This window comes from Ideonella sp. (assembly GCF_036277275.1).
Classification (GTDB): Bacteria; Pseudomonadota; Gammaproteobacteria; order Burkholderiales; family Burkholderiaceae_C; genus Ideonella.
Genome location: NZ_DASUNH010000104.1, coordinates 1 through 56319 on the forward strand (window position 1 = coordinate 1; position 56319 = coordinate 56319).

General features: G+C 66.5%; 50 protein-coding genes (1 of these 50 only partly in view). 29 read left to right on the forward strand and 21 right to left on the reverse strand.

Features of this window, described 5'->3' with window-relative positions:
* The 5 genes from VFY73_RS17325 to VFY73_RS17345 form a co-directional block, all read left to right on the forward strand.
* Positions 1-972 (forward strand): AbfB domain-containing protein (locus VFY73_RS17325; RefSeq protein WP_329721005.1); only part of this gene is annotated, 972 nt, incomplete at its 5' end.
* Positions 973-1094: 122 nt separating this feature from the next.
* On the forward strand, positions 1095-2591 hold the full coding sequence (locus VFY73_RS17330) for a M12 family metallo-peptidase (RefSeq protein ID WP_329721007.1): 1497 nt from the start codon (positions 1095-1097) through the stop codon (positions 2589-2591).
* Between the two features lie 174 nt (positions 2592-2765).
* The gene (locus tag VFY73_RS17335) at positions 2766-3821 is read left to right on the forward strand and encodes a hypothetical protein (RefSeq protein ID WP_329721009.1); all 1056 of its coding nucleotides are present in this window, start codon (positions 2766-2768) and stop codon (positions 3819-3821) included.
* A gap of 567 nt (positions 3822-4388) precedes the next feature.
* Entirely contained in the window at positions 4389-5333 is a 945-nt protein-coding gene (locus VFY73_RS17340; protein WP_329721011.1) for a hypothetical protein, read from the forward strand.
* 427 nt (positions 5334-5760) lie between these two features.
* Positions 5761-7197, forward strand: a complete 1437-nt coding sequence (locus VFY73_RS17345; RefSeq protein WP_329721013.1) for a sialidase family protein — start codon at positions 5761-5763, stop codon at positions 7195-7197.
* A 97-nt stretch (positions 7198-7294) separates the two neighbouring features.
* Here VFY73_RS17345 and VFY73_RS17350 read toward each other — a convergent pair whose 3' ends face one another.
* Together VFY73_RS17350 and VFY73_RS17355 are read right to left on the reverse strand one after the other, a co-directional pair.
* Positions 7295-8263, reverse strand: coding sequence for a ribonuclease Z (locus VFY73_RS17350; RefSeq protein WP_329721015.1), 969 nt, complete (start codon positions 8261-8263; stop codon positions 7295-7297).
* A gap of 141 nt (positions 8264-8404) precedes the next feature.
* Positions 8405-9262 (reverse strand): LysR family transcriptional regulator, encoded by an 858-nt coding sequence (locus VFY73_RS17355; protein ID WP_329721017.1) that lies wholly within the window; start codon positions 9260-9262, stop codon positions 8405-8407.
* Between the two features lie 115 nt (positions 9263-9377).
* Here VFY73_RS17355 and VFY73_RS17360 point away from each other — a divergent pair, with 115 nt between their 5' ends.
* Together VFY73_RS17360 and VFY73_RS17365 are read left to right on the forward strand one after the other, a co-directional pair.
* Entirely contained in the window at positions 9378-10679 is a 1302-nt protein-coding gene (locus VFY73_RS17360) for an aspartate aminotransferase family protein (RefSeq protein ID WP_329721019.1), read from the forward strand.
* A 190-nt stretch (positions 10680-10869) separates the two neighbouring features.
* Positions 10870-11400, forward strand: coding sequence for a hypothetical protein (locus tag VFY73_RS17365; protein WP_329721020.1), 531 nt, complete (start codon positions 10870-10872; stop codon positions 11398-11400).
* Positions 11401-11478: 78 nt separating this feature from the next.
* On the opposite strand, the gene VFY73_RS17370 is transcribed toward VFY73_RS17365, so the two are convergent.
* The 3 genes from VFY73_RS17370 to VFY73_RS17380 all read right to left on the reverse strand — a co-directional run bounded on the left by VFY73_RS17370 (position 11479) and on the right by VFY73_RS17380 (position 13440).
* Positions 11479-11802, reverse strand: a complete 324-nt coding sequence (locus tag VFY73_RS17370) for a hypothetical protein (RefSeq protein ID WP_329721022.1) — start codon at positions 11800-11802, stop codon at positions 11479-11481.
* 38 nt (positions 11803-11840) lie between these two features.
* Positions 11841-12281, reverse strand: a complete 441-nt coding sequence (locus VFY73_RS17375) for a hypothetical protein (protein WP_329721024.1) — start codon at positions 12279-12281, stop codon at positions 11841-11843.
* A gap of 157 nt (positions 12282-12438) precedes the next feature.
* A complete protein-coding gene (locus tag VFY73_RS17380; protein WP_329721026.1) occupies positions 12439-13440 on the reverse strand; it encodes a zinc-dependent alcohol dehydrogenase family protein in 1002 nt (333 codons plus the stop codon).
* Between the two features lie 148 nt (positions 13441-13588).
* Between VFY73_RS17380 and VFY73_RS17385 the strand changes: the two genes are divergently transcribed.
* Together VFY73_RS17385 and VFY73_RS17390 are read left to right on the forward strand one after the other, a co-directional pair.
* Positions 13589-14497 (forward strand): LysR family transcriptional regulator, encoded by a 909-nt coding sequence (locus VFY73_RS17385; protein WP_329721028.1) that lies wholly within the window; start codon positions 13589-13591, stop codon positions 14495-14497.
* A gap of 258 nt (positions 14498-14755) precedes the next feature.
* Positions 14756-15808, forward strand: coding sequence for a hypothetical protein (locus tag VFY73_RS17390; RefSeq protein WP_329721030.1), 1053 nt, complete (start codon positions 14756-14758; stop codon positions 15806-15808).
* Positions 15809-15880: 72 nt separating this feature from the next.
* Here VFY73_RS17390 and VFY73_RS17395 read toward each other — a convergent pair whose 3' ends face one another.
* Positions 15881-16720 carry a PA4780 family RIO1-like protein kinase gene (locus VFY73_RS17395; protein WP_329721032.1) on the reverse strand — a complete coding sequence of 280 codons (840 nt, stop codon included), beginning with the start codon at positions 16718-16720 and terminating at the stop codon, positions 15881-15883.
* Between the two features lie 125 nt (positions 16721-16845).
* Here VFY73_RS17395 and VFY73_RS17400 point away from each other — a divergent pair, with 125 nt between their 5' ends.
* The gene (locus VFY73_RS17400; RefSeq protein ID WP_329721034.1) at positions 16846-17175 is read left to right on the forward strand and encodes a hypothetical protein; all 330 of its coding nucleotides are present in this window, start codon (positions 16846-16848) and stop codon (positions 17173-17175) included.
* Positions 17176-17564: 389 nt separating this feature from the next.
* Positions 17565-17888 carry a hypothetical protein gene (locus VFY73_RS17405; protein WP_329721036.1) on the forward strand — a complete coding sequence of 108 codons (324 nt, stop codon included), beginning with the start codon at positions 17565-17567 and terminating at the stop codon, positions 17886-17888.
* A gap of 88 nt (positions 17889-17976) precedes the next feature.
* Here the strand turns inward: VFY73_RS17405 and cadR are convergent, their stop codons facing one another.
* Positions 17977-18420 (reverse strand): Cd(II)/Pb(II)-responsive transcriptional regulator, encoded by a 444-nt coding sequence (gene cadR, locus VFY73_RS17410; protein ID WP_329721037.1) that lies wholly within the window; start codon positions 18418-18420, stop codon positions 17977-17979.
* A gap of 82 nt (positions 18421-18502) precedes the next feature.
* On the opposite strand from cadR, the gene VFY73_RS17415 reads away from it, so the two are divergent.
* From VFY73_RS17415 to VFY73_RS17435, 5 genes are all read left to right on the forward strand, one after another.
* Positions 18503-20785: a heavy metal translocating P-type ATPase gene (locus VFY73_RS17415; RefSeq protein WP_414654485.1), complete on the forward strand. Its 2283-nt coding sequence runs from the start codon at positions 18503-18505 to the stop codon at positions 20783-20785.
* 16 nt (positions 20786-20801) lie between these two features.
* A complete protein-coding gene (locus tag VFY73_RS17420; RefSeq protein WP_329721041.1) occupies positions 20802-21233 on the forward strand; it encodes a hypothetical protein in 432 nt (143 codons plus the stop codon).
* Positions 21234-21362: 129 nt separating this feature from the next.
* A complete protein-coding gene (locus VFY73_RS17425; RefSeq protein ID WP_329721043.1) occupies positions 21363-22655 on the forward strand; it encodes a TolC family protein in 1293 nt (430 codons plus the stop codon).
* Between the two features lie 8 nt (positions 22656-22663).
* Positions 22664-23962, forward strand: a complete 1299-nt coding sequence (locus VFY73_RS17430; RefSeq protein ID WP_329721045.1) for an efflux RND transporter periplasmic adaptor subunit — start codon at positions 22664-22666, stop codon at positions 23960-23962.
* Positions 23963-23975: 13 nt separating this feature from the next.
* Positions 23976-27152 (forward strand): CusA/CzcA family heavy metal efflux RND transporter, encoded by a 3177-nt coding sequence (locus VFY73_RS17435; protein ID WP_329721047.1) that lies wholly within the window; start codon positions 23976-23978, stop codon positions 27150-27152.
* 30 nt (positions 27153-27182) lie between these two features.
* On the opposite strand, the gene VFY73_RS17440 is transcribed toward VFY73_RS17435, so the two are convergent.
* The gene (locus tag VFY73_RS17440; protein WP_329721049.1) at positions 27183-28082 is read right to left on the reverse strand and encodes a Crp/Fnr family transcriptional regulator; all 900 of its coding nucleotides are present in this window, start codon (positions 28080-28082) and stop codon (positions 27183-27185) included.
* A gap of 191 nt (positions 28083-28273) precedes the next feature.
* Here VFY73_RS17440 and VFY73_RS17445 point away from each other — a divergent pair, with 191 nt between their 5' ends.
* The gene (locus tag VFY73_RS17445; protein ID WP_329721051.1) at positions 28274-28735 is read left to right on the forward strand and encodes a DUF302 domain-containing protein; all 462 of its coding nucleotides are present in this window, start codon (positions 28274-28276) and stop codon (positions 28733-28735) included.
* A 122-nt stretch (positions 28736-28857) separates the two neighbouring features.
* On the opposite strand, the gene VFY73_RS17450 is transcribed toward VFY73_RS17445, so the two are convergent.
* The 4 genes from VFY73_RS17450 to VFY73_RS17465 all read right to left on the reverse strand — a co-directional run bounded on the left by VFY73_RS17450 (position 28858) and on the right by VFY73_RS17465 (position 31910).
* On the reverse strand, positions 28858-29016 hold the full coding sequence (locus tag VFY73_RS17450; protein ID WP_329721053.1) for a DUF3309 family protein: 159 nt from the start codon (positions 29014-29016) through the stop codon (positions 28858-28860).
* 91 nt (positions 29017-29107) lie between these two features.
* The gene (locus VFY73_RS17455; RefSeq protein WP_329721055.1) at positions 29108-29329 is read right to left on the reverse strand and encodes a CsbD family protein; all 222 of its coding nucleotides are present in this window, start codon (positions 29327-29329) and stop codon (positions 29108-29110) included.
* A gap of 13 nt (positions 29330-29342) precedes the next feature.
* Positions 29343-29657, reverse strand: a complete 315-nt coding sequence (locus tag VFY73_RS17460; protein ID WP_329721057.1) for a BON domain-containing protein — start codon at positions 29655-29657, stop codon at positions 29343-29345.
* 153 nt (positions 29658-29810) lie between these two features.
* The gene (locus VFY73_RS17465; RefSeq protein ID WP_329721059.1) at positions 29811-31910 is read right to left on the reverse strand and encodes a PAS domain-containing hybrid sensor histidine kinase/response regulator; all 2100 of its coding nucleotides are present in this window, start codon (positions 31908-31910) and stop codon (positions 29811-29813) included.
* Between the two features lie 201 nt (positions 31911-32111).
* Between VFY73_RS17465 and VFY73_RS17470 the strand changes: the two genes are divergently transcribed.
* The 4 genes from VFY73_RS17470 (at position 32112) to VFY73_RS17485 (ending at position 37389) form a co-directional block, all read left to right on the forward strand.
* Complete coding sequence (locus tag VFY73_RS17470) at positions 32112-34673, forward strand: chemotaxis protein CheB (RefSeq protein ID WP_329721061.1); 2562 nt, start codon at positions 32112-32114, stop codon at positions 34671-34673.
* 232 nt (positions 34674-34905) lie between these two features.
* Entirely contained in the window at positions 34906-35355 is a 450-nt protein-coding gene (locus VFY73_RS17475) for a PAS domain-containing protein (RefSeq protein WP_329721063.1), read from the forward strand.
* Positions 35356-35796: 441 nt separating this feature from the next.
* Positions 35797-36909: an acyltransferase gene (locus VFY73_RS17480; RefSeq protein ID WP_329721065.1), complete on the forward strand. Its 1113-nt coding sequence runs from the start codon at positions 35797-35799 to the stop codon at positions 36907-36909.
* Between the two features lie 99 nt (positions 36910-37008).
* A complete protein-coding gene (locus VFY73_RS17485) occupies positions 37009-37389 on the forward strand; it encodes a phosphopantetheine adenylyltransferase (RefSeq protein WP_329721067.1) in 381 nt (126 codons plus the stop codon).
* 82 nt (positions 37390-37471) lie between these two features.
* On the opposite strand, the gene VFY73_RS17490 is transcribed toward VFY73_RS17485, so the two are convergent.
* Together VFY73_RS17490 and VFY73_RS17495 are read right to left on the reverse strand one after the other, a co-directional pair.
* Positions 37472-38437 (reverse strand): glycosyl hydrolase, encoded by a 966-nt coding sequence (locus tag VFY73_RS17490; RefSeq protein WP_329721069.1) that lies wholly within the window; start codon positions 38435-38437, stop codon positions 37472-37474.
* A gap of 258 nt (positions 38438-38695) precedes the next feature.
* Positions 38696-39400 (reverse strand): sulfotransferase family 2 domain-containing protein, encoded by a 705-nt coding sequence (locus VFY73_RS17495; RefSeq protein ID WP_329721071.1) that lies wholly within the window; start codon positions 39398-39400, stop codon positions 38696-38698.
* A 467-nt stretch (positions 39401-39867) separates the two neighbouring features.
* Between VFY73_RS17495 and VFY73_RS17500 the strand changes: the two genes are divergently transcribed.
* Complete coding sequence (locus VFY73_RS17500; protein ID WP_329721073.1) at positions 39868-40815, forward strand: endo alpha-1,4 polygalactosaminidase; 948 nt, start codon at positions 39868-39870, stop codon at positions 40813-40815.
* A gap of 133 nt (positions 40816-40948) precedes the next feature.
* Here the strand turns inward: VFY73_RS17500 and VFY73_RS17505 are convergent, their stop codons facing one another.
* A complete protein-coding gene (locus VFY73_RS17505) occupies positions 40949-42349 on the reverse strand; it encodes an RICIN domain-containing protein (RefSeq protein ID WP_329721075.1) in 1401 nt (466 codons plus the stop codon).
* A gap of 17 nt (positions 42350-42366) precedes the next feature.
* Complete coding sequence (locus tag VFY73_RS17510; RefSeq protein ID WP_329721077.1) at positions 42367-45102, reverse strand: RICIN domain-containing protein; 2736 nt, start codon at positions 45100-45102, stop codon at positions 42367-42369.
* Positions 45103-45414: 312 nt separating this feature from the next.
* On the opposite strand from VFY73_RS17510, the gene VFY73_RS17515 reads away from it, so the two are divergent.
* The 4 genes from VFY73_RS17515 to VFY73_RS17530 all read left to right on the forward strand — a co-directional run bounded on the left by VFY73_RS17515 (position 45415) and on the right by VFY73_RS17530 (position 49727).
* Entirely contained in the window at positions 45415-45954 is a 540-nt protein-coding gene (locus tag VFY73_RS17515) for a GNAT family N-acetyltransferase (RefSeq protein WP_329721079.1), read from the forward strand.
* 441 nt (positions 45955-46395) lie between these two features.
* Positions 46396-47565 carry a rhodanese-like domain-containing protein gene (locus VFY73_RS17520; RefSeq protein WP_329721081.1) on the forward strand — a complete coding sequence of 390 codons (1170 nt, stop codon included), beginning with the start codon at positions 46396-46398 and terminating at the stop codon, positions 47563-47565.
* 201 nt (positions 47566-47766) lie between these two features.
* A complete protein-coding gene (locus VFY73_RS17525; RefSeq protein WP_329721083.1) occupies positions 47767-49011 on the forward strand; it encodes a GSCFA domain-containing protein in 1245 nt (414 codons plus the stop codon).
* Complete coding sequence (locus VFY73_RS17530; RefSeq protein ID WP_329721085.1) at positions 49008-49727, forward strand: hypothetical protein; 720 nt, start codon at positions 49008-49010, stop codon at positions 49725-49727. The genes VFY73_RS17525 and VFY73_RS17530 overlap by 4 nt, the downstream gene beginning before the upstream one ends.
* Before the next feature lie 66 nt (positions 49728-49793).
* Here VFY73_RS17530 and VFY73_RS17535 read toward each other — a convergent pair whose 3' ends face one another.
* The gene (locus tag VFY73_RS17535; RefSeq protein ID WP_329721087.1) at positions 49794-50687 is read right to left on the reverse strand and encodes a LysR family transcriptional regulator; all 894 of its coding nucleotides are present in this window, start codon (positions 50685-50687) and stop codon (positions 49794-49796) included.
* A gap of 122 nt (positions 50688-50809) precedes the next feature.
* On the opposite strand from VFY73_RS17535, the gene VFY73_RS17540 reads away from it, so the two are divergent.
* From VFY73_RS17540 to VFY73_RS17550, 3 genes are all read left to right on the forward strand, one after another.
* Positions 50810-51763, forward strand: a complete 954-nt coding sequence (locus VFY73_RS17540; RefSeq protein ID WP_329721089.1) for a Bug family tripartite tricarboxylate transporter substrate binding protein — start codon at positions 50810-50812, stop codon at positions 51761-51763.
* Between the two features lie 33 nt (positions 51764-51796).
* Positions 51797-52666 carry an N-formylglutamate amidohydrolase gene (locus tag VFY73_RS17545; RefSeq protein WP_329721091.1) on the forward strand — a complete coding sequence of 290 codons (870 nt, stop codon included), beginning with the start codon at positions 51797-51799 and terminating at the stop codon, positions 52664-52666.
* 117 nt (positions 52667-52783) lie between these two features.
* Positions 52784-53800, forward strand: coding sequence for a porin (locus VFY73_RS17550; protein WP_329721093.1), 1017 nt, complete (start codon positions 52784-52786; stop codon positions 53798-53800).
* Positions 53801-53805: 5 nt separating this feature from the next.
* On the opposite strand, the gene VFY73_RS17555 is transcribed toward VFY73_RS17550, so the two are convergent.
* The 4 genes in view from VFY73_RS17555 to VFY73_RS17570 are tightly spaced (at most 38 nt apart) and all read right to left on the reverse strand, a layout consistent with a single transcriptional unit that may run on beyond the window.
* The gene (locus VFY73_RS17555) at positions 53806-54150 is read right to left on the reverse strand and encodes a non-heme iron oxygenase ferredoxin subunit (protein WP_329721095.1); all 345 of its coding nucleotides are present in this window, start codon (positions 54148-54150) and stop codon (positions 53806-53808) included.
* A gap of 9 nt (positions 54151-54159) precedes the next feature.
* Positions 54160-54639, reverse strand: a complete 480-nt coding sequence (locus VFY73_RS17560; protein WP_329721097.1) for an aromatic-ring-hydroxylating dioxygenase subunit beta — start codon at positions 54637-54639, stop codon at positions 54160-54162.
* Positions 54640-54677: 38 nt separating this feature from the next.
* Positions 54678-55997: an aromatic ring-hydroxylating dioxygenase subunit alpha gene (locus VFY73_RS17565; RefSeq protein ID WP_329721099.1), complete on the reverse strand. Its 1320-nt coding sequence runs from the start codon at positions 55995-55997 to the stop codon at positions 54678-54680.
* Positions 55998-56030: 33 nt separating this feature from the next.
* Positions 56031-56319, reverse strand: partial view of a fumarylacetoacetate hydrolase family protein gene (locus VFY73_RS17570; RefSeq protein WP_329721101.1) — the 3' portion only. Its footprint extends 407 nt past the window's final position; 289 of the gene's 696 nt are visible here — the last part of the coding sequence; its start codon lies beyond the right edge, outside the window — the gene reads right to left on this strand; its stop codon occupies positions 56031-56033.

Genomic DNA, 56319 nt, shown 5'->3' on the forward strand with positions numbered 1-56319 from the left:
CGTGCCACCAACCAGGCGCTGGTCGAAGGCGTGCCGTACTTCAGGCTCGGCACCTCGTACTCGCTGCGCACGGTCACGCCGGGCGTCACCGACCGCTACATCCGCCACTTCGACAACCTGGGCTACACGGCGGTCGTCGACGATGCCAGCGGCGCGCTTCTGAAGCAGGACGCGTCGTGGAAGCCGGTGGCCGGCCTGTCGAATGGCGCGTGCCTTTCTTTCGAATCGGTCAACGTTGCCGGCAAGTTCCTGCGCCATCTCGATGGCCGCATGCGCATCGACGCGAGCGACAACAGCGACGCCTTCAGGCAATCGGCCACCTTCTGCCCGCGCAAGGCGCTGGATGGCGGCGGCGGTGTGTCTTTCGAATCGGCCAACAAGCCGGGCTTCTACATCCGCCATCAGGCCGAGGCGGTGTGGCTGCACCAGTCGGACAACAGCGAGCTGTTCAAGGCCGATGCCTCCTGGTCGCCCCAAGTGGGCTGGTGGCGCAGCGCGGTGATCCTGCCGACCGGCAACTTCCAGTCGCTGCGCGTGCTGACGCCGGGCTTCGACAACCGCTATCTGCGCCACATCGATGGCGTAGCCAACACCGAGGTCGTGACCAGCGGCAGCGACGCGGTGCTGAAGGCCGACGCCACTTGGCGCCTCGTGCCGGGCCTGGCCAATACGAGCTGCTACTCGTTCGAGTCACGCAACTTCCCCGGCGAATACCTGCGCCACCAGGCCTCGCGCGTGAAGCGCACGCCGCTGGAGAACTCCGACCTCTATCACCAGGACGCGACCTTCTGCACCGCAGGCGGGCAGGGCGGCGGGGTGCGCTTTGCGGCCATCAACTACCCGAACCGCTACCTGCGCCACTACGCGGCACAGGTGTGGATCGCCGACGGCTACGGCGGCAGCGACTGGAACACCTCGGGCAGCTTCGAGAACGACTCGCGTTGGGCGGTCGAGGCGGCCTGGGCACCGTGATGAGCCAAGGGCGGTCGTGACCATCGGCCGCCCTTTTCGATTTCATCAAGACGAGAAGCGGGCCGCGAGCCCGACCGATCGGCAGGGACCACCATCCATCTGAAACTGATAGGAGACTGAGCATGTTGAAAAGCCTGAAATGGGGCGCCGTCGCCGCTGCCGCTGTCATTGCAAGCTCGAGCGCGTTCGCGGCCGATGTGAAGATCTTCGGTACGCACGCCAAAGGCACCGCATTGGCCAAGCTCGAATCGGTACGGCCTGCCGATCTGCCAGCCAAGGGCACGTCCCCGGTCAACGTGAACATGCGCCAGCTGCGCAAGTTGCCCATCGGCGCCGAGGTGGAACTGAACCTGCCGGACGGCCGCAGCGTGGTCGTCGTGCACGACGAGACGCACCGTGCCGAATCAGGCAACCACACCTTCGTCGGTCACGTGCGCGATCTGGGCAAAGACTTTCGGGTGATCCTGACCGAAGCGCCGGATGGCCTGGCCAACGGCATCGTCACCTTGCGTGACGGCGGGCTGCGCCTCGAAGGCCGCACCGGCCAGACCTGGCTGATCGACCCGCAGCGCGCCGGCATCGGCTATGCGCCGCTGGCCGAGCCGCGTCTGCCCGAGACCTTGAGCGCCGCGGTCGACAAGAAGCTCAGTGAAGCCCACGCACATGAAGAAGGCATCCAGCCTCAAGCGCAGACGACGGTCGACATGATGGTCGTCTACACGCCCAACATGGTCAGCCGGTACGGTGGCGACGCCGGCGCCCGCGCGCGCATCGACAGCCAGATGGCGATCTTCAACCAGATCCTGCGCGACAGCGCCGTCGAGGTGACCGCGCGGCTCGTCCGGGCGATGTACGTGAACCAGGACGACAACGTCAACCAAGGCACCTTGCTGACGATGATCACCAACGGCCAGGGCGCGTTCTCGGGTGTCCACCCGGCGCGCGACGCCTCGAAGGCCGACGTGGTGCACCTGCTGCACAAGCCGACGGTGGGTGTGGGCTCTTGCGGCATCGCCTACTTGAGCGTCACCAAGGGCCCGACCGGCCATGCCGACTGGGCCTATGGCGTGACCGACGACAACTGCCCGACGATGGTGATGGCCCACGAGGTGGGCCACAACTTCGGCATGAACCACGACCACGCGCAAGGCGGCGGCGAGCCGGTGTTCCCGTATGCTTGGGGCTACATCGTGCCGGGCACGAACTACGGCGACGTGATGTCGTACGCCGGGACGCATTACTACAAGTATTCGAACCCGCGCATCGGCGGCTGCTCGGGCCAACCTTGCGGCCAGGAGAACTGGGCCGACGCGGCGCGCGCGATCAACGGCACCAAAGGCATCGTCGGCAACTACCGCATCGGGGCGGCGCCCCAGGCCTGCTTCTACGAGCACATCAACTACACCGGCAGGGCCCTGTGTTCCTCGACGGACAACTCGTGGGTGGGCGCTTCGTGGAACGACCTGTTTTCGTCAGTCCGCGTTCCCGCGGGCACCCGCGTGACGCTGTACGAGCACGCGAACTACGGCGGTCGGGCGCTGGTGTTGACGGGCGACACGTCGTCGCTGGTGCCCGCGAACTTCAACGACATGACATCGTCGTTCAGGATCGCGCGTTGAACGCGTGAGGTAGATGGGTGCGCAAGCGGACTCAGGCCGCTTGCGCACATGGCAGGTCAACGTTGCCGAGCTGGCGCTCTTGCCGGGCGTAGACGTCGCTCGGCGATGGCCTGCCACATCGCCGATCTTCCATTACGATCGGCGGCTGGTTCACTACCATAATCCGTCACTTCCATGTCTACCCCCACCGACCGCCGCGCCTTCCTGACCCAAGCCGGGGGCGCCGCGCTGGCGATGACCGGGCTGCCAGTTGCCGCCCGCAGCTTCACGAGCAGCGAGCCCCCGCGCCTGCGCATCACCGACCTCGGTGACCTGGGGGGCTCCACCATCAGGGTGACCGCTCTGAACGACCGCGGGGTTGCGACTGGCATGGCCACGCGGCATGACGGAGAAGGGCGAGGCGTCACTTTCAAGGCCCGGGATGGGCAGATGGTGGGCATGCCGTGGGAGGGGACCGCCTCCTGGGGGAGCGGCATCAACAACCATGGCGTCATCGCCGGCCAGGATTTGGACCGGTGGCCGTGGGTACCGGGAAAGGGCTGGGTGTGGTCCCACAATCAGCTGCGCTACCTGCGTAACGATCAGGTGACTGCTGTCTCGTCGAGAGCCATCAACGACGCTGGCATGGTCGTGGGCCAGACGGCCAACTACGAAGCATTCATCGCCGCCGATGGCGAGTTCGTGCTGATCGACAAGGCGCCCGGGTACGTCGCTGCCACAGGCAGCTGCATCAACAGCGTCGGTGACATGGCCGGCTACCACCGCGGGGAAACGCCCGACATCGGCGACAAGGCCTTCGTTCGCTTCGGTGGCCAGGTCGAGGTGCTCGAGATCCCTGGCGCCTACAGCCACAATGCCTTGAGCTTGAACGACGGCCGCCAGGTGTGCGGGTGGCTGCGCAAGACCCCCTCGAGCCCGTTGATCGCGTTCGTCTGGCAGGACGGGCAGGTGACACTGATTCCACCGCTGGTCCTCGGCGAGCGGGCCAGCTCGCAGGCGAAGGCGATCAACCGGGCCGGCGTGGTGGTCGGGGAGTGTGAGCGGGCCGAGCGAGGCACCTATGCCTTCATGTGGCAAGACGGCGTCATGTATGAGCTGAACAAGCTGATCGACGAAGCCTCGGCGGGCTGGCGGCTCTTGAGCGCCGCCGCGATCAACAACCACGGCCAGATCGTGGGGCAGGGCGCGTTCAACGGCGTGAGACGCGCCTACCTGGCCACGCCGGCCTAGGCGCTGCTTGGGATCGCGCGGGCTCGGCGCTGGAGGGAGAGGGGTGTGAACGCCGGGTGTACTCCAGCGCATCGGCGACTGCTCGAGCCAGGCTTGCGGCCAGGCAGGCTGCGCTGACCCGGCGCGGGCGATAGGCAGAACGAAGGCATCGCAGCGCCTCGGGCGCGCGTTGGTGCTGATCGGAGGGCTACCCCGGCGCAGAACGGGCGGCTTGGGACCACGAGCCTGTCATTGCTGCGTCGTTACAGAAGCGCACAGTGGCGTTGGAATGTTGCGCGCTCCAACCGCGGGAGCGTTGATTGCCCACCGCTACGATGGCCCTTCATTGGCGCTCGCTACCGGCCTGCAGGCAGATCAGAACCCAAGATCTGTTTTCGCGGCCCGGGTGAGCGCTGTCTCTGCACAGCTGATACCTCATCAGCATTGCAGAGAAGTGGAAGTGCCTCGTCGCGTTCATGACCCAAAGCCACGTTGGCGCCCAACACTTCCATCATGCCTGTGCTGACCTGTTTCACCCGATGCAACATATCGATCTTCCGAGGGCTGGGACGGCGTGCTGGGTGGATCGTGGCTGTGTGGCCGTTGGTGCTGACAGGCTGCGCCAGCCAGCGCGCGATCCAGCACCATGAGGCCGCGGTGCCCGGCCGTTCGCCAGGCGTGGTTGCCTCCAGCCCCTTGCCGATGCTCAGGGCGGCGGGTGCAGCGGCACCGACGGACGGTGCATGCCGCGCACACGAGCCGACCCCGCGAGAGCTTGGCAAGCAGCGCCGTGCGATCGATCCGCTGAGGGTGCCGGCGTTGTACAGCGAGCTGTTCTACGGCCAGCGCGGCGATTCACTGGCGGCCATCAATGTGGACGGCGTGGATTTCCGCCGGTACAAGCAATTCGATGATCCCGACAGCGGCCTGTCCGGCTTCGTGCTGCTGGACGATGCGAGCGGCCATGCGCTGGTCCTTCTCAAAGGCATGGACCGGCCGTTTGCCGAGCGAGACGGCTGGGGTGGTGTGATGACCGATCTGGGCGGCGTGCTCGCGGCCAAGTTCGGCACCGGCAACGACCAGCTTCGCCGCGCCGACGATGCCTACACAGAGGTGCTGTGTGACGAGGTCATCAACTCGGTCGAACTGGTGGGCTACTCGATGGGCTCACAGATCGCCAACTACCTCGCCGTGAAATACGGCGCATTCGCCGTGGTGTTCGGTGACATGGGGCTGGACTCGACGCTGCTCAAGCGCCATGCCCGTGGCGATCTGCAGGCAGCGCGCACGCGGGCACGTGAGCGCATCGTCTCGCTGTCCTTGAGTGGCGATTTGGTGGTCAAGGTGTTCGGCGTGGGCGAGGTGGTGGGCACCGTGGTGAAGCTGCCCGGCGTTCTGGTCGGTGTGTTGCACCAGCCGGAGATCTATGCCAAGGCGGCGAATGCGGCGATTCGCGATCGCGACGCTGATCGCGATGCGGCGGCCGGTGCAGCGAAGCGCGCCGATGCGGGCGCGGCGCGGCGCCGTCGATGACGGAAGTGGCCTGCTGTCGGAAGTAGCGGCAGTCGTCCTCGAGCTGGATCGAAAACCACCCGTGATCGAACTGCAGCGGGTGTCGCCGGGGCCGGCGCGGGTCGTCCTGCCGCTGCAGCAACTTCGACTCGAAAACCGATCAACGATGATCACGCTTCGGCCGCGGCCTGCGCGAGCCCCGCGGTACCGGGCTTCTCATCGGATCAGGGCAGGTCTACGCTTTGCGGCTCTTCGGGAGCGAGCTCATTGAGGTTCCGTGCCCTGATCCCCCAGGCGGTCTTCACCGCCGTCTTTGCCGCAGCGCTCGTGCATCGAGCGGCCGGCGGCTCGCTTGTGCTCCTGAAGTAGTTCGTTGTACCGCGCCACGCTGACGGATGGCCGGACGCCGCTGTGAGCGTTTCTGTTGTGGACCTTTCAGGAGACATCCATGCATGGATTGCCGCGTTTTTTGATCTGCGCTTCGGCGCTGGGCTTGCTGACCGCCGACCCTGCTTCAGCCGCCAAACGGATCAGCACCGATCCGTACACGAACCCCGACAGCCAACACGCCACTCAGGTGGAGCCGGATACTTTTGCCTTTGGTGCGACGGTGGTCTCGGCCTTCCAGACCGGCCGCTTTTTCGATGGCGGTGCGTCGAATGTCGGCTGGGCGACGTCGCAGGACCGCGGGAAGACCTGGGTCAAGGGCTTCCTGCCTTCGACGACGGTGAACAGCACGCCGCCTGGGCCGTACGACCGCCTTTCCGACCCGACGGTGGCGTATGACGCAAAGCACCAGGTCTGGCTGATCTCCACCCTGGGCATCGACAACGGCTCGGGAAAGGCCGTGCTCGTCAGCCGCTCCACCGATGGCGGCCTCACCTGGGGGGCGCCGGTGGCTGTCTCCACCACCACCGGCTTCTACGACAAGAACTGGATCGCCTGCGACAACACCCAGACGAGCCCGCACTATGGCAACTGCTACACCACCTGGGACGATGTCAACCTCGGCGATCGGCTGTTGAACAGCACCTCGTCGGATGGCGGGTTGACCTGGGGCGCCAAGAAGACCACCGCGAACAGCGGAACCGGTCTCGGCGGCCAGCCGCTGGCGCAGCCTGGCGGCAAAGTCATCGTCCCGGCGCTGAGCGCTTTCGCCGACCGGATCATCGCCTACAACTCGACCGATGGCGGCAACAGTTGGAGCTCGACGATCACCGTGGCCACCATCAGCGAGCATGGCGTGGCGGGTGACCTGCGGACCCTGCCGCTTCCTTCTGCCGAGGTCGATGGCGCGGGCAAGGTCTATGCGGTGTGGCAGGACTGCCGCTTTCGCTCGGGCTGCTCCTCCAACGACATCGTGATGAGCACGTCAACGAATGGAACGACGTGGACATCCCCGGTGCGCATTCCGATCGATTCAACCTCGAGCGGCGTCGATCACTTCATTCCCGGTCTGGCGGTGGACAAGAAGAGCTCGGGCAGCACGGCCCGTCTGGCGCTGACCTACTACTTCTATCCCAATGCCAGCTGCACCCAGAGCACCTGCCAGCTCTCGGTGGGCTTTGTCTCCTCGATCGACGGCGGGGCGAGCTGGAGCGTGCCGCTGACGCTGGCCGGGCCGATGAAGCTGACCGACCTCGCCGACACGAGTCAGGGCGTCATGGTGGGGGACTACATCTCCACCTCGTTCGCCGGCGCCAAGGCCGTGCCCGTCTTCGCCGTGGCCAAGCCCAAGAGCGGCGGCGTCTTCGACGAAGCGATGTACGCCAGCAAGCTGAGGGTGACCACGCAGCAGCTGTATCCGCTGCGGGTCGCGCATGACCCGGTGCTCTCGCCGCAAGGCGACAAGGTCGAGCGCACGCGTCACATCGTCACCCGCTAACCTGATCTTGCGCTGCTCGAGGCAAGCGCCTGACGCGCCGGACCGGGTTCGGTCTGCGCGCGAGCGAGCCTGACTGACGGCCTTGCTTCGGGGGTCGTCAGTCGGCAATCGCAATCGAGCTCAGTTCTCCCGCGCGGTTGAGCCTGTACCGCGCAAAGTCCTCGGCCAAGGCCAGCTTGCCGTGGTAGACGCTTGCCGCCTCCAAGCGTATGTCCTCCATCGACGGGCCTTGCTCCACGTTCGACTGGTACCGCGCGCTGAAGTGGGTCAGCACAAGGTGCGGCAGACCGACCGATTGCGCGAATGCCGCCACCAGCTCGGCATAGCTGTGGCCCACGCCCGGGCCTACCTTGGCGGCCACGTCGGCGGTGTAGGTGGCCTCGTGCACCAGCACCTGGCAGCCCTTGCTCGCCTCGGTCAGCAGGGCGGGGCGGTCGTTGTCGCCGCCGACGATGATCTTGCGCGGGGCGTAGGGGTGGGTCAGGTAGTCGGCATGACGCAGCAGCCGGCCCTGGTGCTCCACATCCTGGCCCTTCTTCAGGCGGCCCCACAGCGGCCCTTGGGGCACGCCGTCGCGCAGAAGCTTCTCGGTGTCGAGCGCCGGCTCGACATGCGCTTCGGTGAAGCTGTAGGCGAACGAAGGCACGCGGTGCGACAGCTCGATCGCATCGACAAACCACTGTCCGACCTGCAGCCCACGCAGCGGCTCGGCCCGGACGAACTCGATCTCGAACGGCAGATGCAGCTGCGTGTGCACCTGGGTCGATCGAAACCATTCCTCGATGCCTTCAGGCGCGACGATCTTCAGCGACGCATTTCGCCCGCCCATGCCGGCGCTGGCCAGCAGCCCAGGCAGGCCGTAGCAATGGTCGCCGTGCACGTGCGTGATGAAGATCGCCTGCAGGTCGCGGACCGACAACGATGTTTGCAGCAGCTGGTGCTGCGTGCCCTCACCACAATCGATCAGGCACCAGCCGCTTCCTTGGTCTTCGATCAACGCCAGCGCGGTGACGTTGCGCGTCTTGGTGGGCGTGCCGGACGACGTGCCCAGGAATAGCAGTTCCATGATTCCTTGTTCTCCCTCTCTCTGTGCCGATTTAAGAGCTTCGCGGGGTGTCTCGCCCCTGGGCGTTGCGACGGTGGTTCCGCGTGGCGGGCAACCCGGTGGCGCAAGACTGAGTGGCCGCCGAGACGGGGCCGCCGCGCGCTACAACGCCGGCACGATCCTCCGCAGTTGCTCTGCAAACTCCACCACCAACGCCGGTGGCCGGGCAAGATCGAATTTCACCGTCAGGCCGACCGTAGGCAAACGCGGCAGCCGATCGCTTGTCGGCAGGACTTGCAGATCATCTGGCACCGCGGCTTGCGTCAACACCGCAATCGCCTGACCTGATCGCACCACCGCCAGCAGGCCCGACATGGCGCCGCTCGCATAGGCGACGCGGTATGGCCGGCCCACCGCGTCGAGCCGTTCGCACGCGGCCAGGTGGTCGAACGTGTCGGGGTCTGACAGCGCGAGTTGCAGCGGTTCGCGTGCCACCGCATCGTCATGCCGATTGCCGACCCACACCAGTGGCTCGCGGCGGATGATCGGCGTGGTGCTGTCGACGTCGGTGGTCGAGATCAGCGCCAGATCAAGCGCGTGCTTTGCCAGTTGCTCCAGCAGCCGTGGCGTCGGCGCGCAGTACACCTCGACGAACACCTGCGGGTGCAGGCCGGCGAAGCTGCGCAGGATGTGCGGCAGGAAGGCGGCGGCGTAGTCGTCCGGGCAGCCGAAGCGCAGCGTGCCGGTGAGGCCCGCGCCGGAGACATCGGCCACCGCGGCATCGTGGTGGCGCAGGATGGTGCGCGCATGGCCGAGCAGCCGCTCGCCGTGCAGGGTGAGTGCCACGCCGCGGCCGGTGCGGTTCAGCAGCGGCTGGTTCAGCATCTCTTCGAGCTTCTTGACCTGCATGCTCACGGCCGCCTGCGTTCGGCCGACCTTGCTGGCCGCGCGGCCGAGGGTGCGCGTCTCGGCGATCGCGACGAAGGTGCGCAGCAGGTCGATGTCGAGGTGGCGCGTCATGGCGTGATCGTGCCAGGCCCAAGCCAGGCTGATAGCTGGGTTCAGAAATATTGGCTTTCGTTGGGTGCGGTGGATCCGTACGCTCCGGCCGACGATCAACGGATTGGAGCGCCCGATGTCCCGCAATGCCGACCCCGCCTTCTGGAACAACGCCCGCCGGCACCTGATCCGCTACGGCAGCACGTTCGAGCCGATGATCATCGAACGGGCGCAGGGCAGCTTCGTGTACGACGCGGACGGCCGCGCGATCCTCGATTTCACGTCGGGGCAGATGAGTTCGCTGCTGGGGCACGGGCACCCGGAGGTGGCGGCCGTGGTGGCAGAGCACGCTCGAAACCTGGATCACTTGTTCAGTGGCATGCTGAGCCGGCCGGTGGTCGACCTCGCCACTCGGCTCGCCGAGCTCACGCCACCTGGGCTGGACCGGGCCATGCTGCTGAGCACCGGCGCAGAGTCCAACGAGGCGGCCATCAAGATGGCCAAACTGGTCACGGGCAAATTCGAGGTCGTGAGCTTTGCACAGTCGTGGCACGGCATGACGGGCGGCGCGGCCTCGGCCACCTACAGCGCGGGCCGCAAGGGTTACGGTCCGGCGGCGGTGGGCTCGTTCGCCATCCCTGCGCCATATCCATACCGGCCGCGCTTCGAGCGCAACGGCCAGTTCGATTGGCAGGCTGAGCTCGACTACGCCTTCGACCTGATCGACCGGCAATCCAGCGGCAACCTCGCCGCCTTCATCGCCGAGCCGATCCTCAGTTCAGGCGGCCTGATCGACCTGCCGCTGGGTTACCTGGCTGCGTTGAAGGCCAAGTGCAGCGAGCGCGGCATGCTGCTGATCCTGGACGAAGCGCAGACCGGCGTCGGCCGCACCGGCACGATGCTCGCCTGCGAGCGCGACGGCGTGGTGCCCGACATCCTCACACTCTCGAAGACGCTCGGTGCTGGCCTGCCGCTGGCGGCGGTGCTGACCTCCGAGGGGATCGAAGAAGCGTGCCACGCGCGCGGCTTCCTGTTCTACACGACGCACGTGTCCGATCCGCTGCCGGCTGCGGTCGGCCTGAAGGTGTTGGAGGTGGTGCAACGTGACCGCTTGGTCGAACGTGCCCGCGTCGCCGGCCAGCGGTTGGAGCGTGGCTTGCGCGCGCTGCAGGAGACGGTCGATTGCATCGGCGACGTGCGCGGCCGCGGGCTGCTGCTGGGCATCGAGATCGTCAAGAGCAAGGCCGGCAAGCAGGCCGCGCCAGAGCTGGGCACCGCCATTACCCGCGAGTGCATGAAGCTCGGGCTGAGCATGAACATCGTGCAGCTGCCCGGCATGGGCGGCGTCTTCCGCATTGCACCGCCGCTGACGGTGAGTGACGAAGAGATCGACCTGGGGCTGGACTTGCTCAAGCAGGCGATCGAGAAGGTCGTGTGAGCGTCAGGCGCCGGTCTACGCCCGCCGGAGGCGTGTGGTGCGACAGGAGCAGACTGGAACGCGGCTTGCTCGGTGTGCGAAAACTGCAAGGTCATCGTCTGTTGGCCAGGCGACAACGTCCGGCATCTGCTTTGCCCCTCACCGGTGCGCAGCGAGCTGGTTCAGCTCGCGTACAACTTCAGGAGCCGCCATGGGAACCATCACGAAACAGGCCTCGGACAATCGCGACGGATCAACCACGGAGCAGGCTGCGCAATCGGCAGGCACCGCCGGTTTGGCGCCCACGCTGGGGGGCGCACTGGGCGGGGCGGCGGCCGGCGCCGCCGCCGGTACGGTGGCAGGCCCGGCGGGGGCGCTGGTGGGCGCGGCCACCGGCGCCATGCTCGGCGGCTGGGTGGGCAAGAGCGCGGCTGCGTCTGTCGATCCCACCGCAGAAGACACCTATTGGCAGCAGAACTTCCACTCACGCCCTTATGCGGAGGGCGCCAGGTACGAAGACTTCGGACCGGCCTACCGCTACGGGGTCAATGCGTTCCAGAGCTTCCCTGATCGTTCGTTCGACGACATGGAGCCCGAGCTGTCGCGCCACTGGCCCCATTCGAGCGAAGGCTCGACGCTGGACTGGGAGCGCGCCAAGCACGCCACCCGGGACGCGTGGACCCGGCTGCGCGATGCAGTCGAACGGGCCGTGCCGGGCGACTCGGACAACGACGGGCTGTAGCGTTGACGTGTCGGCCGGGGCAGCTCGTGGCCTCTTGACGGATCAACCCGAATTGGCCGTCCGGGCTCGGTGGCCGCGCTACAGCGGCGGCAGCCGAAACGCGCGAAGCTGGCCGTCCAGCATGCCGTTGACGACGATCACGCCATGCCGGTTGATGGCGTAGCCGGACTGCAGGCGCACGCGGTCCTTCAGCGGATCGTTGGGGTCGATCAGGTTTTTCATGAGGTGCACGGCGGCCGATGGTTCCCAGAGGACGCTCTCGGAGCCTTTCCACACGACGCCGTGGCTGCGGTAGTTGTGCGCGTCGTCATGGTGCAGGTCATTGCCCACGGTGTCCCCTTGGTCATTGACACCATAGGCAAACGCCTGGGAGTCCTTGGTCAGTGCGCGAAGCTTCTGCATCCCCTGCGCGGCCGTCCACGAAAAGCGCGGAGCGTTCCCTAGTTCGTCATGCTGACACCGACGACGCGACCCGCATCGTCGAGGGCGTAGGCGCCGGATCGAAAGCGATTGGGCCTGTCGGACAGGGCGCCCAGATCCGTGATGGCACCGGCTTGATCCCACAGGACAGCGTGTGTAAGGCTTGGCCGGTGGGTGCTGCTGGACCCGGCCACCTGACCCGAAGCATTGATGGCGGTGCCATGGCTCCTCGGGGCGGCGTCTGCCAGGAACCCAGGGCCGCGCATGCCTTCTGCCTCGGACCAGATGAACGCCTCGGCATGTTCCTCATCGGGCCCACTTGCGCCGACGACCTGACCCTTCGCGTTGATTCCGCTGGCGCTTGACAGCTTGTGATCGGTAGCAAGCAGGCCGATGACATGGGCGCTGGCGCCGGGCTTCCACATCGTCGCGACCCACGTCTGGGCGCCGTCGCGCGTCAAGTAGGCGTGCCCGACAACGACGCCCTCGTCATTGATCGACGCACCGTAGGATGCACCTGCCCCGCAGGGAAGTCCTTCCGCAGTGGGCTGCGCCGTAATAGGCTGTCATGGGGCGGGCCGGCGACCCGCCCCTAGCGCCAGCGCTTCACGGCATGACTCAGCCGTGTGACGGCGTGATCAGGATCTTGCCTTGACGCTCGCCCGCGGCGGCTGCGGCAACCGCTTCCTTGATCTGCGCGACATCGTAGGTCGCCTGGATCGGCGTGCTGAGTCTGCCGGTGGCGATCATGCCGGCCAGCTCGGTCAGCAGGCCCAACTGCTGGGGCTGCGGCGTGGTGCGGAACCAGCGCGCCAGCCAGAAGCCCTTGAGCGTCACGTCGCGGAACACCAGCTCGCGCGGCGAAACGCTGCACGGCTCGCCGCTGAGCGCACCGTAGTTGACGATCGTGGCGCTCTCGGCAAGGGTGGCCGCGAGTCGCATCGTGGCCTTGCCGCCGACCGCGTCGATGCCCAGCTTGATGCCCGCGCCATTGGTGGCGGCCTTCACCCGTTCGGCCAGGTCATCGCCGTCGACCAGCACCACGTCGCCACCTTGTGACCGCACGCCGGCCACGGCCGAGTCGCGCCGCACGATGTTGACGGTCTTCAAGCCGCGCAGCTTGGCCAGTTGCACCACATAGCTGCCCACGCCCGAGTTGGCGCCGTTCTGGATGACCCAGTCGCCCGGCTGCAGATCCGCAAAGTCACTCAGCAGCAGCGACGCGGTGGGCGGGTTCACCGTGAGCATCGCCAGTTGCCGGGGGTCGGCGTCGTTCGGCAGCGGGATCAGGCGAGCCGCCGGTACGACCACATGCGTGGCCCAGGTGCCGGCACCGGCAGGCAACAGCACGGTCTGGCCGACGGCCGGGCCCTGGGTATCAGGCCCCAGCTCGACCACGCGGCCGACGCCCTCGCTGCCGCCCACGGCGGGCAACGGCGGCAGCATGCCGTATTGGCCGGTGAGCATCAGCACGTCACTCGGGTTGATCGGCGCGGCCAGCACGGCCACCAGGGCCTGACCCTGGGCCAGTGCCGGGCGATCGAAGGGCACGGCGTTGATCACGGCTTGCGGCACCGGGCCGCGTTCGGTGTACTGGGCTTTGAGCATCGTCGTGGTCATGTCGGTTGTCCTGTCGGTGCCGGGGTCGGCTGGGTTGGCGATGGACGACATCGTAGGAAGAACTCAGTCGCGACGGAATCCATTGCATTCGGCAAAATCTTTTGTCTTGATGGCAATAATGAGCGAAACCCGGACGGAAAGGCCCGTGATGGACAAGCTGCGCGCCCTGCAATACCTGCTCAAGGTGGCCGATACCCTGAGCTTCTCGCGCGCCGCCAAGGCCTTCGGTGTGCCGCCGTCGTCGATCTCGCGCCGCATCACCGACCTGGAGGCCGCGCTGGGCGTGGAGCTGTTGCACCGTACGACGCGCACGGTGCGATTGACGGAAGTCGGCGCGCTCTACCTCGAGCAGGTGCGTGCCGGCATCTCCCAGCTGAACGACGCCGACGAGCTGGTGGGGCACCACAGCAGCACGCCCAGCGGTACTTTGCGCATCAGTGCCATGCCGAGCTACGGCCAGCTGCTGCTGATGCCTGCGCTGCAGGACTTTTGTGAACGCTATCCGGACATCGTGCTGGACGTGCACCTGAGCGACGCCCTGGTGGAGCTGGGCCGCGACCAGATCGACATCGCCATCCGCGGCGGCCGCCAGCCGCAAGACCGCGTGGTCGCCCGCAAACTCGACCCCAACCGCTTCGTTCTCGCGGCTTCACCACAGTACCTGGCGCTGATGGGCACGCCGCGCACGCTGGACGACCTGCAAGCCCACCGCGCGCTCATGTACCGCGGCCCCAACGCCGTGATCAAGTGGCAGGGGCTGGACGAAGACGGCTGGCGCGAGCTGCCTGTGACGCCGGCCTTCGTCAGCAACGACGGTGCCAGCCTGATCGCCATGGCCTGCAGGCATCGGGGCCTGGTCTTGCTGTCGGAGTGGGGCTTGAAGGGTTACCTGCACCGTGGCGAGCTGGTGCAGGTCACGCTCGATCAGCCGGTGTCGGTCGGTCGAGGCGGGGAGTCGGGCATCTACCTGCTGTACCTGCAAACGCGCTACCGGATACCGAAGGTGAGGGTGGCGGTGGAGTTCCTGGTGGACCGGCTGGGGAACGCGGGGGTGTAGCCGGGCGGCAGCGCGACGGTGCGGTGGGCACCTCGGCCGTGGTCGCGGAAAACAAATGTCTGAGTTGACACCCGATATCCGTCTGTACCTATGAGCGTTCCCGATTGAACCAAGTCGCATGCGGTGACCGGCTGGAACGCGTCGGCGCCATCCAGAGGTTGGCCACGCCGGCAGCGTGGCCCGTTGTTCAACTCAACTGGGAGAGTCACCATGACCAAGTCTCATCGCGCGTTGTGCGCATGGCACCTGCTCGGCGCCATGACGCTGACGCTCGGCTCGCTGGGGGCGCAGGCCGCGCCGCCGACGTACGGCATCACACGCATCACGCCGCCGGCCGGCCAGAGCTACTGCCAGGTGCTCGGCCTGAATGATGCGGGCCAGGCGATCGGGGCCTGCAACACCAGGGGATTCTTCGTCTGGTCGCAGGCCACGGGCGCCCAGACCTTCAGCGACCCCAACTTTCCTGACGCGGTGTTCTGGCCGACCGCGATCAACAACCTTGGTGTCGTGATCGGCGGCCGCTACGAAAACCAGCAGACGCGCAACCCTGGCTTCATCTGGGATGAGGTCAACGGATTCCGCTATTTCGCCGGCAAGGTGGGGACGTTCCTGGACGCCCGCGCCATCAACGATTCGAACGAGGTGGCGGGGATCCGCGCGGTGGACGACGGCGCATTCGTCTGGAAGGCTTTCCGCTGGACGGAGGCTGACGGCATGAGTTTTCTCAAACCGTCTGCCAACCGCCGCACGTTGGCGACAGCCATCAACAATGCCGGTCAGATCGCCGGCAGCATCGAGAACCTCGACAGCGGGTACACCTACGCCGTACGGTACGAGCCTGACGGCAGCGTGACGCACATCCTGCCGCGACAGCGCCCAGGCACGCCCTATGCGCTGAACGAGCTCGGTCATGCGGCGGGCGGCATGCAAACGCCCAAACACGGCTTCCAGGCCTTCTTCTGGACGCCGGAAGCCGGTGTGGTCGACATCGACGACCGGCCGCTGCGCTCTGACGAGAGCTACGCCCAGGACATGAACGACGCGGGTCAGGTGGTGGGCGCGATGAGTTGGGTGGGAAGTGGCGGCAATATCCAGGAGACCGTCTTCTACTGGGACGCGGCCACCGGCATGCGAGACCTGATGACGCTGCTGGATCCGAATGACCCGCTGACCGGTCAGCTTTCGAGCCTGAGCGCCCCCAGCGGCAAGATCAACGCCGACGGGAAAATCGTCGTGGACGGCAATACCCACTCGGGTGAGACGTGGCCCCTATTGCTCACGCCGGTGACTCCCCTCGCTTCCCGACATTGAGCGTGATGCCGGTGGGCTGGCCTGAGCGCCGCCCGCCGGCCCTGGGCCGCCGCCGACCGACACCTGGCACCGCTACGCCAGGCGCATGCGAAAGGCTTCTTCCTCCAGCCGTGCGTCCTCGATCTCTCGCATCACGCCTTCCAGGTCGACGGCGCCGGGCCGGTGTTCATAGCGGCCGCTCAGCGGCGTTTCTGGCTCCAGCAGCCCGCCGGCGTAGAGGCTCCAGATCTCGGGCCCGAACTGGGTGCTCAGCAGGTCCGGCGCGAACCGGCCGAAGAAGGTGCGCAGGTTGTCGACGTCGCGCATCAGCATGCGCAGCGCGTGGTTGTTGCCGGCCGCGTCCACCGCCTGTGGCAGGTCGATGATCACCGGCCCATCGGCGGCCAGCAGGATGTTGAACTCCGAGAGGTCGCCGTGGACCACGCCCGCGCAGAGCATGCGCACGACCTCGCTGATGAGCGTGGCGTGGTGGGCGCGGGCTTCGTCGGCCGTGAAAGGCATCTCGCTCAGCCGCGGCGCTGCCTGTCCCTCGGCGTCGGCCACCAACTCCATGATCAGCACGCCCTCGAGAAAGTTGTAGGGGCGCGGGACGCGCACGCCAGCGGCGGCCAGGCGGTACAACGCGTCCACCTCGGCGCTTTGCCACGCCGCCTCTCGCTGCTCGCGGCCGTAGCGCGTGCCCTTGGCCATGGCGCGGGCCTGGCGGGTGTTCTTGACCTTGCGGTTCTCGGTGTAGTCGACCGCCTGGCGAAAGCTGCGGTTCGTCGCTTCCTTGTAGATCTTGGCCGCGCGCACCTCGCCGCCGCACATCACCACGTAGACATCGGCTTCCTTGCCGCTCTTGAGCTGCCGCAGCACGGTGTCGACCAGGCCTTCGTCAATCAGCGCCTGCAGGCGTTTGGGGGACTTCATGGGCGCATTCTGCGCGACGCCGGGCGCATGTCGCCCAACTTGATCGCGGCGGGCCGCCCGCCCGCCCGCGCAATTACCACATTCGAACTTCTAAGGGCAATCGCGCCGTGGCGGACAATCCGCCGATGACAGAAACCGATTTGCTCGCAGTCCATCATCAACAACCCCTGGCGGCCCGCTGGTTCAGCTTGGCCAGCTATTGCCTGGAAAGTGGCTGCAACATCGTCACCTACGACGCCGACAGCTTCAGGGCGGAGGTGGGCGATGCGCAGACCGTCAACCTCCTGGCGGGGTTCTTCGAGGCCAAGGTGCAAGAAGACGGCAGCGCGCGCTGGACCTGGGCCTGGACGGACGACGACGCGCCGGCCAAGGCCGCGCTCCAAGAGGAAGCCGGCGTCAGCGACTCCTGGACGCAGGTGCTGTCCGATTGGCGCAAGCGCGCGTTCCAGGGCTGACGGCAAAGCCCGCCCGAGCCTCCGGGCATTCAACGATCTCGGGCCGACGCAGGGTGCTGGCATGGCGCGGCAACTCTTCGGCCCCGGATCGCGCCTCCCCGCCAACGCGCCCACGAAGAACCTCCCTTCGTTGGCCGCGCGCCCCGCGCCGCCGTAGTCGGCGGCAATAGGCCGCAATAGGTCGTAATCGGCCGTAATGGCCGAGCACTGGCCGCCGCAATTAGCCTGCACGCGCGGCGACATCGTCGTAAGGGCGAAGCGGGGCCTTGGTTGTTCCCCGCCAGTGCTTGGCCGAAATCCTTCGAGCCAACTCCATCGTGGTTCCTGGCGCGGCCGTCACCCTGGGCGACCAGCCAAGACGCAACAGCTGATTGCATGAGGAGAATGTCATGAACAGGATGGTCGTTTCCGTGCTCCTGGCGCCTGCGCTGCTCGGTGCATCGGCGTCCTACGCGGGCGCTGATTGGACACAGGCATGGGTGGCAGGCACCGAGTCATGTGCCCGGGTCTGCGCCGCGGCCAAGGCGCGTCCGGTCACGAGCGGTACCTATGCGCCGAATGGAAATGCCTTCCACGTCTGCCGCGCGAATCAGAACAACGAAGGCAAACGGGCCGGCTACAACGTGGAACCCGTATGGAGCCAGGCCTGCATCGTCGGGTGGGATGGCCAGGAGGTGTTCGCCACGCCTTACGAGTGTTTGTGCCAGCGCTGACCGCATCAAGGTAGCCGCTGGGGGCCCGGGCGGGCTGGGCAGGCACACCCGCCTGGGCTCGCCTTGAGGGCACGCGACGCCGGTGGCGTCAATGCGCGCCGCGAACGTGCTTGCCCTTGGCAGGCTTGTTCGCGCGGCCCGCGGCACTTTCCAGGCCTTGCAGGATGCCGCAGTCGGCCGTCGCATGCGGCGACTTGCAGCGCGCACGCAAGCTGCGGAGCTCCGTCTCGAGCGTCTTGAGTTCCCGGATGCGCTCGGCGACATGCTCGATGTGCGCGTCCAGCAGCAGGTTCACTTCGCCGCAGTCCGATTGCGGTGAATCCCTGAAGCCCAGCAAGGTGCGGACTTCATCCAGCGTCATGTCCAGGTTGCGGCATTGACGGATGAAGCTCAAGCGCTCGGCGTGGGCACTGCCGTAGATCCGGTAGTTGCCTTCGGTGCGGGCAGGCGCCGGCAACAGGCCCTCGCGTTCGTAGAACCGGATCGTTTCGATCGGCGTACCGCTTGCCCTGGCCAGTTCACCGATGCGCATTCCAAGACCCCTCGACGAGCCGATTGACCTTTCAATCGGCGGGTCTTGACTCTACACCTGCTACAGGGTTTTCAATGGTGGCATGAGACATGAGCACCAACACGGCGCCGTTCCCCGCGCCAGCGGCTGCGGGGGATGTTGCGCAGGCGACCAGGCGCCGGCGCCTGCAGCACCGCCACCGCCCGCAGCAGGCTCGCCAGCGCAGCGTTGGCGCATTCCGGCGATGGACTGCGCAGTCGAGGAGGCCGAGATCCGGCGTGCGCTCGAGGCCGTGCCGGGCATCCGCGGCCTGCGCTTCCGGCTGGCCGAGCGCAGCCTGGAGATCGACGCTGAGCCGGCGGTCACCGAGCAGGCGGTTGCCGCGATTCGGCGCGCCGGCTTCGAGGCGGCGCGGTGGGTGGTCGAATCCGCCGCGCCTGGGCGGCCACGCGAGCGTGGCCACGCGTCAGGTGCCGGGCTGCCGCGGCTGTTGCTCGCGCTGGCACTGGCCGCAGCTGCCGAGCTGCTGTCGCTGACCTTGCCGCCAGGCATCTGGGGCCCCGTGGTGAGCATGGGGCTGGCTGCCGCGGCCATCGCGCTGGCCGGGCTGGACGTGCTCAAGAAGGGCCTTGTCGCGCTGCGGCACCTGCGGCTGAACATCAATGCGCTGATGAGCGTGGCCGTGGCGGGCGCATTCGTGCTCGGCGAGTGGCCGGAGGCGGCGATGGTCATGGCGCTGTACTCGATCGCCGAGTTGCTCGAGGCGCGTGCGGTCGACCGGGCACGCAACGCCATCTCCGGCCTGCTGGCGACGGCGCCGGAAGAGGCGTCCGTGCGTCAGGCCGATGGCACATGGCAGACCCGACCGGCAGCCGATGTGCCGCTGAATGCGACGGTGCGCGTGCGGCCTGGCGAGCGCGTCCCGCTGGACGGTGAGGTCATCGACGGAAATTCGGCGATCAACCAGGCCCCTGTCACCGGGGAGAGCATCCCGGTCGACAAGGCGCCCGGCGACCCGGTATTCGCCGGCACGATCAACGACAGCGGCACGCTGTCGATTCGGGTGACTGCCCTGGCCACCCACTCGACGCTGGCGCGCATCATCCACGCCGTCGAGCAGGCCCAGGGCAGCCGAGCCCCGATGCAGCGCTTCGTCGACCGCTTTGCCGCGATCTACACGCCCGCGGTCTTCGTGCTGGCGCTGGCGGTGGCAATGTTGGGCCCGGTGGCCCTCGGGTGGGACATCGGGACGGCCGTCTACAAGGCCCTGGTGCTGCTGGTGATCGCCTGCCCCTGCGCGCTGGTGATCTCGACCCCGGTCACGGTCGTCAGCGGCCTGGCCGCCGCAGCGCGGCGCGGGATCTTGATCAAGGGAGGCGCCCACCTGGAGCTGGCGCGCGGCATCAAGGCCATGGCGCTGGACAAGACCGGCACCCTCACCGAAGGCAAGCCCAGCCTGGTGACCTGGTCGCTGCTCGATGCAGCGCAGGACGCGGCGAAGGTCGAACGCATCGCCGCGGCGCTGGCCGGCCACTCGGATCATCCGGTCGCCAAGGCGATCGCCGCCGGTCTGGTGCCCAGCATCCTCGACCCAAAAGACTTCAAGGCGTTGGCCGGGCGCGGCGTGCAAGGCGAGATTGACGGCATGGTGTACGTGCTCGGCAATCACCGGCTGCTCCACGAGCGTGGGCAGTGCTCGACGGCGCTGGAGGCCACGCTGCAGGCGCACGAGAGGGCTGGCCAGACGGTCAGCCTGCTGGCGTCGGACACCGGCGTCCTCGCCGTGTTCGCCGTGGCGGACAAGATCAAGCCGTCGTCCAAGGCGGCGGTGGCCGAACTGCGCTCGCTCGGCATCACGCCGGTGATGCTGACCGGGGACAACCAGCTGACGGCCGAGGCGATCGCGCGCGAGGCGGGCATCGACAACGTGCGCGGCAACCTGCTGCCGGACGACAAGCTCGGCGCCATCCGGGCGCTGCAGGTGCAACATGGCACGACCGCGATGGTGGGCGACGGCATCAATGACGCGCCCGCGCTGGCCCAGGCCGACATCGGCATCGCCATGGGCGCCGCCGGCACCGACACCGCGATGGAAGCGGCCGACGTGGTGGTGATGAACGACGATCTGCGGCGCTTGGCCGAGACGGTGCGGCTCTCGCGCCGGACCCACAGCGTGCTGTGGCAGAACATCACCTTGGCGCTGGGCATCAAGGCGGCATTCTTCGTGCTGGCGCTGTTCGGCTCGGCCACGATGTGGATGGCGGTGTTCGCCGACATGGGGGCGAGCCTGCTGGTGGTGGCCAATGGCCTGCGGCTGTTGCGGGCTTCCAAGGTGCGTGCACCGTCCGAGGGCGCACCCCCGGTGCCATCGGCGTCAACCCTGTAGTGGCTATACTGATTTGATGCGCCGCTGGCTCGTACTGTTGATGTTGGCCGTCCTGCCGCTGCAGCTTTCGTGGGCGGCGGTGGCGGGTTATTGCCAGCATGAAAAGGCGCCGGCGCAAGGCGCGCACTTTGGTCACCATGCGCATGAGCATGAGCACCCGCTGGCAAGTGCGTCGCTCGACAAACAGACCACCGTTTCCGACCGTTCGGCCGCCGATGCACCGCCTGACCATGCAAATGCGTGGTCCGACGACGCCATCGACGAGGGCAACCCGCTCGCGCTGGATGAAGACTGCGCCGTCTGCCACCTCGGTTGCGCACAACCGTTGACTGCCGAGGCCCTGGGCCTGTGGCCGCACGCTCCGTCGCCCCAGGTGGCCTCGGTGGCGGCGCTGTACGAGTCGCACATCGCTGCCGCACCCGAACGGCCCGACAGACGCCTCGCCTGATTCGGCGAGCGTCCCTTTTCTTCACGCACTTCCTCGCGCGTTCCGCGCGCGAGCTTGCGCTGCGAGGCATTCGCCTGCAGACGCTTCGCCGAATCCTCCCCCGTTGCCTGATCAACCACGGAGTATTCGATGCGACATGCTTGGCTGCCGCCCTTGTGGGCGGCACTGACGATTTCCCCTGCCTGGGCGCAGCCTGCGCCCGAGCGCGCCGCGCCTTGGCCTTCAACGGCGCCTGGCGCCGACGCCCCCGCGCTGACCCTGGAGGCAGCGATCGCGCTGGCACTGCAACACCGGCCCGAGCTGGACGCGGCGCGCAGCCAGATAGAGGCCGCCGATGCGGCGCTGCTGCAGGCCGGGGCCCACCCGAATCCGGTGTTCGAAGCGGAGCTGGAAGACACCCGGCGCGACACCCGCACCACCACCTTCATGCTGAACCAGCCGATCGAGCTGGGTGGCCAACGCGCGGCGCGCCAGGATGCCGCCGGGCATGCGCTGATGGCCGCGCGCCACCAGAACGAGGCTCAGCGCGCGCGGCTGCGCGCCCAGGTGACGGTGGCGTTCATCGATGCGCTGGCGGCGCAGCAACGCCTGCAACTGGCCGACGCCGCGCTGGCCCTGGCCGCCCGCGCGTCGGCCGCCGCCACCAGGCGTGTGGCGGCGGGAAAGGTCGCGCCGATCGACGAGACCAAAGCCAAGGTGGCCGAGGCCGCCGTGCGTGTCGAGGCCGCGCAAGCGCAGGCCGAGTGGCGTGCAGCGTTGCTGGCGTTGCAGGCCGCCACCGGCGGCGGGCGGCGGGTTGAACGGGTCGACGGCACGCTCCAGGTGCCGGCGGTGCCGGCAGAGGAGGGCCTGCAAGCACGGCTGGCCGATGCGCCGGCGCTGCGCCTGGCCGAACTGGAAGTGCAGCGCCTGGGGGCGCTGGCGCGGCTGGAGCGTGCCAGGCGGGTGCCCGATGTGACCATTGGCGTGGGCACCAGACGGTCCGAAGAACTGGGCCGCAGCCAGGCGCTGTTGACGCTGTCGATCCCGTTGCCGGTCTTCGACGGCAACCGCGGCGCGGAGGTGGAAACGCTGCGGCGCCAGGACAAGGCCCGCTACGAGGCGCAGGCGACGCGGCTGCGGCTGCAGGCCGACGTGGCCTCGGCCCATTCCCGGCTGCAGGCCGCAGTGGCCGAGGCGAAGGCGCTGGAGGGCGAGATCCTCCCCGGCGCGCAAGCTGCGTACGACATCAGCGCCAAGGGCTTCGAGCTCGGTAAGTTCGGCTTCCTCGACGTGCTGGACAGCCAACGCACGCTGCTGCAAGCCCGCACCCAACACCTGAAAGCCGCGGCCCAGGCGCATCGGGCTGCCGCCGACATCGACCAGTTGCTCGCCGGCCCTGCCAACCCGGGCGACCCCACTGCGGCGCCACGTCAGCCCTGAGAGACATGATGAAACCTTCCACACCCCACACCAGCAAGAAACACTGGATCGCGATCGCGGTGCTCGTTGCGCTCGGCCTCGTCGGCGCGGTGACGATCCTTCGCGTCGAACCGGCCACGCTCGCCGAGGCGCACGAGCACGGCCATGACGAAGACCACGCCGATGGCGAGCACCATGGCGAGAAGGCTGAAGGGCACGGCCATACCGACAAGCACGCCGACGAGCACGCCGACGACGAACACCACGATGAGGCCGCCAAGGGCTCGCATGCCGGCGAGAAAGGTCGGATCACGATGAGCGAGGCGCAGGTCAAGGCGGCCGGCATCACGCTGGAGGCCGCGGCGCCGGCCAGCATCCGCTCGTCGCTTCGGCTGCCCGGCGAGATCCGGTTCAATGAAGACCGCACCGCTCACGTCGTGCCCCGGGTGGCCGGTGTGGTCGAGAGCGTCGGCGCCAGCCTGGGCCAACGCGTGCGCAAAGGCCAGGTCCTGGCGGTCATCAACAGTGCGACGGTTTCCGAGCAGCGCAGCGAGTTGCAGGCGGCCCAAAAGCGCGAGCAGCTCGCCCGCTCGACCTATGAGCGCGAAAAGAAGCTCTGGCAGGAAAAGATTTCGCCGCAGCAAGACGTGCTCGTCGCCGAGCAGGCCTGGCATGAAGCCGAGATCGCACTGGCCAATGCGCGGCAGAAGCTGCAGGCCATCGGTGCTGGTGGCAACGGCGGCGGCTTGAACCGCTACGAGCTGCGCGCGCCATTCGACGCCAACGTTGTCGAGAAGCACATCGCGCTCGGAGAACTGGTCAAGGAGGATGCCAACGTGTTCATCGTCTCCGACCTGGCCACTGTCTGGGCCGAGGTCGACGTCGCGGCCAAGGACATCGGCCAGGTGCGCGTGGGCGAGACGGTGACGGTTCGCTCCAGCGCCAGCAGCGAAAGCGTCGACGGCCGCGTGGCCTACGTCGGCGCGTTGCTGGGTGAACAGACCCGCACCGCCAAGGCGCGCATCGTGTTGGCGAATCCGAAAGGTGCCTGGCGACCCGGCCTGTTCGTGACCGTGGAGCTGGTCACTGCCGAGGCGCCAGCGGCGGTGACGGTGACCGGCGACGCGGTCCAACAACTCGCCGACCAGCCGGTCGTCTTCGTCAAGGTCGACGGGGGCTTCGTGCCCCAGCCTGTCGAGCTGGGCCGCAGCGATGGCCAACGGGTCGAGGTGGTCAAGGGGCTCACGGCCGGCAGCGTGCACGCGGCGGCCGGCAGCTTCGTCGTCAAGTCCGAGGCCGGCAAGGGCTCGGCGACCCATACCCATTGAAGGCGGCTGCTCCATGTTTGAACGCATCATCCGATTTGCCATCGAGCAGCGCTGGCTCGTCATGCTGGCCGTGCTCGGCATGGCAGCGCTGGGCTTGTTCAGCTACCAGAAGCTGCCGATCGACGCCGTGCCCGACATCACCAACGTGCAGGTGCAGATCAATACCGGCGCGCCGGGCTACTCGCCGCTCGAAACCGAACAGCGCGTGACCTACCCGATCGAGACGGTGATGGCAGGCCTGCCGGGCTTGCAGCAGACCCGCTCGCTGTCGCGTTATGGCCTGTCGCAGGTGACGGTGATATTCGAGGACGGCACCGACATCTACTTCGCCCGCCAGCTCGTCAACGAGCGCATCCAGTCTGCGCGCGACCAGTTGCCCGCCGGCATCAGCCCGGTGATCGGGCCGATCTCGACCGGCCTGGGCGAGATCTACCTGTGGACTGTCGAGGCGACGCCAGGGGCCAGAAAGCCCGACGGCTCGCTGTACACCGCCACCGACCTGCGCGAGATCCAGGACTGGATCATCAAGCCGCAGCTGCGCAACGTGCCGGGCGTGACCGAGATCAACTCGATCGGTGGCTTCGAGAAGCAGTACCAGGTGGCACCGAGCCCCGAGCGGCTGTCGGCCCACGGGCTGACGATGGCCGACATCGTGGCGGCCCTGGAGCGCAACAACGCCAATGTCGGCGCCGGCTACATCGAGCGGCGGGGCGAGCAGTACCTGATCCGCGCGCCCGGCCAGGTGCATTCGATGGACGACATCGGCAACGTGATCCTCTCCAATGTGGACGGCACACCGCTGCGCATCCGCGACGTGGCCGAGGTCGAGCTCGGCCGTGAGTTGCGCTCGGGTGCTGCAACCGCCAACGGCCAGGAGGTGGTGCTTGGCACCGTCTTCATGCTGATCGGCGAAAACAGCCGCACGGTGGCCCAGGCGGTGGCCAGGCGCATGGTCGAGATCAACCGCACGCTGCCGGCCGGCGTGCAGGCGATCACCGTCTATGACCGCACGCAGCTCGTCGACAAGGCGATCGGCACGGTCAAGAAGAACCTGCTCGAAGGGGCGGTGCTGGTGATTGCCGTGCTGTTCCTGTTCCTCGGCAACCTGCGGGCGGCGGTGATCACGGCGCTGGTGATTCCGCTGTCGATGCTGTTCACCTTCTGCGGCATGGTCAGCCAGAAGGTCAGCGCAAACCTGATGAGCCTGGGGGCGCTGGACTTCGGGATCATCATCGACGGTGCGGTGGTGATCGTCGAGAACTGCGTGCGGCGGCTGGCCCATGCGCAGGGCCACCACGGCCGGCCGCTGACGCTGCGCGAGCGCCTGCACGAGGTGTTCACGGCGTCGCAAGAGGCGCGGCGGCCGTTGCTGTACGGCCAGCTGATCATCATGATCGTCTACCTGCCGATCTTTGCGCTCGCCGGGGTCGAGGGAAAGATGTTCCACCCGATGGCGTTCACGGTGGTGATCGCGCTGATCGGCGCGATGGTGCTGTCGGTGACCTTCGTGCCGGCGGCGGTGGCGCTGTTCATCGGCCGCGAGGTGGCCGAGAAAGAGAACGCGCTGATGCGCGGTGCCAGGCGCCTGTACGCGCCGCTGCTGGACCGTGTGATGGCCGCGGGCCCGGTGGTGCTGACCTTCGCGGTCGTCGCGGTCACGCTGTCGGGCCTGCTGGCCACGCGGCTCGGCAGCGAGTTCGTGCCGAGCCTGAACGAAGGCGACTTCGCGGTGCAGGCGCTGCGGCTGCCGGGCACCAGCCTGACGCAGTCGGTGGCGATGCAGCAGCAGCTGGAGACCACGCTGAAGGCCAGGTTCCCCGAGATCGACCGCGTCTTTGCCAGAACGGGCACGGCCGAGATCGCCTCCGACCCGATGCCGCCCAACATCTCGGACGGCTACGTGATGCTCAAGCCGGTCGAGCAGTGGCCCGAGCCGCGCAAGTCACGCGACGAGCTGGTGGCAGCGGTGCAGCAAGTCGTCGCGCAGCTGCCGGGCCAGAACTTCGAGTTCTCGCAGCCGATCCAGCTGCGCTTCAACGAGCTGATCTCCGGCGTGCGGGCGGATGTGGCGGTGAAGGTTTTCGGCGACGAGATGGGCCAGCTGAACGCCATCGCGCAGCAGATCGCCGACACGCTGAAGTCATTGCCCGGCGCGGCCGAGGTCAATGTCGAACAAACCACCGGATTGCCGATGCTGACCGTCGCAATCGACCGCGAGAAAACCGCGCGCTACGGCCTGAACGTTGGCGACGTGCAGGCAGCGGTGGCTGCGGCCACGGGCGGCAGCGATGCCGGCACCTTGTTCGAAGGCGATCGACGGTTCGACATCCTGGTGCGGCTGCCCGAGCGGCTGCGTGCGGACCTGGACGCCATCCAGCGCTTGCCGATCGCGCTGCCGAAGTCCGAGGGTCAACGCACCAGCTACATCCCGCTGGGCGAGGTGGCTCAGCTGCGGATGGGACCCGGGCCCAACCAGGTCAGCCGGGAAGACGGCAAGCGCCGCGTCGTCGTCAGCGCCAACGTGCGCGGCCGTGACCTGGGCTCGTTCGTCACCGAGGCACAGCAGGCGCTGCAAAAGGTGAAGATCCCGGCGGGCTACTGGACCACCTGGGGCGGCCAGTTCGAGAACCTGCAGTCGGCAACAAAGCGGCTGCAGGTGGTCGTGCCGGTCGCTTTGCTGCTGGTGTTCACGCTGCTGTTCGCGATGTTCGGCAACCTGAAGGACGGCCTGCTGGTGTTCACCGGCATCCCGTTCGCGCTGACCGGCGGCATCGTGGCGCTGTGGCTGCGCGGCATCCCGCTGTCGATCTCGGCCGCGGTAGGCTTCATCGCGCTGTCCGGGGTGGCGGTGCTCAATGGCCTGGTGATGCTGTCGTTCATTCGCAACCTGCGTGACGAGGGCCGACACCTGGACGAAGCGATCCGCGAAGGGGCGCTGACGCGGTTGCGGCCGGTGCTGATGACGGCGCTGGTGGCCTCGCTCGGCTTCGTGCCGATGGCCATCGCCAGCGGGACCGGCGCAGAGGTCCAGCGCCCGCTGGCCACCGTGGTGATCGGCGGCATCCTGTCGTCGACCGCGCTGACGCTGCTGGTGCTGCCGGTGCTCTACCGCCTGGTCCACCGCCGCGATGAGGACGAGGACTTCGCGCTGACGCCCGATCGACCCGGCGCGGGCCTGGAGCCGGCCTGACGACGCCCTGGGCGCCAGCACCTGCTGGCGCTACGCGCGCCGGCGCAACGGCCGCTCGGCAGTCGCTTCGACGTGCGTGTCGTCAACGGCGCGGTGATCAAGGCTGGCAATCTGCCGTTGGGGTTGCCGGCCGCTCATCGGTGAAGCGGGCCCGGTGATGGCGGGAGCCGGCCCCTCGGCAGAAAGCACCGCCGGACTTGGCCACAAGACTGAATCGTCGAGTGCCTCGGGCAGCAAACGCTCGTACTCCTTCTTGATCACTGCATAACATTCGCAAGCCTGCTTCTCGAGCCCTTCGCGATCGAGTACGCCGATCCGGCCGCGCGCGCAGCGGATCAGTCCCATCTCCTGCAGCCGCTGCGCACCGATGGTCACGCCTTCGCGGCGCACACCGAGCATGTTGGCAATTCGGTCCTGCGTCACGGCCAGTTCGTTGCCCTGAACACGGTCCATGCTCATCAGCAACCAGCGGCACAAGCGCTGGTCCAGTGAATGGTGGCGGCTGCACACGGCCGTTTGTGCCACCTGCGTGATCAGGGCTGCGGTGTAACGCAGCAGCAGGTGCATTGCCGAACCCGCGCGGGCGAATTCGTCCTGGATCGCCAGCGCTGGCAGCCGCACCACCTGACCGGCGTCGCGCACCACCGCCTGGCTGGGTGTGGATCCACCGCCGAGGATCAGCTCGATGCCGATCATGCCTTCGTTGCCGGCGACCGCAAGCTCCATCGGCGCCCCATCTGCCGTTTCATACATGAGCGAGACGACTGCCGTGGTTGGGAAGTACACGTGGCTCATCTGGCAGCCTGCCTGATGCAGCACCCGACCTTGAAATACCTCGACCTCCTCGAGCCGTGGCAGCAGGCGTTGCCGGGCGTCTTCCGGCAGGCCGGAGATGAGCCGGTTCGTTCGTGGCCCGACGACAGAGCACATGACACAACTCCCCGCTGAGTTTCACTGGCCGCTCGAATGGCCGGAATGCCTTTGCAGTGATGTTGGATTTGTCTTGGTTGACGTGGCGCAAGCGATGGGGCGCCAAAGGCCCTGACAGTACATCGGGCAGCAGGACGTCAGTGCGCCCATGGTCAAGCGACCATTCAACGCGCTCGCGTCGGTGCACGAGAGTGACGCATTGTCCACCCAATCATCTGACTCCACACATCAAGGGACTCATCATGTACGGATTCACCACCAAGCTGACCGACGTCTCCTTCGACCAGGCTTTGGCGAAAACCATTGAAGCGTTGAAGGCCGAAGGCTTTGGCGTATTGAGCGATATCGACGTACAGCGTGCGATGAAGGACAAGCTGGGCATCACGATGCCGCCTTACCGCATCCTCGGGGCCTGCAATCCGGCGCTGGCGCACGAGGCCCTGCAAGCCGAACCGGATATCGGCTTGCTGCTGCCATGCAACGTCATCGTGCGCGAGGATCCGTCTGGCCGCGTGGTGGTGGGTTTTCTCGATCCGCAGACCATGGTCGGCCTTGTCGGAAAGCCCGAGATCCAGCCGGTGGCCGACCATGCGCAGCAGCGCTTGCGCCGAGCCTGCGCCAACCTGGGCGGCAGCGCGGTTGCGGGCGTTTGATCTTGCTCGCCCTCGGAACGGCGGGTGCACGACCGCCGCCGGCTGAGGGTGACGGCAGACGCCGTCACTGAAGGCTCCGCCACCTCGCCGAGCGGCGGGGTGAGCTGGCGCCGCATGGGCCGCTACAGGCGGCCCATCACCAACAGCACAAGGACGACCAGCACGACCGCGCCCAGCACGCCGCTGGGCGCGTAGCCCCAGCTTCGACTGTGTGGCCAAGTGGGAATGGCGCCCAGCAGCATCAGGATCAAGACGATCAGCAGTATGGTCCCCAAGCTCATGTGAGTCTCCTGCGTCGGATGAGTCGATCAAATCGGATCGAACGCCCGGAATCCAGGGCGCCGACCTGGTACTCGGCTCGGGTGGCTGGCGTCAACTTTTCGTGAACCATGAATCGGTCGCCTTGCGTTCCCAGGCGGCCAGTTGCTTTTCGGCTTCGTCCTTGGCTATGCCGTAGCGCTCCTGGATCTTGCCGGCGAGCTGCTCGCGGTGACCAGCGACGACGTCGAGGTCGTCATCGGTCAACTTTCCCCATTCCGACTTGACCTTGCCCGTGACCTGTTTCCAGTTGCCCTTGATGCGATCCCAGTTCATTTGGAGTCTCCCTTCATGGCCGGACGGCAATCTCGTTCTTGACGGCCTTGACACCGTCGACCTTGCGCGCGATTGCCTCTGCGGTGGTCTTCTCGAGGACGCTCTTCGCAAAGCCGGACAACATGACGGTGCCGTTGAGCGTTTCGACCCGGATGCTGGTGGCGTCGACATCCTTGTTTTCGACGAAGCGGCTCTTCACCTGGGCGGTGATGGCGGAGTCGTCGACATACGCGCCGACGGACTCTTGGCCGCGGGTAACGGCACAGCCGGTGGTGGTGAGCAAAGCCAGCGCGGCGAATCCGGCGGCAAATGCGTGGCGAGTGTTCATGGGTGATCTCCAGTGGATGAATGCAGGTCGGCCCGGGTGACCCTTGCGCCCTGCGGAAGACTGTGATCAGTGTGGGCTCATCGGCGGATGCGATCTGTGCGCTACCGAACACAAGGTGTGCGGTCTATCGAGCTGTCTTGATGCAAGGCGGCGTCACGTCGCCGAACGCGTTGTCTGCGAGGTGGCAGGCCTGGCCGCCATCATCCGATCCAGCATCGAAAGCAGGCGTGGCAGTGCGAAAGGCTTGACGATGTAGTCGGCGAATCCGGAATCCAGGGCCTGCTTGATGTCGGCGTCCATGGCATTGGCCGACACGGCAACGCACGGGATCTGCGCCAGTGCCGGGTCGGCATGCAGATGGGCGAAGACAGTGGGGCCGTCCATGAGCGGCAGCCCCATGTCGAGCAGGATGAGATCGGGTCGCAAGTGCCGCGCCATGTCCAGCCCTGCTTGTCCGTCGACGGCCACCTCGACCTTGACGTGGTCGCGCATGGCCAGGGCCGCACGCATCACCTCGACGTTCACCGGGTTGTCTTCGACGTACAGCACAACGAAGGGGTGTGCGTCCGGCTCGGATTCGCGCAAGCTGGCTTCGCCGGGCCGACGCGCGAGCTCGGTGCGACCTGTTGCCGAGCCGCGCAGGCGCATGGTGAACACGGAACCGGTGCCGACCGTGCTCTGGGCTTCGAGTTGTCCGCCCATCGCTTCGACCAATTGCTTGGCGATCACCAGCCCCAGCCCGGTTCCCTCGATGCCGCGCAGCTCCGCGCCAAGACGGTTGAACGGTTGGAAGAGCTGGCCGAGTTGCTCAGGCGTCAGGCCTTCACCGGTATCGCGCACCGCGATGGTGACGTGATCGTCATCGCCGCCCAGCTCGATCGCGACCTCGCCTCCCTCTCGGTTGTACTTGACCGCATTGCTCAGCAGGTTCAGCAAGACCTGGAGCAGGCGCGTTCGGTCGCCAAGCACGCTGGCGTCCGCAGGGCAGGCCGGCGTGCGCAAGGTGAGGGCGCGTTCGGCCGCCATCGGCGCCGCGATCGTCATGCATTCGTCCAGCAGTGCCCCCAACGGCACCGGTTCAAGCACGATGTGCAGATCACCGGATTCGATGCGTGCCAGGTCCAGCACCTCGTCGATCAGCGCGAGCAGATGTTTGCCGGCTCGGTGGATGTGACGGACCTGCGTGGCCACGGTTGGCGTGGACATCGCGGCACGGTTGAGTTGCAGCAGTTCCGAGAAGCCGATCACGGCGTTCAGCGGGGTGCGCAGGTCATGGCTCATGCGGGCGAGAAAGGCTGTCTTGCTGCGGTTGGCCAACTCCGCGCCGGCCTGCGCGACGCGGGCGGACTCGGCTTCGAAGTGGGCGTCGATGTCCTGGACCGTCCCGTACAAGCGCCGGTGGGAGCTGCCGGCTGCGTCGGCCCGGCCGGTGATCCTGATCCAGCGGTCCCGGCCGGCCGGCGTGGCAATCTGCAATTCCAGATCGAATGTCGTGCCGTACGCGACCGCCGCGGCCAAAGCGTGGCGAAGGGTTTCCCGGCCCGCGTCGTCTTTGCAGCAGTCGATCGTTTTTGCCAGGGTCTGGCCGCGCGCGACCGGCAGTTCGTAGATCTCGCGCGCGACGGCAGACCAGTTCATCGCCCCGGTGTCGAGATCGACCTGCCAGTAGCCAATTCGCGCCACGCGGTTGGACAGCTCCAGAATCTCGCGGGTATAGGCCAGTTCGGCCTCGGATCGCCGTTGTTCCGTGACATCGGTCAGTGCCAGCAGCATGTTGTCGCTGCCAGCCGAGTGAGGGCGCACCTTGGCTTGCAGAATTCGCGCGTCGTTGGCGCGTGCGCGGACGGAAACCTCGATGCTGGCACTGGCCGAGCCGGGTTCCCGCGCCGCCAGTGCCTCGGCCAAGCCGGCTCGGCTGGGGCCCGTCAGGCGATCGAGCAGGCATGTGCCTTCCAGGCTGTCGCTGTCGTCGTCCAGCAGTTCCCGGCCATACCGGTTCACTTCGCGCACGATGCCTTGCCGGCTCAAGGTCACCAAGCCCACCGGGGCGGATTCGTAGAGATCGAAGTAGCGTTGAGCGCTCGACTCGAGATCGTCGCGCGCCGACTTGAGCTCCTCGTTCTGCTGCGCCAACTCGGCCTGATGAACCTGCAACTCGTGCAACAGGCGCAGGGCGTCGGGTACGGGTGGGGCGCGGCCGGCCGACGCCTTCGACAAGGTGTCGCACCGCCCCTTCGATGGGCGAGGGTTCATCGTTCTTACTCCCTTGGACGCTTGCACGTCGCAGGCCCAATGACACGGCCGTACAGCACCACGTATGCCCACGTTTATGTTCGCAGGTCACGCCGGCGAGGATACGCTTGCTGCGCTGCAGCGCAATTGAGAACCGTCAACCCAGAACCGCCCCCCGCCCGCAGCTTCGCGAACCCGATACTCGATACTCGATACTTGCATATGGATATTTCTGCAAACGGCCCTCGGCAGCGGGCCGCCTCCCATTCCACGCGGGTGGTCGGCCTGGGGGCGTCGGCGGGTGGCCTGGAGCCGTTGGAACAGTTTCTCGCCCATGTGCCGGCCAACAGCGGGTTGGCGTACATCGTCGTGCAGCACATGGACCCGACGCACAAGGCCATGCTGGGCGAGTTGCTGCAGCGGTCGACGGCCATGCCGGTGCGCGAGGCGACCCAATCAGAGCGCGTCGAGCCCGACTGTGTCTACGTGATCCCGCCCAACGCCGAGCTGACGGTGGCCGGCGGCCTGCTGCATCTGTCCGAGCCGAAGCAGCCTCGCGGCATGCGGCTGCCGATCGACGTGTTGTTTGCCTCGCTTGCGCGGGACCAGGGCGAACGCGCCATCGCCGTGGTGCTGTCCGGCATGGGCTCGGACGGGCTGCTGGGCCTGCAGGCGATCAAGACGCAGGGCGGGCTGACGCTGGCGCAGCAGCCCGAATCGGCGCAGTTCGATTCGATGCCCGGCGGTGCCATCGCTGCCGGTTGCGTGGACATCGTTGCGCCGCCGGGCGAACTGCCCGGGCGCATTCTGAGCGTGGTGGGGTCGGCCGCCTCGGGGGAGCTTGCGCGACCATTGGACGGCCCCCACAACCTGTCGACGCTGGGCGCGATCCTGGAGTTGCTGCACCAGCGCAGCAAGCGTGACCTGAGCCTGTACAAGTCGAGCACCCAGGTTCGGCGCATCGAGCGCCGCATGGCCGTGCACGGCCTGGACACGATGCAGGCGTACGAGGCGTTCCTGCGCGAGAACCCGCAGGAGCTTGACCTGCTGTTCAAGGAAATGCTGATCGGCGTGACCTCGTTCTTCCGCGACGTGGCCGTCTGGCAGGAGTTGAAGGACGAGGTCTTGCCCGTCATGCTGGCTCGCCACGCGCGGGAAGGGGGGCATCAGCTGAGGGCCTGGGTGGCGGGCTGCTCGACCGGCGAAGAAGCCTATTCGTTGGCCATGGTGTTCAAGGAGGCGGCGGGCACCAAGCCCGACTATGCGGCCATCGGCCTGCAGATCTTTGCCACCGACCTCAGCGCAGATGCCATCGCGGTGGCCCGCAAGGGCGTCTATCCCGCGTCGATCGCCAACGACGTCTCGCCCGAGCGACTTGCGGGCTTCTTCAGTCCCCATGGAGGCGACTACTACCTGGTCAACAAGGGCTTGCGCGAGATGGTGCTGTTCGCACAGCACGACGTGATCCTCGATCCACCGTTCACGCGGCTGGACATCTTGTCGTGCCGCAACCTGATGATTTACTTCAGCGCGTCGCTGCAACAGCGGCTGGTGCCGCTGTTCCACTACAGCCTGACGCCAGGAGGCGTGCTGTTGCTGGGGGGGTCCGAGACGGTCGGCCGCGCTCAGTCGCTGTTCACGCCCGTGCTGCCGAAGTCTCGCTTGTACTGGCGAAGCGACAATGGTGCCGGAGCCGGCACGCTGCACTTTCCCGTCCATCGCCGCTCACCGTCGCCAGCGAAGGCGCAGGAATCCAACGTGTCCTCATCAAGCGCAGCTCCCGCCAACCTGCAGGCCCTTGCCGACCAAGTCCTGCTGCATGCGTTTTCACCACCGGCCGTGCTGGTCAACGAAGGCGGTGACATCGTCTACATCAGCGGGCGCACCGGCAAGTACCTGGAGCCCGCGGCGGGCAAGGCGAACTGGAACATCCACGTCATGGCGCGGCCGGGCATCCGGGCGCAACTGGGGGTGGCCCTGCGAACGGCCTTGTTCGAGAAGAAGACCATCGAGCTGCGGGGCCTGCGGCTCGACGAGGCGGAAGAAGCCATGGTGGACATCACCGTGCAGGGCATCCAGGAGCCCAAGGCACTCGAGGGCATGGCCATGATCGTGTTTCGCGATGTCGCCGCGCCCTCGGGCCGCGGGCGTCGTAAGCGCGCGGCCGGATCGGCCGACCCGGCGATGGCTGAAGAACTGATGCGCGCGCAAGAGGAGATCAGGGCGCTGCGCCAGGAAATGCATGCATCGCAGGAAGAGCTGCAGGCATCGAACGAAGAGCTGCAATCGACCAACGAGGAGCTGCAGTCAGCCAACGAAGAGCTGACCACCTCCAAAGAGGAAGCGCAGTCTATGAACGAGGAGCTGCAGACGATCAACACTGAGCTGCAATCCAAGCTGGACGATCTGGCGCTGGCGCAGAGCGACATGCAGAACCTGCTCAACAGCACGGACATCGCGACGCTGTTTCTCGACAACGACCTGAACGTGCGGCGTTTCACCGACCAGATCACCCGCGTCATCCACCTGCGCGAGGGGGATGTCGGCCGCCCGCTCAGCGACCTGGCCACGACGCTGGTCTATCCGGAGCTGTTCGCCGACGCGAAAGAGACCCTGCGCACGCTGGCCTTTTCGGAGAAGGAGATTGCCACCAACGACGGGCACTGGTATTCGGTACGGATCATGCCCTACCGCACGCTGGCCAACGTGATCCAGGGCGCGGTGATCACCTTCGTCGACATCACCACCGCCAAGGAACTCGAATCCCGTTTGCGCAAGGAGTAGAGTGCAAGAAGGGCAGCAACACTGCCGCCCGGAAAGGGTGCTCACCGTGCCGAACTCGACCAGAGGATCAGGCCACCCGGGGGACCTTCGCGCCCGGGCCGTCTCGCGATTGACCGGACGCGCGCCGGCGGGTGCCCACGAAGGCGCCGCGGCGGCCTTCAGCGTGCTTCACGAACTGGCCTCGTCGCCGTCGACCGCAGCCGACGCACTGGCCCTGCTTCACGAGTTGCAGGTGCACCAGGTCGAGGTCGAGTTGCAGGCGGAGGAGCTTCGTGCTTCACGGGCCGAGCTGGAGTCGGCGCTGCAAAGGCAGGTTCAGCTTTACGACGCGATGCCGGTGGGCTGCTTCACCGTCGATCTCGTCGGCACCATGCACGAGCTCAATCTCCCCGGTGCTGCGCTGCTCGCATCAGAACGCGATGCGCTCGTGGGCCAGTCTCTGTGCAGCTTCCTCACGGCCGAGAGCGCCCAGCTGCTGCGCTTGCAACTGACGCGCGTCAGCGTGGGCCGTGGCGCCCAGACCTGTTCCCTGCAGTTGAACCGGCGACATGGAGACCCGCATGTCGTCCATGCCGCGTTCAATGTCGACCCGGCCGGGCGAACGTTCCTCGTGGCGTTGATGGACGCCGGCCTGGGCGGGCAGGCGCGAGGGGCCGAGCCGGGGTCTTCGCAGGCCACCTGAGCCCCGGTAAGGGGCCAGCGCAGCGGCCATCCGACCGCGTTGGACCGCTGCACCCGCGCGACTGCGGCGCGTGATGGCCTGGTGCAGCACATCGCAGCATCGGCCGCAGCGAGCAGGGCTTCGGTGGTGTTGCAGGCCTTGCCTCGCCGGTGATCGTCTTGTCGATCCCTAGGGTGCATGGTGGACGCAATGCCGGCGAGGCTCTTCGTTCAGTGGGCGGCTTTGTTGCTGCGCTTTACACAGGACGGACAGGGCGAAATGAATCGGTATGAAACCGTGCAATGACCGTTCCCGCGGCCGCGCAACGCCCTGGTTTCAAGGGCTAACGCTGTAAGTGAATGACATGTCGATGACCGATGCATTCACTGGTTGATCCAAAAATTTCAGCTTGTCAATCGCGTGGACGCGAAGCCACCCCGGAAAATCTTCGGAGGAGGCTCAATGCATCGAAATCTTTCAATCTATCTCGATCTGATCAGGTTCCTGGCTGCGCTGATGGTGTTCGTCGTGCATGCCACCTACGAGCGATTCACCGGCGGGTTGCCCGTGTTCTGGCGCTTCGCGCACCTCGGCAACGACGCCGTGATGGTGTTCTTCGTGCTGTCCGGTTTCGTGATCGCCTACGTCGTCGCCCAGAAGGAGCGGACGATCGAGGAATACGCCGCCAGCCGCTTCGCCAGGCTGTATTCGGTCGTCGTGCCTGCGCTGATCCTGACCATCGTGTTGGACGCAGCCGGCTCGCAGCTGAACCCGAGCCTGTACACCGGCCGCTGGTATGAATACGACTTCCCGCTGAGCCGGGTGCTGGCAGGCCTGACCTTCACGAACGAGTTGTGGTTCTCCTACACCCGGCCTTTTTCCAACGGGCCGTTCTGGTCGCTGGGTTACGAGGCTTGGTACTACGCGTTGTTCGCCGCCGCGCACTTCCTGCGCGGGCACACACGGGTCGTGGCCGTGACGGCGATCTGCCTGTTGATCGGGCCGAAGATCCTGCTGTTGCTGCCGGTCTGGTGGCTCGGTGTGTTGGCGTATCGGTACTCGGTGACGATCAAGCTCAGCGTGCGTGCCGGCCTCGCCCTGTTTTTCGGCTCGATGGCGTTCTACCTGCTGTTCCGCCTCGGCGGCGGCCCCGACTATCTGCTGGACCTGACCGAGCAAGTCGTCGGCAAGGACGCGATGCACGACAAGCTTTCGTGGTCGCGGCGGTTCCTGGCGAGCTACCTGATCGGCACCTGCGTGGCGGCCAACTTCATCGGCGCCGCGACGCTGGCCCCGCACTTGCGCAAGCTCCCGGGGCTCATCGAGCGGCCGATCCGCTATGCCGCGGGCTTCACGTTCGCCTTGTACCTGCTGCACTATCCGCTGCTGCAGTTCTTCGCCGCCCTGACACCGGCCGCTGACATGGAGGCACACCGGGCGGCCTTCGTGGCGTTCGGCACCTTGGCGGTGGTCTGGTCGCTGGGCAGCGCGATCGAGCGTCAGAAGGGCCCCCTCAAGGAGCTGTTCCTGTCGTGGATGAACGGCCCGCCGCGGCCGGCCATGCGGACCAACTGAGGTCGGCAACGCAAGGGCATCGACTGTGCACATGCCGCCGCTGGTGATGACCTCACAGGTCATTGCCGCGGCGGGCTCGCCGACGGCACAGTCTCGGCCATGCGCCACTTCGCCACCGTCGCACTGCTGTTCGCAGGCCTGATCCACCTGCTGCCGCTCATCGGGATGGCGGGGCCGGATCGACTCTCCGTCCTCTATGGCGTCAGCGTCTCGGAACCCAACCTCGAGATTCTGCTGCGCCACCGAGCCGTCCTGTTCGGCTTGCTCGGCGTGTTCTTTCTCTACGCCGCGTTCAACAGGGACCTGCAAGCCGCAGCGTTGACGGCGGGCACCGTCAGCACAGCCGCCTTCGTCGGCATGGCCATGCTGGTGGGTGGGTACAACCCGCAGCTGTCGAAAGTCGTCGTCGCCGATGCACTGTGCCTGGTGGCCTTGATCGGCGGTGCAGTGTCCTTGTCGTTCGCCAAGCCGGCCGCCTGATCGAGGCCCAGGCGGGAACCGCTGCCGAGCGCCGAATGCCCGCGCTCACCGCGGCGGCCTGGGCGTCAGGGGCCCCCGCGTCTCAACCCAGGTCGAAGGCCTCGGCTTCGCTCATCTCGTTCGTCAGCGGCCGCGGCTTGGTGAACGGCAGCGACAGGTAGTGCTTGCCCAACGCGGTCAGCTGCCCGGTACTGGCCAGCAGGCTGGTGAAGTGCGGATCGGGGTTCCAGCGGCCGGTGAACCAGGCATAACGGAACACATCCGTGCGCTGCTCGCAGACCGCGACCATGTCGGTCATCTGCGCCATCTGCTTTTCCAGCGTGTCGATCTGCGCGCCGTCGGGCTGCCAGTGCCAGTTGGCGAATTCGGTGACCCAGAACGACTTGCCGTACTTGGTCAAACGGTCCAGCTGGCCGGACAGGCCGTAGTCATACCAATGGAAGCCGAGGTAGTCGATGCGCGGGTCACGCCCGCCGTTGGCCGAGCGGTAGGCGGCGTAGAACGCATCCAGCCAGGCGACCGGGTCGTTGTAGGGTGACATCGTGCCCCAGGTGATCTGTGGGCCGACGATCTTCACGCCGGTTTCGGCGGCGATGCGCTCGTAGCCGGGCCAGAACGCGGCGGCCTGTTGTGGCGTCTTGTTGGCTTGCTCGACGAGGTTCGGCTCGTTCAACACCAGCAGGAACTTGATCTTCGGGTGGGCCAGCAACCAGTCGACGACGGCGGCGTGGTCGTACACGTCGTTCCACAGCATCGAGTAGAAGTCCATGTCGAACTTGCGCCGGTAGGCCGCCGGCACGCCGGGGTTGGGCTTCAGCCCCCAGTCGTACCACCAGCTGACGCCGGGCGACAGCGCGCGCAGGTCTTCGCGGTTGGCCAGGTCATAGGCAATGCCGCGCTTGACGCTCTTGCCGGCCAGCAGCGGCAGGTCGAAGGCCGGTGCGGCGCCGGTTTGTTCGGTGCCGGCCAGGGACAGCGGCGAGCCAGCCAGCAACGCGATGCCGGTGGCCAGCGCCTGGCGGCGCGAGGTGGACGGAGGTGGTTTCATGGGTGCGGCAGCGCTTTCATGAGGAGGCCTGACACTAGCACCGTTACTTGGCCGTACCCACCCGGCCCGCCTTCGCGTTTACGCGAATCGATGTGTCCGAACGTTGCGTGGAGCGCAGCGAGCGCCAGCCTGCCGGCTCGCGAAGGGCTTCGAATTGCCGGCACTCGCTCGCCCGTGGCACCGACGGGCGGCGCGGCGGGGCCTGGGCCACGGTGTGGCCACGAGCCGGTCGGCGCTGGGCGCGTCCGTTGCGGGCCGTCAGTGGCCGAAGCTGTAGTTGAACTGCTTGAGGATCGGCTCGTACAGCTTTTCCACCATCGCAATGCAGGCGGTGTCGTAGAACTCGGTGTAGTTCTTCTTTTTCTTCGCCGGCTTGGCATCGGGCAAGGCGACGGCTTCCGCACTGTCTGCGCGACCTTGGGTGACGTTGAACTCGGTGACCGACAGACGGTCCTTGATGCCCATGTGGCGCAGCGACTCGTCGAACCCGTCCTGCAGCGCCTCGAAGCGGATCACCATGTCCGCATGGGCGAGGAACTCCAGCGGGCCCCTGGCCAGCTTGTCGGTCTCCTCGTACGTTCGGCTCAGGTAGGCCAGCCACTGCGGAAAGCTGTTGTCCGGCGCAGTGGCCTGCGCGCCTTCGAGCCACGGGTACCTGGCCGGGTTGTCCATCAGCCGGGCGCAATGCTTGATGTACTTGCTGACGAGTTGGTCGAAGGGGTTGCGCACGCAGGTGAATTTGAAAAGCCGCTCCAGTTCCCCCCGGCTCAGCAGGCCAGCCGCCAGGATCTGGCTGTAGGTGGTGTGGTGCATGCGCGCCACCAGCTTGCCGTTGCGCTTGATCTCGTGATCTGGCAGTGCCTTGCCGTCCAACTTCTTGCGCAGCGTCAGCGCGATGGCCTTGCTCGCCGTCTGCGGGTTGGCAAAGAAGATGTAGCGATGTTGGTCCGAGTAAACAGCCATGGAGACCCTCCAGTCTTCGACATCGAACGGCTTCTCGCGCCCGCAGCCGGGCGAGGGGACCGCTCCATTGCCTTTGCCCTCGTTGCGAAGGCCCTGGGAACCGACGGGTCTCAAACACGCTGGTCGCCCGCTTGCCTGCGGGTCGATTCGCCGTTGTGCGGCGTTTGACCGATGCGGCTTGCAATCCCTTCCCGGGCTACAGCGTCAAGTGCATCAGATGAAACAAAATGTACGCGTTGGGGCCGCGCCGCGCAACCCCCCGACGGGTCGCGAACGTCCCTCGAACAAGGGAGGAAGCCGGTCACCCGTGGTCGGCGCGGGCGGCCGTTTGGCTGCGTCAGCGCCGCTGGCGGGCGCCGGGCCGATCCTGAGGTGCATCAGCTTCGCATCAGGCCTGGTCAGCACCATGGCCTGGTGATCGATCACGGAACCACACCCCCCTTCGGACCGACCCTTCAGGAGTACCCATGACCATCCGTTCAATCTCCCGTCCCCGCGTGTCGTTGGCCTGCCTTGGCGTCGCCAGCGTTTCGTTGGCGCTGACCGCCTGCGGCGGTGGTGACAGCGATGTCGACGAAGTCTCTCGTGCCGACGTGATGGCGGCGCGCACGGCCCGTGCGCAGGCTGCGAATGAGGCAGCCAAGGGCCCGCGGGCGACGATCCAGGCCGTGCAGCCTCTGGCGACCACGCCATGGGTCCCCCAGGTGACCGACACCTGGCAATGGCAGCTCAGCGGCACCATCAACACGAAGTACAACGTCACCGTCTACGACATCGATCTGTTCGATGCACCCGATTCGGTGCTGGCCACGCTGCGCAGCCAGGGCAAGCGCATCGTCTGCTATTTCTCGGCCGGCAGCTCGGAAGACTGGCGCCCCGACTACAAGCAGTTCAAGGCATCGGACAAGGGCAACCGGCTGGACCCGCAGTGGGAAGGCGAGCGCTGGCTCGACACGCGCTCGGCCAACGTGCGCAACATCATGAAGGCCCGGCTCGACAAGGCCAAGGCGCGCGGCTGCGATGGCGTCGAGCCCGACAACGTCGACGCCTACACCAACAAGCCAGGCTTTCCGCTGACGGCTTCGACGCAGCTGGACTACAACCGCTTCCTCGCCACCGAGGCGCGTGCGCGCGGGCTGAAGGTGGGGTTGAAGAACGACGTCGACCAGCTGAAGGCGCTCGAGCCGAGCTTCGACTTCGCGGTCAACGAGCAATGCAACCAATACAGCGAATGCAGCGGCTACTCGGTGTTCACCAGCAAGGGCAAGCCGGTCTTCAATGCCGAGTACAAGAAGCTCTGGCGTGACGACGCCAACGCCCGCGCGCAGATGTGCGCGAAGGCCAGGGCGATGAACCTGCGCACGCTGGTGCTGCCGCTGAATCTGAACGACGCGTTCCGCTACAGCTGCGACTGATCGACGCACATCGGGGTGCGGCGCGCTGGCCAAGCCAGCGACGCCGGGCCGGCAAAAGCGCGGCGCCCTCAGTGCTGCATCGCGTGAAACACTGCACTCCCGCGCGCACGCGCCGAGAAGCGAACCAGGCAGTTCACTGCTTCTTGAAGCGGAACTTCTGGTTCGCACCGCCGGTGCACGTCCACTGCTGGATCCTGGCGCCGTCCTGCTGACTCTTGTCGGCCACGTCCAGGCATTTGCCGCTGTGCTGGTTGACGATGGTGTACTCGCCCGTCACGCCGGTGGGCACGAAGCTGAAGCGTTGCGCGCCGGTGCCGTTGTCGGTGTACTGCTGCACCTTGGCGCCGTCGGCATTCGAGGCGGCCGCGATGTCGATCGCCTTGCCGCTGCGCTGGTTGAGCAGGCGGTAGGCGCCACCGCCCATGTCCTTTGCGTTGAAGCGCTGCTTGCCGACGGCACGGCAGCTCATCTGCACGATCTGCGCCGAGTCGTCGAGCGAGCCGTCCTCGACCTCGAAGCACTTGCCGCTGAAGGTCGACTTGATCAGGTATCGGCCGTCCTTCACCGGGCCGCTGCCGCCGCCCGCCGACATCAGCTTGTAGAACTCGTACGGGTAGTTGTTGACGAGGCTGTGGGTGTTGTAGTCGGTGCCGCCCGGCATGTCGCGTTGGATGGCCCAGTAGGCCAGCAGGCCCAGGCCCTTCTCCTTCGCGAAGGCGGTGACCTGCTGTGCGTCGCTCTGGCGGAAGACCTCGGTCTGCACGTCGTTGACGCCGATCATCGGCGTGATGCCGATCATGGCCCACAGCTGCGCATCGGTCTTGCCGGCGTAGATGCCTTTGATCTGGTTGAAGGTCGCGTTGGCGGCCATGATCGCCAGGTCTCCCATCGGCCGGCCCTGGTCGGCATCGGGCCCGTAGTCCATCGCCATGATGTTGACCACCGAGGTCACGACGCCCGCCGCCTCGGCGCTGCGCAGCAGCGTCACTGCGCTGCCGGGCAGGCCCCACGGGTCGACCGGCAGCGTGAACGAGACGTACAGACCAGGGTAGGTGGCCTGCAGTCGCTTGATGACGTTGTTGCGCTTGCTGTTCAGCGAGGTGTTGTCGAGCTGGCCGCCTTCGATGTCGAAATCGAGTGCCTTCACCTTGGTGGTGTCGATGATGTTGCGCAGCAGCGAGACCATCGCGTCTTCGCTGCAGGCGGCCTCGAGGTAGGTGCCCGCGGCACCGCCGAACGACAGGATGGGTTTGCCGCCGGCGGCCTGGAAGGCGGTGATGTCGGCCAGGCCGTCACCGCTCATCAGGTTCTCGAGCCCGCCGCCGAGCGTGCAGCCGCCGCCCGAGATGCCGAAGGCCATCGTCGCGCCCATCACGCCGCCGTTGTTCTTCGCCTCCATCAATGTGGTCGGTGTGTAGCCGCCCCAGTAGGCCCAGGCTTCGAAGTAGGGCGCCACGGCGGTGGCGGCATGGGTGCCCAGTGGCAGCACGGCAGTCAACGCGGCAGTGGCCAAAGTCTTGGTGAATCGGGGCATGGATGTCTCCTCGATGATCATTGAGCAAGCCGTGCAACCACCGACTGCGAGTTGGCCGCGTTGCCCCGGTTGTTCAGCACGTGGGTGATCTCGCCGACGCCGCCGAGCGACAACGTCGTCATGTTGTGGAACTGCACGCCGGCCGGTGTGGGCGCCTCGATCGCGCTGTGTAGCTTGATGCCGGGGTTGGTCGAGAAGTAGCAGTACACGCCCAGGCCCCAGGCCTCGTGCGAGGTGACGCTGTTGGCCACCTTGTACGAGGCGAAGCCGTTGACGCCGCCGTCGCCGATCCAGCCCGATTGGGTGGGCACGTCGTAGGGCGCTTCGCTCTGGTAGAAGTAGACGCGGCCGCCATTGCCATTCCACAGCGTCTGGTACTTTTGGTAGTGCTCGACGAACAGGCCGTAGACCGTCACGTTGGCGCCGTTGACGATCAGGCCGGTGTCGGCGGTGTTGACGTTCCAGCCGATGCCGTGGGAGTGGTCGCCGCGCCAGATCCACAGGTCGTCGCCGATCACGTGCGAGCTGTTGATCTGCAGGCTCACCGTGGCCTTGCCGACCGCGGCACCACCGATGCGGAAGAACACGTCGTGCAAAGAGCTGGGGTTGGCCGAGTGATTGGCGTTGCTGCCGCTCGGGCCCATTTCCATCAGCAGCGGCGAATTGGTCTCACCGGCGTCGATCAGCAGGCCGGCGACCTTCACGCCGTCGACATCGGCCACCTTGATGGCGACGGTGCCGTTGTCGGCCTGCAGCGTGGCCAGCCCAAGCCCGAGCAGCACGGTGTTGGCGTTGTTCACACGGATCGGCTCGGTCAGGTGATAGATGCCCGGCGTGAACAGCACATGCTTGCCCTTGCCGAGGGCCCTGTTGATCGTTGCGGCGGTGTCTTTCGATGCCTGCGCGACGTAGAAGCTCGACAGCGCGAGCGTCTGGCCCGCCGGGTTGCCACTGTCCCACGTCGTGTTGCTGCTGTTGCTGCGCAGCGCCGGCACGAACACGGCGTACTTGGTGCCCGTCCACTTGAGGAACGGCTTCTCGCGCACGAGCGGCGTCTGGTTCAGCGTCGTGTAGGGCGGGTTCGGCCAGTTGCCGGTCACCGGCGCATTGGCCGTGCCGACGAACACCATGTTCCAGCCCGAGCCCGTCCAGCTGCCGATCTGCGAGTTGCGCGTCAGCCACTGTTGCTGGCCGCCGGAGTTGATCTGGCCATCGATCTTCGAATCGGCAATGAAGCCGCCGCTGGACCAGCCGCCATCGTCGAGCACCATGTTGCCGCGCACGTGCATGCGGCGGAAGGGCGCGGCCTGCGAGACGGCCCACTTCTCGGTGCCGCCGGTGGGCACCACGGCCAGGTTCTCGGCCATGCGCCAGAAGTTCTGCGTCGCGTTGCCGTTGAACCAGCGGGCGTTCGATTCGACCGTGCCGGTGATCGTGGTGTCATCCGGCAGCGCGCCCAGGCCCGAGACCTGGGTGTAGAAGCCGACGCGCACGTTGGCGTTGTAGCTGCCAGGCTTGAACAGCAGCGCGTAACGCTGGGGGCCGAAGTGGTTGGCCTCTTGCGTCGAGAACACGCTGTCGACCTGCGACTGGATCGTGCTGGCCGGCATCGACGGGTCGAACACCAGCACATTGGGGCCGAAGGGTGAGCCCTGCGCGCCCTTGGGCTTGAGCTGCCAGCGCTGGTTGGCCGACCCCGCGCAGTCCCACTGCTGGATCTCGGCGCCAGGCAACTTGCTGTTGTCGACCACGTCGAGGCAGCGGCCGCTGTGCTTGGCGCGGATCGCATGGCCGGTGCCGTCTGCGGTGATCTCGAAGCGCTGGTTGTCGCTGTTGCCGGGCACCCATTGCTGCGCCCGTGCACCATTGGCCAGTGACCTGTCGGCAATGTCGAGTGCCTTGCCGCTGTTGATGTTGGTGATGCGGTAGCTACCACCGGCGTCGCCGATGATCTCGAAGTTCTGCGACGTGGCCTTCTTGTCGCAGGTGGACTGCTGGGCCTTGGCGCCGTTGTCGGGCGACGCGCCGGCAATGTCCAGGCACAGGCCCGACGAGGCCGCGGTCGCGTTGTACACGCCGATCGGCAGGGCCGACGTGGCGCTGCCGCCGCGCGGGTAGAGCAAGAACTGCTGCGCCGCGCTGTTGTTGCAGGTGAACTGCTGGATGTTGGCGCCGTCGGCGTTCGACGCGCCGGCCACGTCGACACACTTGCCACTGCCCACGTTGACGAGGGCGTAGCGGTTGCCCTGGCTGCGTTCGAGGCGGAACTGCTGCGCCGCTGCGCCGGAGTCAGCCCACTGCTGGATGTTGGCGCCATCGGCGTTCGAGCCGCCGGCCACGTCCATTGCCTTGCCGCTGTTGGCGTTGAGCAGCTTGTAGACGTCTGGCGTGATCTCGACGATGTCGAAGGCCTGGGCCAGCGTGCCGTTGCAGCTGTACTGCTGGATGTTCGCGCCATCGGTCTGGCTCGCGCCGGCCACGTCGATGCATTTGCCGCTGTTGGCATTGACCAGCACATAGCGGGTAGCGCCGGGCAGCACGGCACTCGAAGCCTCGGCCGCCTCATCAGCCTGTTCGGCTGCGGCCGTACCGGCGGCGACGGTCGCCGCCTGTGTGGCCGTTTCGGGTTGCTCGGATGCGTTGGCTTCACCGCCGCCGCAGCCGGCGACGACCCCGCATGCGGCAGCCGTCAGCACCGCCAGCAGTGACAGCACGGCACGGTGCTGCGTCGAAAACATGAATGGGCCGCTCATACCTTCACCTGTGGTTCGATGTCATGCAGGAGGCCGGCACCCCGGGCCCCGGCAACGATTCGCGCCGCAGTCTAGGGAGCGTTTTCCGAGCGTGTGTTCGGGGTAATACCAGTGTCAGGCCAGTGAACCGGTTCCATCCCTAAGTTGCTGATTTATTTGTCTAATCCTGCTGCGATTTGCGAAACAGATCGATACCACTTGCGGGTTGATCCGCATGGAAAGCGACGCCGATCCAGCGTTGTTTGGGACCGGTTCCAACGAGATGAACATCCTGGCGGCGCCGCCTTCGAGACGGCCGTCAAAATCGATCGAATGCACATCGACCCCAGATCCACCGCCCGACTGGTCTTGCGGCAACCGGTGGCCGCTGACGTGGCGCACCTGTTCGCCATCTACGGCGACCCGGCCACCAATACCTTCAACCCTTTCGGTCCGCACCCGAGCATCGAGAAGTCACGCAGCGTGCTCGACGCCTGGATCGACCACTGGGCCGAACGCGGCTTTGGCCAGTGGGCGGTGGCAACGAAGCAAGAGCCCGAGCGCGTCATCGGCTTCGGCGGCGTGGCCTTTCGCAAGTACCTCGAGGCCGATGCGTTGAACCTGGGCTATCGCCTGGCCGTGTCAGCGTGGGGGCAGGGCTACGCGACCGAGCTGGCGCGAGCCGCGCTCGATTTCGCACTGCAGGTCCTTCGCCAACCCGAGGTCTTCGCAATCGTGCGGCCGATCAACGCGCCGTCGATCCGCGTGCTGGAAAAGATCGGCATGCAGCGCATCGGCACGCTCGATGACGTGCCCGGGCAGGCACCGAGTTACCTGTACGGTGCCAGACGCGACGGGGCGCTCGGTGGGTGACCTTGGGGCCGAGCCTGATCCGAAGCGTCGATGGCCACGCCGACGATCTGCACGCGGCCGGCCGTCGACACCGCCCCTTCTCCGTCGGGCGAGTTGGCGCTGCCACACGGAAGGGGCATTCGCCTTGGACGAAAGTAACGTCCATTTGTAGTGGATGGTTACAACCTGGCGGCCGATGCTGCGGCACGATCGCGCCCAGATCGGCGGCATGTGCTCATGGCTGCCGCGACATCGCCAGGGCCTGTTCACACTACGCAGACCCGTGCGAATGGGGCGTCCAGGGATGCAGGGCAAGGTACCCTGCCGCCGCCCCGGACGGCCCAGCTCCCGAAGCGTTGACACCGGAACAGCCGCGCGCGGCGTTGCGGGGCCTCGCCGAGGGATGAGCCCGGACAGGCATCGGGTCTGCGTAGTGTGAACTGGCTCTTGGGGGATGCTCCGATGAAGATGCTTGCTTGCGCACTGTCGTGCGCGGTGGTTCTGCTTGCGCCCACACGATCGTGGGCCGAGATCTCGGCGATGGTGGCGATAGAGCCGACTGCGCGCAAGATGGGGCTGATGCTCTCGCGAGTCGCGACCGAGACGCAGCTTGGAAAGCTGCTGGGGCAAACAGTGAAGGTCGTGACGTCCGAGGATCTGACCGACGTCATGCGCGCAACGCGCAGCGGTGGTTACGACGTCTTCATCGCGCCGGCGCAGGTGACGGCGTCGGCGTTAGCGCATGGCTACGAGTTGGTTGGTTCAACCGATCCGAACGAGCAATACGTGCTGGTGGGCCGTGCAGCGCTGGCGTCACCGGCGGACGCGCGCCTGGGGCGCATCTACCTTCCGCAGCAAGACTCGATCTACACCTACATGGCCCGCGGAATGCTGACGGCGCATGGGCTGTCTCTTCGAGATCTGCGCTCAGTGGAATACGCCCGCTACCCCGTGGCCGGCCTGACGGCTGTCAGCCTGAACCTTTCGGATGTGACGGTGGTGCGCCACGCAGATTGGGAAGCCTGGCAGGGCGAGAACCCGCGCGCGGCCAAAGTGCTCGCCAGCTCGGGCTCGGTGCCTGGCGGGCTGTCGGTGGCTGTGAAGAAGGACCTTCCGGCCGATGTGCGTGCCAAGTTGGCCAAGTGGTTTGCTGCGCCACCCGGTGAGTGCGGGTTGAAGCCAGCCGCCCATCAAGCCGCGCTGACGCAGTATCAGGCCGTCGCCCAGCTTGGAACGTTCACGCCCACGCACCTTCCGGGCGCCACGGTTGTCACGGCCACGCAGGTGAACCAGCTCGTCGCCAAGGGGGCCGTGGTCGTGGACACCCGCAACGAGCGCGAGTACCAGAGCAAGCACATTCCGGGCGCGTTGTTCGTTCCGTACCACGAGAAGAGTCTGAAGGACGTGGTCTACCAGGACTCGGTGGACGACTTTTCCGGCATTGCCCGCCTCGACACCACCAAGCCGACGATCTTTCACTGCAACGGCCCCGAGTGCTGGAAGTCATACAAGGCCAGTCGCGCGGCGCTGGCCAAAGGCTTCAAGCAGGTCTATTGGTTCCGCGGAGGTCTCCCGGAATGGGAGGCGGCCGGCCTTCAGGTCGAACGCAAGGTGCAGGTTGCAAAGCGGTGACGGGCGAGTTGGCCAGGCAAGCGACGCGAGCGGACGTTTCACGACAGCCGTCGGCCGTGCATTGGGCCGCGAAGATCGCGGCGGCATGCCGATGCGACCAGGAACTGCGCGAGTTCATGTACGACCCGCAGTCCTGACGCAGGCGACGCATCGGACGGCAAGACCGCGAATCAGTGGCGTACTTCTAAGCGCACGACGGCGATGCTGCCCAGCAGCGCCGTCGCGCGAAACGTCAGCTTCTGGTTGCGACTTGTATTCACACGTATCAAGGGCTCGCTGTGTCGTCGCCTGCGCTTGACCCCGGCCGCCAGCCTGGACTCCACCGCCCCACCCACTCAGGCTTCAAGAAGCCCTATCATTTTCTGTCCACAGTCTGAGCACGGCGGTCTTTCCATGGCAGTAAACGAACACCCTTACAGGCGGCAGCCTGCCAAGGCGTTCTGGAAGAAGGTCGTCGGCGACAGGCCGGCCACCGAGATCGCCGACTGGTACAAGAAGAAGTGGGACATCACCGATGCGCGGGTGGCGACGGCAGGGAGCTGCTTTGCCCAGCACATTGGCGCCCGTTTGCGCAGCAGCGGCTTCCGTTTCGTCGATGTCGAACCGATCCCGCGTCTGTTCTCGTCGGAACACGCCGCCGACTGGGGGTTCGGGATCTATTCGGCGCGCTACGGCAATGTCTACACCACGCGACAGTTGCTCCAGTTGTTGCAGCGGGCAACGGGCGAGTTCACGCCCGCAGAGCCCGCCTGGGAATGGAAGGACGGCTTCGTCGACCCGTTTCGCCCGACCATCGAGCCGCATCCGATGGCCAGCATCGACGAAGTGCAGGCCTGCCAGAAGAGCCATCTGGCGTCGGTCTTGCGGCTGTTCCAGCAGACCGATGTTTTCGTCTTCACCCTCGGGCTGACCGAGGGGTGGCTGTCACGCGAGGATGGCAGCGTCTTCCCCGTTTGTCCCGGCACCCAGGGCGGCACGTTCGATGCCGCGCGCTACGCGTTCATCAACTTCAGCTACCCCGAGGTGCTCGCGGATCTTGAAAGCTTCATGTCGCGTGCACGGCAGATCAATCCGCGGATGAAGTTCCTTCTCACTGTCAGCCCGGTGCCGTTGATGGCCACCGCCACGCAAGACCAGGTCGTCGTCGCCAGCACGTATTCGAAGTCGGTCCTGCGGGCGGTCGCAGGCTTCCTCGCCGGGCGGCACGACCACGTGGACTACTTCCCATCCTTCGAGATCATCTCGGCGCATGTGATGAAGGGCCAGTTCTACGCTGCCGACATGCGCGGCGTGGAGTACGCCGGTGTCGAGCATGTGATGCGACAGTTCTTCAGCGAGCACGTGCCGCCGGGTGAGCCGAAGGAAAGCCAGGACACATCCTGGCCGCAGCTCGACGACGTGGTGTGCGACGAAGAGCTGCTCGCAGCATTTGGAGAGCCGAAATGACCGGCTGGCGGGTGGCGGTGCTCGGCAACTCCCACGCAGCAGCGCTCGGGCTGGGCTGGAAGGCGGCAGGTGGCGACATTGCCGGCATCGCCTCGCTCAGTGTCTTTGCGCGGCCCAATGGCCAGGGCGGCTTGGATGGCTTGCGGCTCAAGGGGGGCGTGATCGAAGGCGACAGCCTGGAACTGCGTCAAAGCTTTGTGCAGACTGCCGGCATCGATCACATCGAGTTGCAGCGTTACGACGCCTTCCTGATTCATTCCTTCGGGCCGGAGCCACGGCTGGTCTACGGGTCCGCCGCAACGCTGGAGGGGCACCACTACAGTGCCGCCCTGATGCGCGCCTACCAGGCCGACATCCGGCAGGATGTGAAGGTCCGCTACGACCAGTCGCCGATCGCGGCGCTGGCGGAATTGCTCCGCAGCGGGACGCAGTCACCGGTGTTCGCGACCCACAAGCCACTGTTTGCGGAAAATATTCCGAAGCTGGGTCGGCCGTTTCAGGCCGGTGCCTTCAGCTACGCGAACTACCAGGAAGGTGTACGGGCATCACTCGCCGGCATGGGATGCAGATTCTTGCCGCAGCCACCAGAGACCATCGTCGGCGGCTGCTTCACGGCGGCGCGCTTTGCGAGGGACGATTTCATGCACATGGACGGCGCCTATGGCTTGCTGGTGTTGCACGCGCTGGCGGCGGCACTCGGAGACAAGCCGGCCTGACCCTCGGGTTGCGGCTGTCCACTGCGACTGGATGACGTGACGGTGCCGTTCGGCCGCCGGTGTCGTTCAACGAGTGAGCAGCGATTGCGCCACGTCGCCGGCCATCCGGGCAAAGTCCTTCACGAGCCCTGAGCGTTGCAGCGAGACCGGGCACCCGATCAGGTACTCGTGCTCGATGGTCGCCTGCAAGGGCCTGAGGGCCAGGCCCTTGTCGGTGAACTGTGCCGCCAGCAGCGCGGGCAGAACCGACACGCCCATTCCCTGGGCCACGAAGGCACAAACGGCCGCCAACGAGTGCGTGTCGATGCGCACGACGGGTGTGCGTGAAACCGTGCGCAGCAGGGTTTGCAGGTCGCTGCGCCACGTCGTGTCGCGGCCCAGCAGCACCAGGGGTTCACGGCTGAGCGCATCGATGGATACGCTCGCTTGCCGCGCCAGCGCATGGCCCTTGGGCAGCACACACACGGTGCCGCATGTGGCCAGCGGCAGCGTCGCGATGCCGGGCGTCGACCATGGCGCCTTGACGATGCCGATGTCGACCTGGCGCCGTGCCAGCATCGTGGCAATCGATTCATAGCTGCCTAACTCGACCGAGTAGCGCAGTTGTGGCCGCTGCTGCTGCAGATCGGCCAGGACCCGCGGCAACAGCCATTCGCAGAAGGCGAAGGGCACGGCCAGGCGCAAGACACCACGGTCGTCCTCGCGCATGCGACGAGCCAGGTTGAGCACACGCTCGATACTCTCGAACGCCAGTGTGGCTTCGTCGTACAGGGCCATGGCCTCCGGGGTGGGGCTCAACTTGGCGCCACCGCGCAGGAACAGCTCCAGCCCCAGCTCCGCTTCGATCTGGCTCACCTGTCGGCTCACCGCAGGCTGGGACATCTTCAGCAACCGTGCGGCGGCGGTGGCCGAGCCGCAGTCCATCACTGCGCGAAACACTTCGAGCTGTCGAAAGTCCATGGGTCTATGTGCAGGTGCTATGGGGGCATGCGCGCAGCAGAAGTCATTGCCGATGCGATGACGTGGTCAAAGAATAGCGGAACGCTTCTTCAAGTTGCCAACCGTTTTCCCTGGAGTTCGACATGCGATTTCGTCAGCTGTTTGCCGCTGCGCCACTGGTTTTTCTGGCCTGCGCCGCGCAAGCCGTGTTCCCTGACAAGCCGGTCAGGTTGATCGTGCCGTTTTCGGCCGGCGCCGCGGCTGATGCGGTGGCCCGCCCCCTGGCGGCGCAGCTGTCGAAGGCCTGGGGTCAACAGGTGCTGGTGGACAACCGGCCGGGTGTGGCTGCAGGCCCGCAAGCCGTCCTGAGCGCACCGGCGGACGGCTACACGCTGCTGTTCGGCGCTGGCTCGACCATGGTGACGGCGCCCATCGTCATCGCCAGGCTGCCCTACCGACCGCAGCAAGATTTCATCCCGATCGCGCGCCTGGTGACGCTGCCCCCCGTGCTGGTGGCCAATGCTTCGCTGGGCATCAGGTCGTTGAAGGAGCTGGCCGATGCGATCAGGGCCAAGCCCGACGCGCTCAACTACATGTCCAGCGGCATCGGCGCGCCGAATCACCTCGGCATGGAGTACCTGTTGTCGTTGACCGGCGGCGACATGGTCCACGTGCCCTACAAAGGGGCAGCGCCAGCCCTGGTGGACCTCGCGTCCAACCACGTCCAGGTCGGGTTTGCGACCCTGCCGTCCGTACTGCCGCATTTGAAGACCGGCAAGGTGGTCGCATTGGCCGTTGGCAGCCCCCGGCGCACATCGCTGTTGCCGGACGTGCCGGCCGTGGCCGAAACACTGCCCGGTTTCGACTACAGCGCCTTCTATGGCCTGTTCGCTCTGAAAGGGACTGCGCCTGCGCTGATCGAGAAGATTCGTGTCGACGTGACGCAGGCCTTGGCGCACCCGGACATTCAGCGAGCGATTCGTGCCGAGGGAGCCGAGCCCGCGACAACCACGGGCGCCGAGCTGGCCAGGTACATCGAAGAGGAAACGACGCTGTGGCAGCGCATCATCAAGCAGCGCAACCTCAAGTTCGATTGAGCGGCAACGGCTTCGCATCTTGTCTTGAACACCATGTCGTCGTTTTTCGAGGTCCATGCCGAAGCCGCTTCAGCGGGCTCGGCGCTGGTATTCGACTCGCCCCACAGCTGGCCGCATTGGCCGGTCGATGCGCCACCCACTGTCTGCCCGGCAGCCGCCTTGCGCAGCAGCTGCGACGCCTGGGTCGACGAGATCTGGCGTGAAGCGATCGCTGGCGCCGCACCGCTGCTGTGCGCCCATTTCCACCGCGCCTACATCGATGCCAACCGTGCCCGTGACGACATCGACCCGTCGATGCTGGCCGAGCCCTGGCCAACTGCGTTGAACCCGGGCGAGAAGTCGCGCCGAGGCTTCGGCTTGATTCGCCGGCTCGCCTTGCCTGACGCGCCCCTGTACGACCGGCCGTTGGCGCTGGAAGACATTGAGCACCGGCTGCGCCACTGCTACGACCCGTACCACGCGAAGCTGGCTTCGTTGATCAACGCCACGCATGAACGACACGGGTTCGTGCTGCACATCAACTGCCACTCGATGAAGTCGGTGGGCAATGCAATGAACGACGATGCGGGCATGCCCAGGCCGGACATCGTCGTCAGCGATCTGAACGGGCGGTGTGCCAGCCCGATGCTGATGCGATGGATCGCGGCAACCCTTGGTGCCATGGGATACCGGGTGGGCGTGAACGACCCTTACCAGGGGGCCGAACTGATACGCCGCCACGGCGCGCCAGACCAAGGGCGGCACAGCGTGCAGATCGAACTCAACCGAGCCCTCTACATGGACGAGGCGGCGTTCGCGAAGACCGAAGGCTACAGCCGGCTGGTGAGCCATCTCCGGCTGTTCGTCGGCGAAATGGCACAAGGCCTCTCCATCGATCACCCGGGCCAGCCACTGCGCCGCTGAGCCCGTCCCAGTTCCCTTCGCGCCCTTTCTTGCGCTGAGCGCTTGCCGCTCGGCCGGGCGCAGCCGTGCCCGAACGCGGCGTCGCCTCCTTCATCAACAGTCAGCCACGAGGTTTTCATGCGTACCTTCAGGATCTTCTCTTTCACCGCAATGGCCTCGGCCGCATTGGCACTCGCGCAGGCGCCTGCCTCGGCACAGGGCGTCACCGTCTACGGGCGGATCGTTCTATCGGCCAACAGCGTCAAGACCGGCGATGCCGACGACCAGAAGCAGATCACCGACAACGCGTCTCGCCTTGGCTTTCGCGGCACAGAGGATCTTGGTGGCGACATGAAAGCCCAGTTCGGCCTTGAGATGGGCCTGAATGCCGACACCGGCGCGTCGACCACGCCCGCTTACCGAAACGCGTATGTGGCGTTGGGCAGCGGCCTCGGCACCGTGGCCCTCGGGCGGCTGGATTCGGCCAACCCCACCGGGTCTGCGCTGTATTCCCAGGTGACGGCCATCGCCAGCTTCGCTGCCAACGACGCGGGTGCCACGGCCATCGGCACGTCCATGCTCAACGCGCGCAATCGGACGTCGAATTCGCTGGGCTACATGAGCCCGACGTGGAACGGCTTCAACCTGCGCCTGCGCGGCTATCTGCGCGGCGCCGCCGCGACGCCTGACGTGGAGAACGGCGCCAAGTCCCTTGACGTGGGCCTGAACTACACGGCTGGTGCGCTGAAGGCCGCACTCGGCTTCGGCAAGGACATGCGACCCGGTGGGCTGGCCGACAACGAGTTCGACGACAAGTGGCAGCTTGGCGCCCGCTATGACCTTGGCGTGGTCGCGCCCTACATGCTGTACGGCAGGGACCGCTACGAGAACACCGCCACGTCGCGTCGCAGCGTCGACTACTGGATCATCGGCGCAAAGGCGATCTCAGGCGCGCATGCCGTGGTCTTGAACCTGATGCAGCGTGATGTGCAAACGTCATTGACGGGCAAGCGCAGGCGCTGGCAAGCCGCCTACCTGTACGACCTGTCCAAGCGGACCCAGCTGCAGGCGTTCGTCGACCGCGACGGCGTCGACTCGAGCCAGAGCAACGTGGCCGTTCGTGCCTTCGGTGCAGGCATCAAGCACGATTTTTGACTGGCTCAGGGAGGGGGCGCGTCAGGGGGCGGCCAGTCGATCTGCAGGTACACGCGCTGCCCGTCGATCTTCACCGGGTAGCTGCGCAGCGCTTCGGCGACAGGGGCACAGGTCGGCGTGCCGTCGCGCACGTCGAACTTGCCCTGGTGCAGCGGGCATTCGATCTCGTGGCCGTCGAGAAAGCCGTCGCACAGCCGGGCCTGGCCGTGGGTGCAGGTGTTGTCGGTCGCGTAGACCGCGTCGCCGACGGTGTAGACCGCGATGTCGCGGCCGGCGACGACGACGCCGACCACGTCGTCGATGGGGAGGTCATCGGCCGACAGTGCGTCGACCCAGGGGGCAGGGCTCATCGTTGGCCTTCAGATCGGGTAGATGATCGAGTTGGGGATCATTTCGCTGTCGTAGATGCACTCGCGCGACGCGAACTTGAGTCCCTCGGGCGTGCGGACCACCGTGTCGAGCGTGCGGCCGACGTTGAACACCGTCGAGGCGTCGGACAACTTGGTGCGGAAGACCGCGTAGTTCGCCTCGCAGCGAAACTCGTTGCCGTGCGCGCTGCGCACGATCGGCGTGCCGACGATGTGCCGCTGGTAGTAGGGGTCATGGAACAGCGTCTCCTTGATGCCGTAGACCCGGTCTTTCAGCATGCCCTTGCTCGTGAACGACAGCGTCGCGAGCGGGAACCCACGTTCATGGTTCTCGCGCGGCTGGAGCCGGTAGATGCACGGGTCGGCGAAGAACTCGGGCCAGAGATCCCAGTTGCCGGAATCCACGGCGCTCGCATAGTCGGCGTACAGCTGCGTCAGCGCGAGCCAGTCCTCGAAGTTGATATTGCACATCTCAGTCTTTCTCTGGCGCTCCGAAGGAGCCGCCGCCTTCAAATGGCGTGCGCGGATCCGGCTTCGCCGGTCCGCTGCGCGAGGCCCCTCGGGGGCGTGGGGGCCTCCATCACATTTCGCCAGTAGCGGTACATGCCGCGGATCAGCGTTTCGGTGACCATGTGCTCGGTGTCTTCGACCTCGCGTCCGCCCAGTTCGGCCAGCGTGCGGTGGAACGGCTTGGACTCGAACGCCTGCTGCGAGAACTCGATCACCTCGCCGTCGTCGGCCGAGACGAAGCCGGCCGGCCCGAACAGGTTGGCCTGGCGCAGCCGGCGCTGCGTCATCTCCGGCGTGTCGTCGTCGAAGCCGAAGTGCGTCCAGACGAAATCGAAGCTGCCGTGGCCGGAGGGCTGGATGTGCCGCGTCGAGACGCTGTTGACCTGCTGCTGCAGGATGACGCTCGGGAAGATCGTCGTCATCACCGCGGTCGGCCCTTGCCACCAGGGCTCCGGCACGATGTCGAGGAAGCTCGGGTCGTTGAGCTGCATGCTTTCCTTGAAGCTCGACACCTGCGTCACCTGCTCGGCCTTGCCGGCCGTGCCGCGTGTCGAGATCATGGCGGCGTGGCGGTGCTTCGCGTCCATGCGCAGCTGCGACTTGTTGTCCGCGCGCCAGAGGCCGAAGGTGACGAACCAGGTGTGCAGCAGGCCCGGGTGGTATGGGTCCTTGATGTTCTCTTGCATCAGCTTCCAGTTGCCCGGAATGCGCTGGCGGTTGTAGCCGAGGATCCGCAGCTGGCGGCCGTTGAACAGACGGTCGAAGTAGCCGAGGATCGTCGGGCCCAGGTAGTCTTCGAGCGACTCCACGTCGGGGTCGAACGAGGCGAAGACGACACCGCCGCGCAAGGCGACCTTCAGCTTGGTCAGGCCATGCTCGCTGGTCTTGAAGTCCACCGGCATGCCGCCGTGCACCTGCCCATCTTGCTTCACGCCGCGGCGAAACGGCACGCCCTGCAGATCACCCTTGAGCGTGTAGCTCCACTGGTGGTAAGGGCAGACGAATTCCTTGCGGTGGCCGTGGCGCTCGCGGCAGAAGCGCATGCCGCGGTGGGCACAGACGTTCTCGACCACGCTGATGCCGCCTTCGGCGTCGCGGGTCATGATGACCGAGCGCTCGCCAATCACGGTGCGCTTGAAGTCGCCCGGGTTCGGCACCTCGGCCTCGAGGCCGACGTAGCACCAGTGGGCGGTGTAGAAGAAGCGCTCGAGCTCGCGCTTGTACAGCTCGTCGCTGGTGTAGGTCACGAACGGGATGCGCGAGGTCCCGTCGCTTTCCCAGTGCGCCTGCGTCGGGAAGACCGTTGACGTGTCGTTCATGGCTGTCTCCTTGGGGTTCTGCGGGCGGCGGTATCAGCCTTCGACGCGGACCTCGATCTCGCCGAGGCCGGCGATCGCGCCGCGCATCAGGTCACCGGCCACGACAGCGTTCACGCCCTCGGGGGTGCCGGTCATGATGAGGTCGCCCGGCTCCAGCGTCTCGTAGGCCGAGAGGCAGGCCACGCACTCGGCGACGGACCAGATCAGCTTGTCCACGTCGGACGACTGCCGCGCCTGGCCGTTGACCTGCAACGTGATCGCCGCAGACGACGGGTGCCCGATCTCCTGTGCGCGGTGCAGCGCCCCGATCGGTGCCGACTGC

What these genes read in the sequence shown, in the direction of transcription:
- VFY73_RS17330 (WP_329721007.1), top strand. Translation starts at nt 1,095, where the DNA reads ATGTTGAAAAGCCTGAAATGGGGCGCCGTCGCCGCTGCCGCTGTCATT.
- VFY73_RS17335 (WP_329721009.1), top strand. Translation starts at nt 2,766, where the DNA reads ATGTCTACCCCCACCGACCGCCGCGCCTTCCTGACCCAAGCCGGGGGC.
- VFY73_RS17345 (WP_329721013.1), top strand. Translation starts at nt 5,761, where the DNA reads ATGCATGGATTGCCGCGTTTTTTGATCTGCGCTTCGGCGCTGGGCTTG.
- VFY73_RS17350 (WP_329721015.1), bottom strand. Translation starts at nt 8,263, where the DNA reads ATGGAACTGCTATTCCTGGGCACGTCGTCCGGCACGCCCACCAAGACG.
- VFY73_RS17355 (WP_329721017.1), bottom strand. Translation starts at nt 9,262, where the DNA reads ATGACGCGCCACCTCGACATCGACCTGCTGCGCACCTTCGTCGCGATC.
- VFY73_RS17360 (WP_329721019.1), top strand. Translation starts at nt 9,378, where the DNA reads ATGTCCCGCAATGCCGACCCCGCCTTCTGGAACAACGCCCGCCGGCAC.
- VFY73_RS17365 (WP_329721020.1), top strand. Translation starts at nt 10,870, where the DNA reads ATGGGAACCATCACGAAACAGGCCTCGGACAATCGCGACGGATCAACC.
- VFY73_RS17370 (WP_329721022.1), bottom strand. Translation starts at nt 11,802, where the DNA reads ATGCAGAAGCTTCGCGCACTGACCAAGGACTCCCAGGCGTTTGCCTAT.
- VFY73_RS17380 (WP_329721026.1), bottom strand. Translation starts at nt 13,440, where the DNA reads ATGACCACGACGATGCTCAAAGCCCAGTACACCGAACGCGGCCCGGTG.
- VFY73_RS17385 (WP_329721028.1), top strand. Translation starts at nt 13,589, where the DNA reads ATGGACAAGCTGCGCGCCCTGCAATACCTGCTCAAGGTGGCCGATACC.
- VFY73_RS17390 (WP_329721030.1), top strand. Translation starts at nt 14,756, where the DNA reads ATGACGCTGACGCTCGGCTCGCTGGGGGCGCAGGCCGCGCCGCCGACG.
- VFY73_RS17395 (WP_329721032.1), bottom strand. Translation starts at nt 16,720, where the DNA reads ATGAAGTCCCCCAAACGCCTGCAGGCGCTGATTGACGAAGGCCTGGTC.
- VFY73_RS17400 (WP_329721034.1), top strand. Translation starts at nt 16,846, where the DNA reads ATGACAGAAACCGATTTGCTCGCAGTCCATCATCAACAACCCCTGGCG.
- VFY73_RS17405 (WP_329721036.1), top strand. Translation starts at nt 17,565, where the DNA reads ATGAACAGGATGGTCGTTTCCGTGCTCCTGGCGCCTGCGCTGCTCGGT.
- cadR (WP_329721037.1), bottom strand. Translation starts at nt 18,420, where the DNA reads ATGCGCATCGGTGAACTGGCCAGGGCAAGCGGTACGCCGATCGAAACG.
- VFY73_RS17415 (WP_414654485.1), top strand. Translation starts at nt 18,503, where the DNA reads ATGAGACATGAGCACCAACACGGCGCCGTTCCCCGCGCCAGCGGCTGC.
- VFY73_RS17420 (WP_329721041.1), top strand. Translation starts at nt 20,802, where the DNA reads ATGCGCCGCTGGCTCGTACTGTTGATGTTGGCCGTCCTGCCGCTGCAG.
- VFY73_RS17425 (WP_329721043.1), top strand. Translation starts at nt 21,363, where the DNA reads ATGCGACATGCTTGGCTGCCGCCCTTGTGGGCGGCACTGACGATTTCC.
- VFY73_RS17430 (WP_329721045.1), top strand. Translation starts at nt 22,664, where the DNA reads ATGAAACCTTCCACACCCCACACCAGCAAGAAACACTGGATCGCGATC.
- VFY73_RS17435 (WP_329721047.1), top strand. Translation starts at nt 23,976, where the DNA reads ATGTTTGAACGCATCATCCGATTTGCCATCGAGCAGCGCTGGCTCGTC.
- VFY73_RS17440 (WP_329721049.1), bottom strand. Translation starts at nt 28,082, where the DNA reads ATGTGCTCTGTCGTCGGGCCACGAACGAACCGGCTCATCTCCGGCCTG.
- VFY73_RS17450 (WP_329721053.1), bottom strand. Translation starts at nt 29,016, where the DNA reads ATGAGCTTGGGGACCATACTGCTGATCGTCTTGATCCTGATGCTGCTG.
- VFY73_RS17455 (WP_329721055.1), bottom strand. Translation starts at nt 29,329, where the DNA reads ATGAACTGGGATCGCATCAAGGGCAACTGGAAACAGGTCACGGGCAAG.
- VFY73_RS17460 (WP_329721057.1), bottom strand. Translation starts at nt 29,657, where the DNA reads ATGAACACTCGCCACGCATTTGCCGCCGGATTCGCCGCGCTGGCTTTG.
- VFY73_RS17465 (WP_329721059.1), bottom strand. Translation starts at nt 31,910, where the DNA reads ATGAACCCTCGCCCATCGAAGGGGCGGTGCGACACCTTGTCGAAGGCG.
- VFY73_RS17470 (WP_329721061.1), top strand. Translation starts at nt 32,112, where the DNA reads ATGGATATTTCTGCAAACGGCCCTCGGCAGCGGGCCGCCTCCCATTCC.
- VFY73_RS17480 (WP_329721065.1), top strand. Translation starts at nt 35,797, where the DNA reads ATGCATCGAAATCTTTCAATCTATCTCGATCTGATCAGGTTCCTGGCT.
- VFY73_RS17485 (WP_329721067.1), top strand. Translation starts at nt 37,009, where the DNA reads ATGCGCCACTTCGCCACCGTCGCACTGCTGTTCGCAGGCCTGATCCAC.
- VFY73_RS17490 (WP_329721069.1), bottom strand. Translation starts at nt 38,437, where the DNA reads ATGAAACCACCTCCGTCCACCTCGCGCCGCCAGGCGCTGGCCACCGGC.
- VFY73_RS17495 (WP_329721071.1), bottom strand. Translation starts at nt 39,400, where the DNA reads ATGGCTGTTTACTCGGACCAACATCGCTACATCTTCTTTGCCAACCCG.
- VFY73_RS17500 (WP_329721073.1), top strand. Translation starts at nt 39,868, where the DNA reads ATGACCATCCGTTCAATCTCCCGTCCCCGCGTGTCGTTGGCCTGCCTT.
- VFY73_RS17505 (WP_329721075.1), bottom strand. Translation starts at nt 42,349, where the DNA reads ATGCCCCGATTCACCAAGACTTTGGCCACTGCCGCGTTGACTGCCGTG.
- VFY73_RS17510 (WP_329721077.1), bottom strand. Translation starts at nt 45,102, where the DNA reads ATGAGCGGCCCATTCATGTTTTCGACGCAGCACCGTGCCGTGCTGTCA.
- VFY73_RS17515 (WP_329721079.1), top strand. Translation starts at nt 45,415, where the DNA reads ATGCACATCGACCCCAGATCCACCGCCCGACTGGTCTTGCGGCAACCG.
- VFY73_RS17520 (WP_329721081.1), top strand. Translation starts at nt 46,396, where the DNA reads ATGAAGATGCTTGCTTGCGCACTGTCGTGCGCGGTGGTTCTGCTTGCG.
- VFY73_RS17525 (WP_329721083.1), top strand. Translation starts at nt 47,767, where the DNA reads ATGCTGCCCAGCAGCGCCGTCGCGCGAAACGTCAGCTTCTGGTTGCGA.
- VFY73_RS17530 (WP_329721085.1), top strand. Translation starts at nt 49,008, where the DNA reads ATGACCGGCTGGCGGGTGGCGGTGCTCGGCAACTCCCACGCAGCAGCG.
- VFY73_RS17535 (WP_329721087.1), bottom strand. Translation starts at nt 50,687, where the DNA reads ATGGACTTTCGACAGCTCGAAGTGTTTCGCGCAGTGATGGACTGCGGC.
- VFY73_RS17540 (WP_329721089.1), top strand. Translation starts at nt 50,810, where the DNA reads ATGCGATTTCGTCAGCTGTTTGCCGCTGCGCCACTGGTTTTTCTGGCC.
- VFY73_RS17545 (WP_329721091.1), top strand. Translation starts at nt 51,797, where the DNA reads ATGTCGTCGTTTTTCGAGGTCCATGCCGAAGCCGCTTCAGCGGGCTCG.
- VFY73_RS17550 (WP_329721093.1), top strand. Translation starts at nt 52,784, where the DNA reads ATGCGTACCTTCAGGATCTTCTCTTTCACCGCAATGGCCTCGGCCGCA.
- VFY73_RS17555 (WP_329721095.1), bottom strand. Translation starts at nt 54,150, where the DNA reads ATGAGCCCTGCCCCCTGGGTCGACGCACTGTCGGCCGATGACCTCCCC.
- VFY73_RS17560 (WP_329721097.1), bottom strand. Translation starts at nt 54,639, where the DNA reads ATGTGCAATATCAACTTCGAGGACTGGCTCGCGCTGACGCAGCTGTAC.
- VFY73_RS17565 (WP_329721099.1), bottom strand. Translation starts at nt 55,997, where the DNA reads ATGAACGACACGTCAACGGTCTTCCCGACGCAGGCGCACTGGGAAAGC.